The organism is Streptomyces sp. NPDC032721 (genome assembly GCF_055579625.1).
Genome location: NZ_JBVIMX010000007.1, coordinates 289,465 through 345,482, shown reverse-complemented (window position 1 = coordinate 345,482; position 56,018 = coordinate 289,465). Strand labels below are relative to the sequence as shown.

Genomic DNA, 56,018 nt, shown 5'->3' with positions numbered 1-56,018 from the left:
GTTCCTGCGGTCCGTGTACGGGGGGCTGGCGTACGTGAAGGGGCGGTTCTTTCCGCCGGGGTACTGGCTGGTGGTGCCGCTGCCCGGCGACGAGACGTACAAGGAGCTGATCGTCTCGACCGCGCTGACGCCGTGGATGGCCGGCCGGTTGCGCTGAACTGCCGTTCTGTCAGCGGCAGTTGGGGCCCGTCCAGTCCGGGTCGTCCTGGGCCGTGGGGAGGGGGCGGTAGCCCTCGGAGTAGTGGTTGGTCCAGCCGCAGACGCCGCAGGCGTACCTGCCGTCGAGGCCCGCTATCTCGGTGCCGCAGCGGCGGCAGTTGGTGTACGTGATCTCCGGCGGGGCGGGAGTGGTTGCGCTCATGGTGCGAGAAGTATGGAGGGGGCGGGGGGCTCGGGGCGAGTGGTGTGAGGGGGATGAGGGGCGTGCGCGGCGTACGGGGTGTACGGGGCGTAGGGGGCGCCCAGTTCCCAGGCCTGGTGCATCGCGTCCGCGAAGGCCGCGGCGAGTTTGTGTTCGCCGGTGGGGCCCGGATGGGTGCCGTCGTAGGTGTCCACGTGGATGGCGTACGTGGGGTGCGGCGAGACGAGCAGGAGCGGGGAGCGGGGCTCCGAGCGGTCCGCGAGCGTCTTGGCGAGGAGTTCGTTGAAGCGGGTGCACTCGGCGGCGAAGGGGGCGTCGCGTTCGGCGCGGACGTTCGGGATGACCGGGTGGACGGCGATGGCGATACGGGGGTTCGCGGCGCGCGCCTCGGAGAGGAAGAGGTCGAGGTTGGCGGCGGTCTGCCCGGCGTTCGTGTAGAAGCCGAGGTCTATCAGGCCGAGCGTGACCAGCAGGGTGTCCGCGCCGGTCGACGTGACGGCCGAGCGGATCGCCGGGGCCATGTGCAGCCAGCCCTCGCCCCAGCCCGCGAGATGGCGGCGGGCCGGGAGGGGGAAGTCCTCGGCGGCGTACGCGTGCGAGGTGGCGGCGGCCGACGCGGGGTCGTACAGCGCGGTGCGCGGGCCGACGATCTCGTACCGCAGACCGGTCGACTCCAGGTGCTGCCACATGCGGTAGCGCCAGCTGAAGTCGCCGGGGCAGCCGATGGTCATGGAGTCACCGACGAAGAGGAAGCTGCGCATCCGATCATCATCGGGGATCTTGCGCGGGGGCCGCACCGTGATGCTGAACACTTGGGTGCATGCGCTCTTCTCGTACGTACGTCGCCCTGGCCGCCGCTCTGTCCGCCGCCGCGGGAATGGTGCTGGCGGCAGCCCCGGTCGCGTCGGCGGACGACGGTGGGGGGTTCACCGTCCAGGACCCCCGGATCACCGAGTCGAGCGGACTGGCGGCCAGCCGTGCGCACCCGGGCGTGTACTGGACGCACAACGACCAGGACGGTCCTTACGTCTACGCCGTCGACGGGAAGAGCGGGCAGACCGTCGCCCGGATCACCCTGCGGGGCGTCGGCAAGCCGCGCGACATGGAGGCCGTCTCGGTCGGGCCCGACGGGGCGGTGTACGTGGGCGACATCGGCGACAACCTCGGCGGGACGTGGGACCACGTCTGGATCTACCGGTTCCCCGAGCCGAAGGTGCTCAGGGACCAGACGGTGGATGCCGCGCAGTACGACGTGAAGTACGCGGACGGGGCGCGGAACGCGGAGGCGCTGATGGTGCATCCCACGACCGGGCGGGCGTACATCGCCAGCAAGGAGGAGAGCGGGGCGGGGCTCTACGAGGGCCCTGCCAAGCTGTCGACCGGGCGGACGAACGTCTTCCGGAAGGTTGCGGACGTGCCGTGGGTGACGGACGGGGCGTTCTCCCCGGACGGGAAGCGGCTGGTGCTGCGGTCGTACCTCGGGGCGGACGAGTACGCGTGGCAGGACGGCGGCCGGGGGCTCGGCGAGGGGACCGCGCTGGGGATCGGCTACCGGGGGCAGGCCGAGTCGGTGACGTACACCCTGGACGGAAAGAAGCTGCTCTTCGGCGCGGAGGGGAAGCGGAGCGAGGTCTTCGCGATGGCGGCGGGGGCCGCGGGGGAGGGGAACGGCGAGGCCGACGGCGCGACGCCCTCGGGCCCCGTCCGCGAAACCCCCTCGGCCAAGCCCGGTGCGCCGGAGGGTGAGGGCCTGACGGGGAAGGGCGTACTGGTGCTGGGGGTGGCCGGAGCGGGACTGCTGGCTTGGCTGGGGCTCCGGCGGAAGAAGAGGTAGGGGGCGGGGGGAGTGGTGGGCGCGGACGGGGCAGGGGCGATGCCCCGTCCGCGCCTGATGGGCTCCGCGGCTACTTCTGCTGGGCCGCTCGGGCGTTGACCACTGTCGCGAATCCTTCGATGATTCCCGTCAGGCCGAACCCGAAGTGGTCGAAGGAGCCGTCGAAGGTGTTCTCGTTCAGCGCGGCCATCACCGGGTAGTCCCCGCTCAGCATCGCCCGCTCCAGGTAGGGCGCCTGGCCCGCCCAGAAGGCCTCGTGGTCCAGGCCCGTCTCCTCGACCGCCTCGGTCGTCTCGGCCGTCATCCGGGCGTGGCCGGTCGCGAAGGACTGGAGGGTCAGGATGACCGCGAGCAGTTCCTGATCGGTGAATCCCGTCATGCCGCGCAGGCCCGACAGGGACAGTTCGAGGGACCGCAGGGTGCACGGCCCCAGCAGGGCGCGGCTCTGGTTGACCTTGAGCATCCAGGGGTGGCGGACGTGCAGTTCGAGCGTGCCGTGGGCGATGGCGGCGGCGGCCTCCCGCCAGTCGGCCGTCGCGGCGGGGTTGTGGGACGCGGTCAGCTCGCCCTGGACGTGGTCCAGCATCAGGTCGAGGAGCTCCGTCTTGCCGGGCACGTACCGGTACAGCGACATCGTGCCGGTGCCCAGTTCGCTGGCGAGGCGGCGCATGGAGAGGGTGTCCAGGCCCTCGGTGTCGGTGATGCGGACCGCCGCTTCGACGATCGTGCCGAGCGAGAGGCCGCGCTTGGGGCCGCGGGCGGGGCGTTCGCCGGTGCCCCAGAGGAGCTCCAGGCTGGGGCGGAGGGCTGCGACGCGGGTGTCGGCGGGATCCTGCCCGCTTTCTGAGCCGGCCACGTCGCCCGTGCCGACGGGGTCCGTCGTGTCAGTCATGACCTCACCTTGCCTTCTCTTCGTCTTCGGGATTCTCCTCGGTCAAAACCGAGTACACCGTACTCTAATTAGAGTACGGTGTACCCAGTTTGAAGGGAAGGGGATTGCCATGACCAACGGCGACTGGGCCGTCCGCGCGGAGGGACTCCGCAAGGTGTACGGCGACAAACGGGCCCTCGACGGGTTCGACATGGAAGTGCGGCGCGGCACGGTGCACGGCCTGCTCGGGCCGAACGGGGCCGGGAAGACCACCGCCGTGCGCATGCTGGCCACGCTGGTGAGGGTCGACGGCGGGCGGGCGGAGGTCGCCGGACTCGATGTCGCCCGGGAGCCGCGCAGGGTACGGACCCGGATCGGCCTCGCCGGTCAGTACGCGGCAGTGGACGAGGTGCTGACCGGCCGCCAGAACCTGGAGATGTTCGGCCGGCTCTTCCACCTCGGGGGCAGGCGGGCCCGGGTGCGGGCCGTCGAGCTGCTGGAACAGTTCGACCTCACGGAGGCGGCCGACCTGAGCACCGGCGGGTACAGCGGTGGCATGCGCCGCAGGCTCGACCTGGCGGCGTCGATGATCCTCGCCCCGGACGTGCTGTTCCTGGACGAGCCGACGACCGGGCTCGATCCGCGCGGGCGGGGCGAGGTCTGGGACTCCGTACGGAGGCTGGTGGTGCGCGGCACGACCGTGGTGCTGACCACGCAGTACCTGGAGGAGGCCGACCGGCTGGCCTCGCGCATCACCGTCATCGACCGGGGCCGCGCCATCGCCGACGACACTCCCGACGGCCTGAAGAGCCGGGTCGGCGGAGACCGTGTGGAGGTGGTGGCGGAGTCCGCCGAGGATCTGGCGGCGGTGGCGAAGGTGGTCGCCGGGGCCACCGGAGCCGAGCCCGAGAGCGATGAGCAGGGGCTCAGGGTGCACGCGCCGGTGACCGACCGGGTGGCGGCGCTGACGGAGGTGGCGCGGACCCTCCAGGACGAGGGCATCGCGGTGGCGGACATCGGCTTGCGCAGGCCCAGCCTGGACGACGTGTTCCTGCGCCTGACCGGACACCGTACGCAGGACGGGACGAACGAGAAGGCGGAGGTGGCTGCGGCATGAGCGCGGTGGAACTCAAGGTGGCGGACGCGTCGGGCGGCCTCGGCAGGCTCGGCTGGGCGTTCGCCGACGGCTGGAACGTCGCCCGGCGCAGCCTCACCCACTACCAGCGCCAACCCGTCATGATCGTATGGCAGTTGGGCTTCCCCATCGTCTCGGTGCTGCTCTACGGATTCGTCTTCGGCGGGGCGATGGCGGTACCGGGCGGCGGCGACTACCGGGAGTTCCTGATGCCGGGGATGTTCGCCTCGACCATGGCGTTCGGCTTCATGGGCACCACGATGGTGATGGTCAACGACGCGTCCAAGGGCGTCATCGACCGCTTCCGTTCGATGCCGATGGCACCCTCGGCGGTGGCGACCGGGCGGGGACTGGCCGATCTGGTCATCGCCTGCGCGGAGTTGGCCATCCTGGCGGTGACGGCGCTGGTCATCGGCTGGCGGGCATCGGGGGGCCTGTCGGCGACCCTCGCCGGATTCGCCCTCCTGCTGTTGCTGCGCTTCAGCCTGATCTGGGTGGGCGTGTGGCTCGGCCTGCTCATCCGCACCCCGGAGACCGCGGGCGGCCTCTACGCGGTCGCGTTCCCGCTGACGATGATCTCGTCGATCTTCGTGGCGCCTTCACTGATGCCGGGCTGGCTGGGGTTCGTCGCGGCCTGGAACCCGTTGTCCTCGACGGTGACGGCGGCGCGGGAGCTGTTCGGCAATCCCGTGGCGAGTGGGGGGAGTTGGGTCGAGGAGAACGCGCTGCTGATGGGGGTGGTGTGGCCGGTGGTTCTGACGGCGGTGTTCCTGCCGCTGGCGGTACGGAGGTTCCAGCGGCTGAGCCGGTAGGGGCTGCTCAGGACTCGGGGGCCTGCCTGCGGGTTCCGGCCTTGAGGATCTCCGCCACGTCGAGGGTGACCTTGGCGCCGATGGAGTCGGGGAGGGTGACCTGCTGGCCGGGGGCGTAGACGCGGTGAGTCGCGTACTCGCCGGACTCGGGTTCCGTCAGCACGTGGATGCGACCGTGCTTGCGGTCGACGATCACATAGACCGGGATCTTGGCGTCGGCGTACGCGACGACCTTGTTGCGCAGGTCGTTGTTGTAGTTGCTGGAGGTGACCTCCAGGACCAGCCGGAAGCAGTCGGGGTCGGCGCCGCCGTCGTCGATGAGGTGGTCTTCGATGTCCGCGTCGACGATCGCCAGGTCGGGGATGACGTAATCCACCGGTCCGCTGGGCAGCCACACGCTGATTGCCTGAAGGACCTCGGTCTCCCCGTCGTCAAGACCGGCTGCGACAAACGGTCGCATGAGCTTGCTGAGCACACGGGAATGCGGGATGTCCGCCGATGGGGTTACGGTGATGACGCCTCCGATGATCTCGACGCGGAAGCCGGGGTTCTGCTCCATGATCTTGTGGGCCGTTTGGAGCGGAGAAACCGGCTCGCCGTCGCAGGGGTGCTCGACTGCTTCTGCAGACATTGCTGGCCTCCTGAGGGGCTGTGGTCGAGAAACATCATGGTAGGCCGGAGAGTCCTCATCTGTCCTGTACGTGATCGTTCACCCTGTCGAGTGAACGCGGAGGGCCCCGGCGCACATCCCGCGCCGGGGCCCTCCGCTGTCTACAGCCACGTACCGCCCGAAAACGTCAGAGCTGCTCGATCACATAGTCGATGCAAGCCGTCAGCGCCTGTACGTCCGCCGGGTCGATCGCCGGGAACATCGCCACGCGCAGCTGGTTGCGGCCCAGCTTGCGGTACGGCTCCGTGTCGACGATGCCGTTGGCGCGCAGCACCTTGGCGATGGCCGCCGCGTCGATCTCGTCGGCGAAGTCGATGGTGCCGATGACCTGCGAGCGCTTCGCCGGGTCCGTGACGAACGGGGTGGCGTGCTTGGAGTTGTCCGCCCAGGAGTAGAGGGCCGACGAGGAGGCGCCGGTGCGGGCGACCGCCCAGTCCAGGCCGCCCTGGCCGTTGAGCCACTTCAGCTGCTCGTCGAGCAGGAAGAGGGTCGAGAGGGCGGGGGTGTTGTACGTCTGGTTCTTCAGCGAGTTGTCGATCGCCGTCGGGAGCGAGAAGAACTCCGGGACGTGCCGGCCGGAGCCGTGGATGCGGGCCGCGCGCTCCAGGGCCGCCGGGGAGAACGCGGCGAGCCAGAGGCCGCCGTCCGCCGCGAAGGACTTCTGGGGGGCGAAGTAGTAGACGTCGGTCTCGGTGATGTCCACCGGGAGGCCGCCGGCGCCGGAGGTGGCGTCGACCAGGACCAGGGAGTCGGCGTCCGCGCCCGCGACCCGCTTGATGGGGGCCGCGACACCGGTCGAGGTCTCGTTGTGGGTGTACGCGTAGACGTCGACGCCCGCCTCGGCCTTCGGCTCCGGGTGGGTGCCCGGGTCGGAGGCGATGACGGTCGGGTCGGCCAGCCACGGGGCCTGCTTGGCGGCCTTCGCGAACTTGGACGAGAACTCGCCGAAGGAGAGGTGCTGGGACTTCTCGGAGATCAGGCCGTGGGTGGCGACGTCCCAGAAGGCCGTCGAGCCGCCGTTGCCGAGGATGACCTCGTAACCCTCGGGGAGGGAGAAGAGGTCGCGGATGCCGTCCCGTACCGAACCGACCAGGTTCTTGACCGGGGCCTGGCGGTGGGACGTACCCATGAGTGAAGTGCCGGTGGCGGCAAGCGCGTCGAGCGCCTCCGTCCGAACCTTGGAGGGGCCCGCGCCGAAACGGCCGTCGGCGGGCTTGATGTCAGCGGGAATCTGGATCTCAGCCACGAGCCGGAGCGTAGTCGCTCCGCGGGGGCGGTCGTTACCTCCGTCCGGCGGATGAGACGACCGACACTCCGGCTCGTGGTGTGTCTTCGTACGAAAGAGACGAAACGAACTGGGGCGCCCGTTACTTGGTCAGCCGGACCGGGACCTCGACCAGGTCGTTCTGCGTGACGACCGGCTTGTTGCGGAGCTCCGACGCGGGGACCGCGAGGGTGAGGTCGGGGAAGCGGGCGTACAGGGCGGGGAGCGCCACGGCAGCCTCCAGGCGGGAGAGGGCCGCACCCGGGCAGACGTGCGGGCCGTAGCCGAAGCTGATGTGCTTGACCGTCTCGCGGGTGATGTCGAAGTCCTCGGCGCTCTCGCCGTGCACCCGCTCGTCGCGGCCGATCGCACCGAACGAGATGACCAGGCCCTCGCCCTTGGGGAGGATCTGGCCGCCGACCTCGATGTCCTCGGTGGCGAAGCGCAGCAGCACGTGCGAGGTCGGGGTCGACCAGCGCAGGGTCTCCTCGATGACGTTCTCCCACGGGACCTCGCCCGCGAGGACCTTGGCGCGCTGCTCGGGGTGGGTCTCCAGGCCGATGACCGCCTGGAGGATCAGGCTGATCGTCGTCTCGTGACCGGCGATGATCATGACCTTGATGGTGTTGAGGATCTCCTCCTCGGTGAGCTTGTCGCCTTCCTCCGACGCCTGGAGCAGCGCGCTGGTGAGGTCGTCGCCCGGGTTGGCGCGCCGCTCGGCGACGACCTCGGTGAAGATCGCGTCGATCTCGGCCAGCACCTTGGGCATCTCGCCCGGCTCGGTCTCGCTGGAGAAGAACCGGTCGAAGACCGCCGTCAGACGCGGGCTGACGACCTTCTCCACGCCCATCAGCGCGGTGACGACCTTCATCGGCAGCGGCGCCGCGAACAGGGCCTTCAGATCGACGGCCGCGCCCTCGGGCTGCGCGGCCAGCGTGTCGAGCAGGGCGTTGGTGATGGTCTCGACGCTGCCGCGCAGGTGCTCCACCCGGCGTACGGTCAGGGCCTGGGCGACCAGCAGCCGCAGCCGCCGGTGCTCGGGGCCGTCCACGGTGAGCATCGAACGGCCCGGGTTGACCAGGCCGATCAGCGGCCAGTCCATCGCGATCTCGCCGCGCTGCCAGGCGTTCCACTGGCCGATGTCCTTCACCACGCGCGGGTCGGTGAGCAGCGCGCGCGCCTCGGTGTGGTGGGTGACCGCGTAGCAGGGGACACCGCCCGGGAGCACCACGCGGGCCAGCGGCCCGGCCGCCCGCAGCCGGGCGCCCTCGCCGACCAGGTCGGTCACGAAGGGGTCGAGGGCTATCGGCTCGTGTGCGCCCGCAGTGCCCGCGCCGGTCGCTCCGGCGCCCGTCACGGGGCAGGTCATCGCGCCGGAACCGGCGGTCGTGTCGGTCATCTGGTGCCTCCAAGGGCGGGAGTGGGCGTGAACGTCACCGGCAGCGCGGTCAGTCCGCGCAGCCAGGGGGACGGGCGACGAGTGAGGGACTCGGCGGGCACGGCCAGGTCGATGTCCGGCAGCCGGTCGAGGAGCACCTCGACGGCGGTACGGGCGATCACCTCGGCGGTCTCCTGCGCGGTGAACGGGCAGCGGTGCTCGCCGTGGCCGAAGGAGAAGAACGCGTTGTTGCCGCCGGTCAGCACGGAGGCGTCGGTACGGACCTGGGGGTCGCCGTTGGCCGCCGCGAGGCCGAGCAGCAGCAGGTCACCGGCGGCGATGGCCCGGCCGCCCAGCCGGGTGTCGCGGGACGCCCAGCGGCCCGCCACGTTCTGGGTGGGGGTGTCCTCCCAGAGCACCTCGTTCATGGCCTCGGCGACACTGTGCCGGCCGCCGGAGAGCGAGGCGGTGAAGCGGTCGTCGGTGAGCATCAGACGCAGCGTGTTGCCGATCCAGTCGGCGGTCGGCTGGTGGCCCGCCGCCATCATGACCATCAGGTCCTGGAGGATCTCCATCGGCGTGAAGCCGTCCGGCCCGGAGGCCTCGGCGTCGGCCAGCATCCGCGCCGCCACGTTCTGGCCCGGGGTGGCCTGCTGGGCGGAGAGCAGACCGGTGATGGTCTGGGTGACGTGCTGCTGGCCCGCCAGCGCGCGCTCCCGGCCGTCGATCATGTCGTTGAGCGCGGCGACCAGACCGGGGCCCTGCGAGTCGGGGATGCCGTAGATCTTCGCCAGTACGCGGACCGGGAGCAGCATCGCGTAACGGCTGACGATGTCGGTCTCGCCCTTGGTGCAGAACGCGTCGATCAGCCCGTCCGCGAACTCCTCGGCGTACCGCCTGAGTTCGAAGGGGTCGACCGCCTCCAGCGCGTCGCTGATCAGCCGGGCGCGGCGGGTGTGGCGCTCGCCGACCGTGTAGAGGATGGACGGCTGGTCGCGGCCGATCATGGGGAGCAGCGGCCAGTCGGCGGGGATGCGGTCCCACTGGTTCCACAGCCCGGAGTCCCGGGAGAAGAGCACCGGGTCGGAGGTCAGCTGGTGCAGTTCGCGGTACCCGGCGACCAGCCAGGCCGGGATGTCGCCGGGCAGCGTGACCGGGACGACCGGGCCGTGCTCGCGGCGCAGTTCGCGGTAGAGCGCGACCGGGTCGGTCTGGAAGCGGGGCCCCGAGAGGGGGACGGATGCCTCGGCGCCGGGGCCGGAGCCTGCGGTGCCGGTGTGGGCGGGGCAGCCGGGGGGCGGGGTCGTCGTCACTGGGCTGCGCCCTCTCGGGGGATGGTCGGTGCGGGCGCGGCCGGCTCCGATGGCGTACGGCCGGCCGTCGACAGGGTGTGCAGATACTCAACCAGGGTGATCAGGACCCACTTGCTGGACGCCCGGTCGCGGGCGTCGCAGGTGACCATCGGAATGTGGTCGGGCAGGTCGAGGGCCTCGCGGACCTGGGCGTCGGTGTGCTGGGGGCCGCCGAAGTCGTTGCGGGCGACCACGAACGGGGTGCCGTGGTGTTCGAGCCGGTCGATCGCGTACCAGGAGTCGGCGAGGCGGCGGGTGTCGACCAGGACGACCGCGCCGAGCGTGCCGGAGAAGAGCCGGTCCCAGAGGAACCAGAAGCGTTCCTGGCCCGGGGCGCCGAACAGGTAGAGGACGGTGCGCTCGTTGACCGAGATCCGGCCGAAGTCGAAGGCGACGGTGGTCGAGGACTTGGTGCTGACGCCGTCGAGGTCGTCGACGTTCTCTCCGGCACGGGTCATCGTCTCCTCGGTGTTGAGGGGACGGATCTCGCTGACGGAGCGGACCATGGTGGTCTTGCCGACGCCGAAGCCGCCGACGATGACGATCTTGAGACCGTTGTCGGCGCTGCGGGACAGGTGGGACCTGTCGTTCGTACGGTGGCCGGGGAGGCGGGCCGCCCCGGGGGTCGCGTCAGAGATTTCGGAGGCCAACGAGCACCTGCTCCAGGAGTTCGGGTTCGGGGAGTTGGGCGGATTCGGGCGCCGAGCGCGGGTGGCGGGCGCTGATCCGGCCGGTGTCGAGCAGGTCCGCGAGGAGGATGCGCGTGATGCTCACGGGCAGGCCGAGGTCGGCGGCGATCTCCACGACGGCGATCGGGTAGTCGCACATCCGCAGGATCGCCGCGTGCTCGGACTGCATGCCCGGCGTCGGGTCGCACTCCGCGACGACCAGGGTGACCAGGTCGAACGCGTCGGAGTGGGTGCGGCTGCGGCCCCCGGTGACGGTGTAGAGCCGGTCGGGGGAGTCGTCGCGGCCGGGACGCTTCCGGTTGCCCGGGGTACGGGGCTGGCCCGGCGTGCTCATGCGGAGAGGGTGCTGTCGGCGTCCTTGCTCGTACCCGTGATGTGGCCTCGGGGTTCGGCGCTGAGGTGCTCGCCAAGCTGCTCGATGAGCTCGCTCATGTTGTGGCCGATGAGGCCGACGTCCGCGTCCTCGTCGGCGATGACCGCGAGGTGGGCGCCCGCGCCGGCCTCGACGATGAACAGGATGCCGCCGTAGAACTCGGCCATCGCCTGCCGTACGCCGCCGCTGCCGTCGCCGAACTCCATCGACGCGCCGTGCGTCAGGCTCTGGATGCCGGAGGCTATGGCGGCGAGCTGGTCGGCTCGGTCGACGGAGAGCTCGGGGGTACGGCACAGCTTGAGGCCGTCGCGGGAGAGCACGAGGGCGTGCCGGGTGCCGGGAGTGCGCTCCAGGAGGTTCTCCAGCAACCAGTTGAGCTTTTCGTCGGTGGTGGCGGTCATCGGTTCTCGTTGCCTTCCGGGGGGAGTGGGTGTGCGGAGCGGGACCCTGGCGGGGGCGGGCGGGGGTTTCTGCGGGAGGGATCGCGCCTGCGGCGGGCTGTGCCCCTCCCCGCCCCTTCCCGCTGTGCCTATGTGCGGCTTCCGCCGCGTGGCGCCGGCCGCGGGGCCGGCGGTTCGGGCACGGGCCTGGCGGCCCGCTCCTCAAGCGCCGGAGGGGCTGGATTCGTGTCCGACTGCCCCTGGATGGCCTGGCGGAACGTACTGAAGCGGTTCGTCGCGGCCCGCCGGTCCGAGACCTTGGGGGTGGGCTTGGCAGGGCCGTCCGGGCCATCGGGGTGCGCCGCCGCGAGCGTCCGGCCGCGCCGCCGCTTGGGCAGGCCGCTGTCGCCGAACTGGGGGAGTCCGCCGGTGGTGTCGGAGCCGGAGGTGGTGGAGGCGGAGGTGGTGGCGGCGGGTGCCGGGGCCGGAGCTGGGGCCTCTGCGGGGAGGGCCGCCGGTATGGCCGGGGCGGTGCGGGCTTCCGGGAGCTCGCGTGCCGCAGGCACCTCCCGTACCGCAGGAACCTCCGGCACCTCGGGCGCCACCGCAGCGGCCTGCATCACCCGCTGAGGCTGCGTCAGCAGCTCCTGCGGCAGCAGCATCAGCGCCCCGGTGCCGCCCCGCGCCGACGGCCGGAAGGACACCTTCAGCTGGTGCTTGCGGGCCAGGCAGCCGACCACCGCGAGGCCGAGCCGGGTGCCGGACAGGCTCGTCAGGTCGAGCGGCTCGGTGGCGGACACCGCCCGCTCCGCACGCCGCAGCTGTACGTCGCTCATGACCAGGCCACTGTCCTCGACCGTGATGATGAGCCCGGCCGGAACCTCCTCCACGTACACGTGCACCTCTGCCGTGGGCGGCGAGAAGTTGGCGGCGTTGTCGAGGAGTTCGGCGAGCGCGTGCATCACGCCCTCGGCCGCGTGGCCCGCGACGGCGATCTCGCTGGTGGAGTGCAGCCGGACGCGCTGGTAGCCGTTGATGCGGCCCATCGCGCCGCGCAGCACCGACTCCATCACGATCGGCTTCGCCCAGCGGCGGCCGGACCGGGCCCCCGTGAGGATGGCGATGCTGTCCGCGAGCCGCCCCGCCTGGGCGGTGCGGTGGTCCAGGTGCAGCAGGTCGCCGAGCACGTCCTCGTCGGTGTGCCGGTGCTCCATCTCGCGGAGGTCGGCCAGCATGCTCGTGGACAGGGCCTGCATGCGGCCCGCCGCGTTCGCGCACGCGGCCATCGCGGCGGCGCGGGAGGACTCGCCCCGGCCCACCTCGGTGGCGAGCGTCCTGAGCAGGGTGATCGCGTGGTCGTCGTGCAGCGCGCCCAGCGTGCCCGTGGTGGCGGCCAGCGCGGTGTCCGCCGAGTCACCGGCGCGCAGCCGTCCGACCAGGGTGGGCACCGTCTCCTGGGCGAACCGCCGGGCGTCCTCGTCGATCCGCGCGAGACGGCCGGTGAGCTCGCCGCGTGCCGCCCGGGCCCGAAGCGTGCTGTACGTGGCCACGGCGACGGCAACCGACAGCAGCAGCGCGGCACCCCCGCCGCCCCAGGCCAGCGGGGCCCGCACCGCCTCGGGGGCGGCCAGCACCGCCCACAGGAGCAGCAGGCCGCTGAGGGCCGCCGAGATCGACAGGGCGAGTGCGGACGCTCGGCGCGTGGACATGAAGTGGCAGGCCTCGTGAAGGGGGAGAGGAGCAAGGCGAGTCAGGCGAGTCGGGCGAGTCAGTCGTGCGGCGGAAGCGGGAAGTCCGCCCTAAAGCGTGCCCACTATAAGAGAGTTGATGATCAGTTGGGAAAGTTCCTGTTCGTATCCCTTGCGGATCCTTACAGATGTGAGGGACAAGTCGTCCGAGAAGGGTAGATACGCGGCAGCGTGCATGCTGGACGCATGGCTGAACCACGGCGAGAGACGACCGAGTTGGCATCCGACCTGAGGGCGGCCGTACGCGGTGAGGTGTCCTTCGACGCCGCCGCCCGCGCCCTGATGACGATGGACGCCTCCAACTACCGACGCGTCCCGCTGGGCGTGGTCGCCCCGCGCGACGCCGACGACATCGCCGCCGCGCTGGCGGTCTGCCGGGACCACGGGGTGCCGGTGGTCCCGCGCGGCGGCGGCACCTCCATCGCGGGCCAGGCGACCGGCACCGGGGTGGTCCTGGACACCACCCGGCACCTGCGCCGCATCGTCGACCTGGACCCGGCCGCCCGTACGGCGAGGGTCCTGCCCGGGGTCATCTGCGACGACCTGCGCACGGCGGCGGCCCCGCACGGCCTCACCTTCGGCCCCGACCCGTCCACGCACTCCCGCTGCACCCTCGGCGGAATGATCGGCAACAACTCCTGCGGCTCGCACTCGGTGGCCTGGGGCACCACCGCCGACCAGGTCCGCGAGCTGACGGTACGGACGTACGGGGGCGGGGAACTGCACCTGTCGCGCGGCGGCTGGCAGTCCGCCCCCGAGGCCCTGCGCCCCGGCCTGCGCGACCTCGTCGAGTCGAACCTCGCCCTGCTGCGCACCGGCTTCCCCGAACTCCCGCGCCGCATCTCGGGCTACGCGCTCAACGCGCTCCTGCCCGAGAACGGCGTGGACCTGGCCCGTGCCTTCTGCGGCAGCGAGGGCACGCTCGGCGTGGTGACGGAGGCGGTCGTCTCGCTGGTGGAGTCCCCACGCGCGCGTGGTCTCGCCGTACTCGGTTACGCGGACGAGAGCGCGGCGGCCGAGGCGGCGCCCGGCATCCTCCCGTACGGCCCGCTGACGGTCGAGGGAATGGCCGCCGACCTGGTCCCCGAGCGGGAGCGGGAACTGCTGCCGCGCGGCGCGGCCTGGCTCTTCGTGGAGACGGGCGGGGCGGACGGGGCGCAGGCGCGGGCCCGGGCGGCGGAGATCGTTCGGGCCGCGCGGCCCTCGGCCGTGGACGCGACGGTCGTCATGGACGCGGCCGGACAGCGCGCTCTGTGGCGCATCCGCGAGGACGCCAGCGGCACCGCGACCCGGATGCCCGACGGCAGCGAGGCGTGGCCCGGCTGGGAGGACTGCGCGGTGCCGCCCGCCCGGCTGGGCGCGTACCTGCGCGACTTCCGCAAGCTGCTGGCGGAACACCGCCTGCGCGGCACCCCGTACGGCCACTTCGGCGACGGCTGCATCCACGTACGCATCGACTTCGACCTGCTGACAGCACCGGGCGTCGCCGCCTTCCGCCGCTTCTCGGAGGAACTCGCGGACGTGGTCGCCGCACACGGCGGCTCCCTGTCGGGCGAACACGGCGACGGCCAGGCGCGGGCCGAGCTGCTGCCGAAGATGTACGGGGACGAGATGGTCGCGCTCTTCGGCCGGTTCAAGGACGTCTGGGACCCGTCGGGCGGCATGAACCCGGGCATGCTGGCCCGCCCCGCCCGCCTCGACGAGAACCTCCGCTTCGCCGTCCTCCCGCCCGGCCCGGTGCGCGACGTCGCCTTCTCCTACCCGCACGACGGGGGCGACTTCTCGGCCGCGGTACGCCGCTGCGTGGGCGTCGCCAAGTGCCGTACCGAGAGCGCGGCCGGTACCGGAGTGATGTGCCCGTCCTTCCGGGCGACCGGCGAGGAGGAGCACTCCACGCGCGGGCGCGCGCGCCTGCTGCACGAGATGCTCGCGGGGGAGGCGGGCGGAGTGATCGAGGACGGCTGGCGCTCCGAGGAGGTACGGGACGCGCTCGACCTGTGCCTGTCCTGCAAGGGGTGCCGCAGCGACTGCCCGGTGGGCGTGGACATGGCCACGTACAAGGCGGAATTCCTCCACCACCACTACAAGGGCCGCCGCCGCCCCGCCTCCCACTACGCCCTGGGGCGCCTGCCGGTGTGGCTGCGGCTGGCCGCGCCCTACGCGCGCGTGGTGAACGCGGCGGCAGGGGTACGCCCGCTGGCGTCGCTCGCCAAGAGGATCGCGGGAATCGCCCCCGAGCGGGACATCCCGTCGCTGGCGCCGCGCACCTTCCGCAAGTGGGCGCGGACCCGCCCCCGTACCCCCGCACCGGCACAGGCCCCCCGGATCCTCCTCTGGCCCGACACCTTCACCAACCACCTCTCCCCGTCGGTGGGAATCGCGGCGGTACGGGTCCTGGAAGCGGCCGGGCTTCGGGTGACCCTCCCCCGGACCGGCCTGTGCTGCGGTCTGACCTACCTCTCCACCGGCCAACTGGACATCGCCAGGAGGGTGTTGCGCCACACCCTCGACGCCCTCGACCCGCTCCCGCCCGGCCTCCCGGTGGTCGTCCTGGAACCGAGCTGCGCCGCCGCCCTGAAGTCCGACCTCCCCGAGCTGCTGGGCGACGACCCGAGGGCGGCGGCCCTCGCCGCCCGCATCCGCACCTTCGCCCAGGTCCTGGAGGAGTACGCCCCCGACTGGACCCCGCCGCGCCTGGACCGCCAGGTCACCGGCCAGACCCACTGCCACCAGCACGCCGTCCTGGGCGACGACGCGGAACGCCGCCTGCGCGAGCGCGCGGGCCTGACGGGCACCCTGGCCGGCGGCTGCTGCGGCCTCGCGGGCAACTTCGGCTTCGAGAAGGGCCATTACGAGGTCTCGAAGGCCTGCGCGGAGGACCAACTGCTCCCGGCGGCCCGCGCACTCCCTGAGGGCGGCGAACTCCTGGCCGACGGCTACTCGTGCCGGACCCAACTGGAACAACTGGGCTCCGGAACCAGGGCCCGCCACCTGGCGGAGGTACTGGCGGAGGGCCTGACCCAGGGCTCGTAGCCGCTGCCCCGCGGCGATGAGGACACCCTGAACGGAGCGGGCTCCCGCCCCCTGTCCGGGCTGTCCGGGTCTCGGAAAAACCGGCATGGGCCGCCCAGTGGCCATGCCACCATGGGGGTACAGCCCAGTGGACATGAGGTGCATCAGAGTGAACGAGGTTCAGGCTCCCGCCGGCCCGACCGTCGATGTCGAGGCCGGTGTCCTCGCTGCCCGGAAGGGTGGGCTGCGCGGGCGGATGCGCAGTGGTGGGCTGGGGCCGGTGGCGCTGGTGGTGGCCGGTGGGCTGTCCGTGCAGTTCGGGGCCTCGCTGGCCGTGCTGATCATGCCCCGTACCGGGCCTGCGGGCGTGGTCGCGCTGCGGCTCGCGCTGGCCGCGCTGGCGATGCTGGTGATCTGCCGGCCCAAGGTGCGGGGCTACACCAGGGCGGACTGGGGGACGGTTCTTGTCTTCGGAGTGGCCATGGCCGGGATGAACGGGCTGTTCTACCAGGCCGCCGACCGCATCCCGCTGGGTGCCGCCGTGACCCTGGAGGTGCTCGGGCCGCTGGCGCTGTCCGTGTTCGCCACCCGGCAGTGGATCAACGTGCTGTGGGCCGGGCTGGCCCTGGCGGGCGTCGCGCTGCTCGGAGTGGCCGGGTTCGGTGGCCTCGACCTCGTCGGAGCCGCCTTCGCGCTGTCCGCGGGCGCCTGCTGGGCCGCGTACATCGTCTTCAGCGCACGGACAGGGCGCCGGTTCCCGCAGGCGGACGGGCTGGCGCTGGCGCTCGGTGTGGCCGCGCTGCTGAGTCTGCCGCTGGGTGTGGTGAGCGCGGGGGCGACCTTGTTCGATCCGATGACTCTCGCGCTCGGTGCGGCGGTCGCCCTGATGTCGTCCGTACTGCCCTACACGCTGGAGCTCGTCGCGCTGCGGCGGATGCCCGCGCCCACCTTCGCCGTACTGATGAGCCTGGAGCCCGCCATCGCGGCGGGGGCGGGCTTCTTCGTGCTGCACCAGGCGCTCTCGCTGGTGGACGCGCTGGCCATCGCGCTGGTCATCGGCGCGAGTGTGGGTGCCGTACGGAGTCAGTCGCGGCGGAAGGTGCCGGGGGCGGTGTAGCCCGTACGCCCCGGGTGGCCGGTGTCAGTCCAGCCAGCCCTTTTCGTGGGCGATGAGTGCTGCCTCCACCCTGTTCGCGGCGCCCAGGCGCCGCATCAGCGTGGCCAGGTGCTTGCGGTACGTGCGGATGGACACGCCCAGCTGACGGGCGGCGGTCTCGTCCTTGTCCGCCGTCCTGAGCAGGGCCAGCACCTCGCGCTCCACGTCGGAGGGGAGCTCCGAGTCCTCGCCGGGGAGCTCGTCCGACGCCTCCCACATGCGCTCGTAGAGCGTGACCAGAGTGGCCACCAGGCCCGGCTCGCGCACCAGCAGCGCTCCCTTGGAAGTGTCCGAGGGGTCGATGGGGGTGAGCGCGGCCGTCCGGTCGACGATGATCATGCGCTCGATCGGCCGACGGGACACCCGTACCTCCGCGCCGTGCGCCACCAGCTCGCGCAGGTACGCGAGGCTGGCCCCGTCCCGCAGCACCGCCGCCCCCAGGAGCGTGCGCATCCGCACCCCGCGCCGCAGCAGCCGCATGTTGATGGGGCGGGAGACGGCGATGGACTCGGGGGACATCACCCCTACCGGCTCCGTGGACAGGTCCTCCGAGCGGGCGAAGAAGGTGAGCTCGTCGATGGTCTCCCGGACCGCTTCGATCCCGTGCAGCTGTGTGACAGGACGGTCGCCGTCGCCGCTCTCGGCGGGTGGTGCCGTCGGGGTCGGGCGCCGCTCCCGGAAGAGGGCCTCCAGGAGGCCGCGGCGGGCCACCTCGCTCTCCAGCTCCTCCCGGAGCGACCGCAGCCGGCCGTCGATCAGGGCGTCCACCGCGCGGGGCGGGGGAACCGGGCGGACCTGGCCGTTGGCGCCGCGGGTTGCCAGGCCCAGTGCCACCAGTTGGTCGAGGGAGGGGTGGGGCGGGTGCGACGGGTCGACGGGTTCCCCTCGCAGGAGTGAGCGATAGAGACGGTCCTCCCCCTCGCTCACCTCCAGGAACTCAAGCAAGTGCCCCACGATTTCGGTCCCCCGTCACTTCCCCGTCAATCCCCCCGGCCGGTGGACGATCCTCTCAGATCAGCTCCAGCTCGCCTGCGGCCCGTTCGGGGGCTTGTAGGGGAGTGGTTGGCCCGTATGCGCGTCCAGGAGCACGCGGTCGTGCAAGGGGCGGTCCAGTTTCACGGTCACTCGTTGCTGGACGGCCTGCTTGGTGCAGATGGCCTTGTGGTCCCTCTCCTTGACGGAGGCCAGCAGCACCACGCTGTCGCGTCCTTCTCGTACGGCCACCGCGGCGCCGTCGTCGCAGACGCCGTGGATGGCGAGCACGGTCACCGAGCGGCCGTCTCCGGCAACCTCGACCAGACCGTCGAGCGCGGTGCTGGGGCCCCCGGTGGCCTCGCCGATCGGCGGGCGGGGGAGCTTCGACGGGATGACGGCGGCCCGCTTGAGAGGGGTGTCGTAGCCGTCCAGGGTGAACAGCCACGCGGGGACCTCCGCCGGACCACGGTTGGTGGCGAGGGTCATGGTGCCCAGCTTCGCCCCGGTCACCGTCAGGCGCGGACCTCCTGGCGCGGCGCCTTCACCGGCAAGGGCCCCGTACGAGGCCCGAGAGTTCTGGGCGGGCCGTAAGAGCATCTGCGTGCCGTTCGCCCAGGTGACCCGCCCCTCCTTGGGGCCGGTCGCAGGCAGTTTGCCCCGGAGGACGAAGTCGCGCTCCTGGTAGGCCTTCTTGTGGGCCTGGCCGCGGAGTCCGCCTCGCGGCAGCTGTTCCACGTTGCCCAAGGGGTGGTAGCCGGTCCGCCACGCGGCCGTCGCGGCCGACCCGTCCCAGGCGGCGGCGACCTGCCGGGCGCGCTCCGCCGACTTGCCCGGGTCGCCGTCTCCACCGCCGTCCGTGCCCGCCCGTTGGCCGCCGCAACCGGCAGCGGCACCCAGTCCGGCTGTCAGCAGGACGGCGAGAGCGAGTCGGCGGCCGGCGAGGGCCTTCCTCTTTTGCATGCGAACTCCCGTATAGCTGACGTGAGTTGGGTGAGGGGTGTCGTCCGTCTGACGTGGCGGGGGGCGAACGGGTTTCGTGTGCGGTGCGCCGTCCGTTCGGCACGGTGGAAAAGAAGGTGCCTCGGCCCCGCGACATTCCGGCGACTCACGTAGTCATCAGGGGTATGCACGGGGATCACAGCACCAGCGAACAGGCGGGCACCGAGTGAGATCAGCACAGGAGGACGCGTATCTGGCCTTCGTCGCGGCGAGGGCCAAGGCGCTCTACCGGTCGGCGTACGTACTCGCGGCGGGCGACACGCACCTGGCCGAGGACCTCGTCCAGGAGACCCTCGGCCGGGTGTACGTGCACTGGAGGAAGGTGGCCCGCGCCGACAGTCCGGCGGCGTACGCCCAGACGGTTCTTGTACGCACCTTCCTCAGCCTCCGGCGCCGGGGAAGCACCGGCGAGCGACCCACCGGGAACCTGCCCGACGGCACCGCTTCCGGCCCCGACACCGCACTGCGGCTGACCCTGCTGGACGCCCTCGGGCAGCTCCCGCCCCGCGACCGGGCGGTGCTGCTGCTGCGCTACTGGGAGGACCGCAGCATCGAGGAGACCGCCCAGATGCTCAAGCTGAGCAGCAGCGCGGTCCGCTCCCAGGGCACCCGCGCGCTGGGCCGGGTGCGGGCGTTGCTCGGCGAGAGCCTGGCGGACCTGGTTCCGCACTGAGGGCCCGGCCCGCCGCCGTACGCCCTCACCACCTCACACCCACCACATCCACCACCCCCACCCCACCCCTTCAGCCACAGAAGAGGCGACATCAGCATGCCGTTCGAAACAGACCTCGCAGCCGCCCTGGACCGTACGACCGACTCCCTCGACCCCGATCTCACCCCCCTCCTGACCGGCGCCGTCGAACGAGGGCGCAGCCGTCGCCGCCGGCGCAACGCGGGCCTCCTCGCGGGCGGAGTCGGCGCCTGCGCCGTCCTCACCGCAGTCGCCCTGGTGCTTCCCGACGCACTCGCCGGGGCCCGTTCCGCCGGGTCCGACATGGAGACGGTGGCGCTGGCGACGCCCCGGTCCGCGATCACGGGCACGCAGATGATCACGGCTGTGGAGAAGACCTTCCCCGGCGCCCGGTTCAGCGGGGCGACCGGCCAGAGCAACAACCCCTCCGACCCGAACGCCGGTTACGTGGCCAACGGCGGCATGGTCGTCGACGACGGACACGGCGCCGCCTACGTCGGCGTCTCGGCCATGCGGCTCAAGCTGCCGCTCGCGGACGGTGACGGGCTGAGCTGCGAGCAGACCCCCGAGCGCGCCGAGGGCGACACCTGCGAGCTGAGCGAACTGCCCAGCAGCGCCGCGATTCCCGGCGGGGCGCTGGTGATGTCGGAGCAGCACTCGGCGGAGAATCCGGCCCGTACCGACGGCGCCCGCCGCTGGACGGTGACGGTGACCCTGAAGTCGTCGGGCGCGCAGGTCCAGTTGACGGAGTGGAACTCCCGGGGAGGCGGCGAGGGCGCCGACGCGTCCGAGCCGACCCGTACGGCACCCCCGCTCTCCGAGAAGCAGGCGGTGGCCGCACTCACGGGCCCGGTCTGGGCGCCGATCCTCGGGGCCGTCGCGTAACCCATCGCAACGACCTGCGAGCGACCCGCACCGGGGCGATCCCAATTCAAGCATGCTTGCTTGTTTCTCGTCGGGCTGCCATGCTCCGGGACACGCATTCACGCCCCGATGGGAGCGCCACGTGTCCGAACTCGATGCCGTGCTGGCCGACTTGCGCGACGAGAGCAGTGAAGTCGATGGACTGGTGGGGGAGTTGGATGCCGATGCATGGCGTCGCGCTACCCCCGCGGCCGGCTGGACCATCGCTCATCAGATCGCCCATCTCGCCTGGACCGACACCGTCGCCCTGCTCTCCGCCACCGACCCGGACGCCTTCCGGGGCGAGGCCAAGAAGGCGGAGGCTGATCCGCACGGGTTCGTCGACGCCGGTGCAGAGGCCGGGGCCGTGCTGCCGCCCGGCGAGCTGCTCGCGAAGTGGCGGGACGGGCGCGACCGGTTGTGGGAGGCGCTGAACAGTGCCCCCGCCGGGACTCGTTTCCCCTGGTACGGGCCGCCGATGAGCGTCGCGTCCATGGCCACCGCCCGGCTCATGGAGACCTGGGCGCACGGGCAGGACATCGCCGACGCGCTCGGGGTGCGGCGGGTGCCGACCGCGCGGCTGAAGCAGGTGGCACGGATCGGCGTACGGGCGCGGGACTACGCGTATCTCGTACGGGGTGAAACCGCGCCCGCCGAGGAGTTCCGGGTCGAACTGGTCGGGCCGGACGGTGAGTTGTGGGCCTACGGTCCCGAGGATGCCGCCCAGCGGGTGAGCGGGCCCGCGCTCGACTTCTGTCTGCTCGCCACCCAGCGGGCCCACCGGGACGATCTGGCGCTCCGGGCGGAGGGGGCCGACGCCGACCACTGGCTCGACATCGTGCAGGCCTTCGCCGGTCCCGCCGGGGAGGGGCGCGCGCCCAAGGGGAGCCCCGAGCGGGGTACGGCGTGAGCGGGTCGCACGGGTCGCACGGGTCCCGCGGAGGGGGCGCTTCGCGTCCGGTCCTCCGTATCGGAAACGCATCCGGCTTCTACGGCGACCGGTTCGACGCCGTGCGCGAGATGCTCACCGGCGGCGAACTCGACTTCCTCACCGGGGACTACCTCGCCGAGCTCACCATGCTCATCCTCGGCCGCGAGCGGATCAAGGACCCGGCCAAGGGGTACGCCAGGACCTTCCTGCGGCAACTGGAGGAGGGACTCGGCCTCGCGCACGAGCGAGGGGTGCGGATCGTCGTCAACGCCGGTGGGCTCAATCCGTCCGGACTCGCCGACGCCGTAAGGGAGTTGTCCGAACGGGCGGGGATTCCCGCGCGGGTCGGGCACGTACGCGGGGACGACCTGATGGGCGCCGGGCAGTGGGGTCCCGACAAGGGGCACCTCACCGCCAACGCCTACCTCGGCGGCGCCGGCATCACCGCCTGCCTGGACGCCGGGGCCGACATCGTCGTCACCGGGCGCGTCACCGACGCCGCCCTCGTCACCGGGCCGGCGGCCCACTGGTTCGGGTGGGGGCCCGAGGAGTACGACAGGCTCGCGGGCGCGGTCGTCGCCGGGCACGTCCTGGAGTGCGGCGCCCAGGCCACGGGCGGCAACTACTCCTTCTTCACGGCCCACGACGTCCGGCGGCCCGGCTTCCCGCTCGCGGAGATCCGGGAGGACGGGGCGTCCGTCATCACCAAGCACCCCGGCACCGGCGGCGTCGTCGACACCGGGACCGTCACCGCGCAGCTGCTGTACGAGACCGGCGGCGCCCGCTACGCCGGACCCGACACCACCGCCCGCCTGGACACCGTACGGCTGACGCGGGAAGCGCCGGACCGGGTGCGGATCAGCGGCGTGCGCGGGGAGGCTCCGCCGCCCACGCTCAAGGTCGGGGTGACGCGGTTCGGGGGGTGGCGCAACGAAGTGGTCTTCGTGCTCACCGGGCTCGACGTCGAGGAGAAGGCGGCTCTCGTACGGGGGCAGGTCGAGGACGCGTTCGGCGCGGCGGGCAAGCGGCCTGCCGAGGTGCGGTGGGAGCTGGTGCGGACCGACCGGGCCGATGCAGGGAGCGAGGAGACCGCAAGTGCCTTGCTGCGATTGGTCGTTCGGGATCCGGAGGAGCAGGCGGTCGGGCGGGCGGTGAGCGGTGCGGCCGTCGAGCTCGCGCTCGCCAGCTATCCCGGGTTCCATGTGACGGCACCGCCGGGGAAGGGGGCACCGTACGGGGTCTTCGAGGCCCATGCGGTGGATGCGGGTGCTGTGGCGCATGTGGCGGTGCTGCCGGACGGGACGGAGGTGGCGATTCCGGGGCCCGTACGGACGCGGGTCCTCGCCGACGCCGAAGCCGACGTACCGGAAACGGAAGAGGAACTGCCGCCGCCGCTGCCCGCCCCCCAGCCCACCCGCCGCGCCCCCCTCGGCCTCGTCGCCGGAGCCCGCAGCGGCGACAAGGGCGGCAACGCCAATGTCGGCGTGTGGGTGCGGACGGACGAGGCGTGGCGCTGGCTGGCGCACGAGCTGACCGTCGACCGCCTCAAGCAACTGCTGCCGGAAGCCGCTGAGTTGACCGTCACTCGCACCGTTCTCCCGCAGTTGCGCGCACTCAACTTCACCCTCGAAGGGCTGCTCGGCGAGGGCGTCGCCGCCCAGGCCCGGTTCGACCCGCAGGCGAAGGCCGTCGGCGAGTGGCTGCGCTCCCGGCACCTCGACATCCCGGAGGTAATCCTGTGACCGTGCTCGCCTCGGGCCTCGATACGGCAGGACCCGAGTACGCCGCCCACCGCGCCGCCATGCTCGCCAAGCTCGACGAACTTCAAGCCGCACACGCCAAGGCCCTCGCGGGCGGCGGCGAGAAGTACGTCGCACGGCACCGAAAGCGCGGCAAACTGCTCGCCCGGGAGCGGATCGAGCTGCTCGTCGACCCGGACACCCCCTTCCTGGAGCTGTCGCCGCTCGCCGCGTGGGGGAGCGACTACCCCGTCGGGGCCTCCATTGTCACCGGGATCGGGGTGGTGGAGGGGGTCGAGTGCCTGATCACCGCCAATGATCCGACGGTGCGTGGCGGGGCTTCCAACCCGTGGACGCTGAAGAAGGCGCTGCGGGCGAACCAGATCGCGTTCGAGAACCGGCTCCCCTGCATCAGCCTCGTCGAGTCGGGAGGTGCCGACCTGCCGTCGCAGAAGGAGATCTTCATCCCCGGCGGCGCGCTCTTCCGCGACATCACCCGGCTCTCCGCCGCCGGGATCCCGACCGTCGCCGTCGTCTTCGGCAACTCCACCGCCGGTGGCGCGTACGTGCCCGGCATGTCCGACCACACCGTAATGATCAAGGAGCAGTCCAAGGTCTTCCTCGGCGGGCCGCCCCTGGTGAAGATGGCCACCGGCGAGGTCAGCGACGACGAGTCGCTCGGCGGCGCGGAGATGCACGCGCGCGTGTCCGGACTGGCCGACCACTACGCGGTCGACGAACTGGACGCCCTGCGGCAGGCCCGGCGCATCGTCGCCCGCCTCAACTGGCGCAAGGCGCACGCCGACCCGCCCCCCGCCCAGGAGCCCAAGTACGACCCCGAGGAACTCGCCGGGATCGTCCCCGGCGACCTCAAGATCCCCTTCGACCCGCGCGAAGTGATCGCCAGGATCGTCGACGGATCGGACTTCGACGAGTTCAAGCCGCTGTACGGGACGAGCCTGGTGACCGGATGGGCGACGCTGCACGGCCATCCCGTGGGCATCCTCGCCAACGCCCAGGGGGTGCTGTTCAGCGCGGAGTCGCAGAAGGCGGCCCAGTTCATCCAGCTCGCCAACCAGCGCGACATCCCGCTGGTCTTCCTGCACAACACCACCGGCTACATGGTCGGCAAGGAGTACGAGCAGGGCGGCATCATCAAGCACGGCGCGATGATGATCAACGCCGTCTCGAACTCCACGGTGCCGCACCTGTCCGTGCTGATGGGCTCCTCCTACGGGGCCGGGCACTACGGCATGTGCGGGCGCGCCTACGACCCGCGCTTCCTGTTCGCCTGGCCCAGCTCCAAGTCCGCCGTGATGGGCCCGCAGCAGCTCGCCGGGGTCCTGTCGATCGTCGCCCGCGCCTCCGCCGCCGCCAAGGGGCAGCCGTACGACGACGAGGCGGACGCCGGGCTGCGCGCCATGGTCGAGCAGCAGATCGAGTCGGAGTCGCTGCCGATGTTCCTGTCCGGGCGGCTGTACGACGACGGGGTCATCGACCCGCGCGACACCCGCACCGTCCTCGGCCTGTGCCTGTCCGCCATCCACACCGCCCCTGTGCAGGGTGTGCGCGGCGGCTTCGGCGTCTTCCGGATGTGAGAGCCCCATGAACCCTGTGACACCTGTGACACCTGCGACTCCCGTGACCCCGATGATCAATTCTCTGCTCGTCGCCAACCGTGGCGAGATCGCCTGCCGCGTCTTCCGTACGTGTACGGAGCTCGGCATCGCCACCGTCGCCGTGCACTCCGACCCCGACGCCCACTCGCTCCACGCGCGCGTGGCCGACGCCGCCGTACGGCTGCCGGGGGCCTCGCCCGCCGACACGTACCTGCGCGGCGAACTGATCGTGAAGGCCGCACTGGCGGCCGGCGCGGACGCCGTGCACCCCGGGTACGGGTTCCTGTCCGAGAACGCCGACTTCGCCCGCGCCGTGGAGGACGCCGGACTCCTGTGGGTCGGACCGCCGCCCGCCGCCATCGAGGCGATGGCCTCCAAGACCCGCGCGAAGGAACTGATGGCCGAGGCGGGGGTGCCGCTGCTCGCCCCCGTGGACACCGCCGGGGCGACCGCCGCCGACCTTCCGCTGCTGCTCAAGGCGGCGGCCGGGGGCGGCGGGCGCGGTATGCGTGTCGTACGGGAACTGGACGCGCTGGAGGGTGAGTTGACGGCCGCTGCCGCCGAGGCGCGGTCCGCGTTCGGTGACGGCGAGGTCTTCGCCGAGCCGTACGTCGAGCGCGGACGCCACGTCGAGGTGCAGATCCTCGCCGACGCCCACGGCACCGTCTGGGCACTGGGCACCCGCGACTGCTCCCTCCAGCGCCGCCACCAGAAGGTCATCGAGGAGGCCCCGGCACCCGGCCTGCCCGACGCGCTCCGTACGGCCCTCCACGAGGCCGCCACGGCCGCCGCACGGGCCGTCGGGTACCGGGGCGCGGGGACGGTCGAGTTCCTCGTCGACGCGGACGGCAGGGCGTACTTCCTGGAGATGAACACCCGCCTCCAGGTCGAGCACCCCGTCACGGAAGCCGTGTTCGGTATCGACCTCGTCGCACTCCAGCTCCGTATCGCCGAGGGGGAGCGCCTGCCCGCCGAGCCCCCGGCGCCCGCCGGGCACGCGGTCGAGGCGCGGCTGTACGCCGAGGACCCGGCGGCGGGCTGGCAGCCGCAGACCGGGCCGCTGCACGCCCTGGACGTCCCCGGGGGACCCGGTCTGCGCCTGGACACCGGGTACGCGGGCGGCGACACCATCGGCATCCACTACGACCCCATGCTCGCCAAGGTCATCGCCCACGCGCCGACCCGCCGTGAAGCCGTCCGCAGACTCGCCCACGCGCTCGCCCGCGCCCGCGTGCACGGACCGGTCACCAACCGGGACCTCCTCGTCAGGTCCCTGCGGCACCCCGACTTCCTGGCCGCCGCACTGGACACCGGCTTCTACGACCGGCACCTGGAGGCACTGACCGCACCCGGCCCCGGCCACGCCGCCGACGAACGGCTGGCGGCGGTCGCGGCGGCCCTTGCCGACGCGGTGGTCGCCGGTCGCTCCGGAGGCTGGCGAAACGTGCCTTCGCAGCCGCAGAGCAAGTCGTACGAGGGGCACGGGACGCACGAGACGCACGAGGTCCGCTACTGGCCGCAGCGCACCGGCCACGCGCGCGTGGAGGGAGTGGACCGGGTCGTCTCCGTCACCCCCGAGCACGTCGTCCTCGAAGTCGACGGCGTACAGCGGCACTTCACTGTCACCGCCACCGGTCAGGGCGACCGGGTGTACGTCGACACCCCCACCGGCGCCCACACCCTCACCCGTACCCCCCGCTTCCCCGACCCCACCAGCCGCACCGCCCCCGGCTCCCTGCTCGCCCCCATGCCGGGGACGGTCGTACGGGTCGCCGAAGGGCTCGCGGAGGGGGCCAGGGTCACCGCAGGACAGCCCCTTCTCTGGCTGGAGGCGATGAAGATGGAGCACAAGGTCTCCGCTCCCGCCTCCGGCACGCTCACCGCACTCCACGCCACCCCCGGCCGCCAGGTCGAGGTCGGCACCCTGCTCGCCGTCGTACAGGCGGACCCCGACGCGCCGGAGGACACCGAATCATGAGCACCGACATCATCGAGACCCAGGAACACCAGGCGCTGCGCTCCGCCGTCGCCGCCCTCGGCAAGCGCTACGGGCGCGATTACTTCGCCGGCATCGTCCGCGACGACGCCCACCCCGACGCCCTGTGGGCGGACGCCGCCAAGCTGGGCTACCTCGGCGTCAGCCTGCCCGAGGAGTACGGCGGCGGAGGCGGCGGCATCACCGAACTGTCCATCGTCCTGGAGGAGCTGGGGGCCGCCGGGTGCCCGCTCCTGATGATGGTCGTCTCGCCCGCCATCTGCGGCACCGTCATCGCCCGCTTCGGCACCGAGGCCCAGAAGGCCAAGTGGCTGCCCGGCCTCGCCGACGGCACCCGCACCATGGCCTTCGGCATCACCGAACCCGACGCCGGGTCCAACTCCCACCGCATCACCACCACCGCCCGCAGGAGCGACGACGGCAACGGCTGGATACTCAACGGCCGCAAGGTCTTCATCTCCGGTGTCGACATCGCCGACGCCACCCTGATCGTCGGCCGCACCGAGGACGCCCGCACCGGCAGCCTCAAACCCTGCCTCTTCATCGTCGAGCGCGACACCCCCGGATTCGGGCGCTCCCGCATCGACATGGAACTCCAGGCCCCGGAGAAGCAGTTCGAGCTGACCCTCGACGACGTGCACCTGCCCGCCGACGCCCTCGTCGGCGACGAGGACGCGGGCCTCCTCCAGCTGTTCGCCGGGCTCAACCCGGAACGCATCATGACCGCCGCGTTCGCCGTCGGCATGGGGCGCTACGCGCTCGGCCGGGCGGTCTCGTACGCCAAGGAACGTACGGTCTGGAAGACACCCATCGGAGCCCACCAGGCCATCGCCCACCCCCTCGCCCAGGCGCACATCGAACTCGAACTCGCCCGCCTCATGATGCGCAAGGCCGCCGCCCTCTACGACGCCGGTGACGACATGGGCGCCGGAGAGGCCGCCAACATGGCGAAGTACGCGGCGGGTGAGGCCTGTGTGAAGGCCGTGGACCAGGCGGTGCACACCCTGGGCGGCAACGGGCTCACCCGCGAGTACGGACTCGCCTCCCTCATCGTGGCCGCCAGGGTCGCCCGGATCGCCCCGGTCAGCAGGGAGATGATCCTCAACTTCGTTTCCCACCAGTCCCTGGGTCTCCCCAAGTCGTACTGACGGGACGCATGCTGCTCCCTCCAGAACTCGCTCTCGTGCACTTTCCCGTGCCGCGCCGAAGGGGACCGTCATCGCCATGGTGTTCACCAGTGAGTATCCCGACGTACCGGACGCCGTACTGCCGGTCCACGAGGCGGTCCTCGGGGCCGCCGCCGAGTACGGCGACACACCCGCCCTCGTGGACGGGACCAATGGCACCACCCTGACCTACGCCCAGCTCGACCAGTACCACCGCAGGATCGCCGCCGCCCTGGCCGAGTCGGGCCTGCGCAAGGGCGACGTGCTGGCGCTGCACAGCCCCAACACGATCGCCTACCCGGCGGTGTTCTTCGCCGCCACGCGCGCGGGGGCGACAGTGACCACCGTGCACCCGCTGTCCACGGCCGAGGAGTTCGCCAAACAGCTCCGCGACTCCTCGGCCCGCTGGATCGTCACCGTCGCACCCCTCCTGGAGACGGCCCGCAGGGCGGCCGAACTCGTCGGCGGCATCGAGGAGATACTCGTCTGCGACAGCGCCCCGGGACACCGCTCGATCCTGGAGCTCGCGGGCTCCACCGCACCCGACCCCGCCGTCGCCATCGACCCCACCGAGGACATCGCCGTACTGCCGTACTCCTCGGGCACCACCGGACAGCCCAAGGGCGTGATGCTCACCCACCGCAGCATCGCGACGAACATGGCCCAGCTGGAGCCGTTCATCCCCATGGCGCCCGGCGACCGGATCCTGGCGGTGCTTCCCTTCTTCCACATCTACGGTCTGATGGCACTGATCAACGTGCCGCTCTCGCACGGGGCGACGGTCGTCGTGCTGCCCCGCTTCGAGCTCGACCAGTTCCTGCGCACCGTCCAGGACCAGCGCATCACCGGCCTCTACGTCGCCCCGCCGATCGTGCTCGCCCTGGCGAAACACCCCGCCGTCGAGCGGTACGACCTCTCCTCACTGGAGTACGTCCTGTCCGCCGCGGCCCCGCTGGACGCCGCACTCGCCGAGGCCTGCGCCACCCGCCTCGGGCTGCCGCCGCTCCTCCAGGCGTACGGCATGACCGAACTGTCGCCGGGCACCCACGTCGTCCCCCGCGACGCCGAGAACCCCGCCCCCGGCGCCGTCGGCAAACTCCTGCCCAGCACCGAGATGCGCATCCTGGACCTCAACACATCCGACGCATCCGGCGCATCCGGCGCATCCGGCGGATCCCGCAAGGACCTCGGCGTCGGCGAGGACGGCGAGATCGTCATCCGGGGCCCGCAGCGCATGGCCGGCTATCTGAACAGGCCCGACGAGACCGCCGCGATGATCGACGAGGACGGCTGGGTGCACACCGGCGACATAGGCCGGGTCGACGCCGACGGATGGCTGTTCGTCGTCGACCGCGTCAAGGAACTCATCAAGTACAAGGGCTACCAGGTCGCCCCCGCCGAACTGGAGGCGCTCCTCCTCACCCACCCCTCGGTCGCGGATGCGGCCGTGATCGGGGTATACGACGACGACGGCAACGAAGTGCCCAAGGCGTTCGTCGTACGACAACCGCACGCCGGTGAGTTGAGGGAGGAGGACGTGCTCGCCCACGTCGCCGCACAGGTGGCCCCGTACAAGAAGCTGCGCCGCGTGGAGTTCGTCGAATCGGTGCCCCGCGCGGCCTCCGGCAAGATCCTGCGGCGCGAGCTGCGGGAGAGGGAGAAGAAGCAGAAGTGACACGGCAGGCGCTCGCCCCCACCACCCACGACCGGGGCATCACCACTCTCACCCTGGACTCACCGGCCAACCGCAACGCCCTCTCGGCGTCCCTGGTCGGCGAGCTGGCCCGGTCCCTGGAGCGGTGCGGGAAGGACCCCTCGGTGCGTGCGGTGGTGCTCGCCCACACCGGCAACACCTTCAGCGCGGGCGCCGACCTGAAGACCCCGGCCAGTCCGTACGCCTTCGTCGCCCTGCTGCGGCAGATCGCCGAACTGCCCAAGCCCGTCCTCGCCCGCGTCGACGGGCACGCGCGCGCGGGCGGGCTCGGTCTGCTCGGGGTGTGCGACCTGGCGTTCGCCACGTCGGCCTCGGACTTCGCCTTCTCGGAGGTACGGATAGGGGTGGCGCCCGCCGTCATCTCGATCCCGCTGCTGCCCCGCCTGGAACCGCGCGCCGCGTCCCGCTACTTCCTCACCGGGGAGGTGTTCGGCGGGGCGCGCGCCCAGGAGATCGGCCTGCTGACCGAGGCGGCACCGGACGTGGACGCCGTGCTCGACCCCGTACTGGACGCCTTGCGGAGGGCTTCCCCGCAAGGTCTCGCGGAGTCGAAACGCCTGCTGACGGCCGGTATGCGGGACGCTTTCGACCGCGATGCGGAAGACCTGGTACAACGCTCGGCAGCGCTGTTCGCGTCCACCGAGGCGCGCGAGGGCGTGACCGCGCACCTCGAACGACGGGACCCCGCATGGCTACTGTGACCGCCCCCAAGCAGGACCGCAGCCGGGTCACCCGGCAGCGTTTGCTGGAGGCCGCGGTGGCCTGCCTCGACGAGCGGGGGTGGGCGGGCTCCACGGTGTCCGTCGTGGCGGAGCGGGCGGGGGTCTCGCGCGGGGCCGCACAGCACCACTTCCCGACCCGGGAGGACCTCTTCACCGCCGCCGTCGAGTACGTGGCGGAGGAGCGGTCCACCGCGCTGCGGGCGCTGCCCGGGCACACCGTCGGCGCGGTCGTCAAAGCCATCGTCGACCTCTACACCGGACCGCTGTTCCGGGCCGCGCTGCACCTGTGGGTGGCGGCCTCCAACGAGGAGCAGCTGCACGCGCGCGTGACGGAGCTGGAGGCACGGGTGGGCCGCGAGACCCACCGGATAGCCGTCGCGCTCCTGCACGCCGACGAGTCGCGGCCCGGGGTGCGCGAGACGGTCCAGGGCTTCCTGGACATGGCGCGCGGGCTTGGTCTCGCCAACCTGCTCACCGACGACGGGGCGCGGCGCGACAAGGTGGTGGCCCAGTGGGCCGAGCTGATCGAAGGGGCGCTGAACGGCTCGCTGAGCGGGAACCCGCCGAGCGGAAAGCAGTAAGGGGTGGCCTCCCGGAGGCCACCCCTTACCCGCCTGCTTCTCGGTGCGTCAGCCCGCGATGTCCTCGAAGCCCGACACCTCGCGCGGGTTCCGGCTGCCCGGACCCACGTAGCGCGCCGACGGGCGGACCAGCCGGCCCGTGCGCTTCTGCTCCAGGATGTGCGCCGACCAGCCCGCCGTACGGGCGCAGGTGAACATCGACGTGAACATGTGCGCCGGGACCTCCGCGAAGTCCAGCACGATCGCCGCCCAGAACTCGACGTTCGTCGCCAGCACCCGGTCGGGGCGGCGCGCGTGCAGCTCCTCCAGGGCGGCCTTCTCCAGCGCCTCGGCGACCTCGAAGCGCGGGGCGGCGAGTTCCTTGGCGGTACGGCGCAGGACGCGGGCGCGCGGGTCCTCCGCGCGGTACACGCGGTGTCCGAAGCCCATCAGGCGCTCGCCCTTGTCCAGGGCCTGGCGGACGTAGGCGCGCGCGTCGCCGGTGCGCTCGATCTCCTCGATCATGCCGAGGACCCGGGACGGGGCGCCGCCGTGCAGCGGACCCGACATGGCGCCGACCGCACCCGAGAGGGCGGCGGCCACGTCCGCGCCCGTCGAGGCGATCACGCGGGCGGTGAACGTGGAGGCGTTCATGCCGTGCTCGGCGGCGGAGGTCCAGTAGGCGTCGACCGCCTTGACGTGCTTGGGGTCCGGCTCGCCGCGCCAGCGGATCATGAAGCGCTCGACGACCGAGTCGGCCTTGTCGATCTCGCTCTGCGGCACCATCGGCAGGCCCTGGCCGCGCGCCGACTGGGCGACGTACGAAAGCGCCATCACGGCGGCCCGCGCCAGGTTGTCGCGGGCGGTGGCCTCGTCGATGTCCAGCAGCGGTTTCAGGCCCCAGACGGGGGCGAGCATCGCCAGCGCCGACTGGACGTCGACCCGGATGTCACCGGAGTGCACCGGGATCGGGAACGGCTCCGCGGGCGGCAGACCGGGGTTGAACGCCCCGTCGACCAGCAGACCCCACACGTTGCCGAAGGAGACGTGACCGACCAGGTCCTCGATGTCGACACCCCGGTAGCGGAGGGACCCGCCCTCCTTGTCCGGTTCGGCGATCTCCGTTTCGAACGCGACGACTCCTTCGAGTCCGGGTACGAAGTCGGACATCAGGCGGCTCCTCAAGATCTGTACGCAGGGCGTGACGTGTACGGGAAGCGACGGGAGGCAGGAACGATACCCCCGCTGTGGAGAAGCCACAGGGTTCCCACCATGGATTTTGGCCGGTTCCACCGATGCGGGGAAGCGTGAGAACAGGCACACTCCCCGACCCACTTCCGGGAGGATTAGCAGGAGTTGAGGGTGGGCAGACTGGGGCTGCGCCGACTGCGGCAGGATGGGCCCCGTGCCGAACACACTTCCCGATCCGTCCGTGACCGCTGATCCGTCCGTGATGCGCGAGCAGTACCGCAGCGAGCCCTTCACCGAGGACTCCCTCGCGGCCACGCCCATGGACCAGTTCGCCCGCTGGTTCCAGCAGGCCGCCGAAGGCGGACTGCACGAGCCGAACGCCATGGTCGTCGCCACCGCCACCCCCGACGGCCGCCCCAGCACCCGGACCGTACTGCTCAAGGCGTACGACGCGGGCGGCTTCGTCTTCTTCACCAACTACCGCTCGCGCAAGGGCGAGGAGCTGGCGGCCAACCCGTACCTCTCGCTGCTCTTCCCCTGGCACCAGATCGCCCGCCAGGTGGTCGTCACCGGCACCGCGACACGGATCTCGCGCGCCGAGACCGCCGCGTACTTCCGCACCCGCCCGCACGGCTCGCAGCTCGGCGCCTGGGCCAGCGAGCAGTCGCAGGTGATCGACGACCGCGACGAACTGATCGCCGCGTACGCCGAGTTGGAGGAGCGCTACCCCGAGGGCGAGAAGGTTCCCGTGCCGCCGCACTGGGGCGGCTTCCGCGTCGTCCCGCAGACGGTCGAGTTCTGGCAGGGGAACGAGAACCGGCTGCACGACCGGCTGCGGTACGTCGCCCGGGACGGCGGGGCCTGGTCGGTGGAGCGCCTCAACCCGTAGCGCCCGGAAACCCCGTGGCGCCCGAAAACCCCGTGGCGCCCGGAAAACGCAGAACCCCGCGGGCTCAGGTCCCCTCCGAGGATCCTTCGGAGGAGGCCGGCCGGACTTACCGGCGAGCCCGCGGGGCGGTGACTGCTTGGGATTGGACCGGCTGCGCCGGTTCCGCACTGAGTACGACGTACGGGCAACTAGCCCGCAGCCACCTCACGAGTCCGGAAAGAAATCACTTCCGAATCACCTCCTTTCAGCGTGGGCCACACACTAGGAGCGCCGCCGGAGCGCTTCAACCGAATTAACGGCGCACGTCGATTTCCCGGAAACGGGGTGTGGGCTGCGTCACGTTCGAGTTGAATGATCCGACGTGCGGCCAGCCGAACAGCCGCGCAGACGAACACCTGCGGGGGTGGCCGGGTGAGTGCTTCTCTGGGCAGTGGGACCACCGATCCCGAGCCGGGGTCGGTACCAGGACCAGGACCAGGACCGGAGTCGGTGCCGGAGCCGGAGTCGGTGCCGGGAGCGAGGGCGGGCTCCGAGCTGCTCGCCGCCCTCCTCGACGGGATGGACGCGGCACTCTGCGCCTTCGACGCCGACGGCACCGTCACCCACTGGAACCGCGAGGCCGAGCGCATCCTCGGCTGGAGCGCCGGTGACGCGGTCGGCCGCCACGGGTTCGCGGGCTGGGCGGTGCGCAGCGCGGACGCCGACGAGGTGCAGGAGCGGCTGACGGCCGCGATGCGCGGCGGCGGCCGGCAGGTCCACGAGTTCGCCCTGCTGCGCAAGGACGGCAGCCGGGTGCTCGTACGGATGCAGTCGGCCGCGGTGACCGGCGCCGACGGGAAACCGGCCGGGGTCTACAGCGCCTTCGGCGAGGTGCACGCCCAGATCGACCTGGAGCGGGCCATCGCGCTGAGCGAGGTCCTCTTCGAGGACGCGTCGTGGGGGGTGGTCCTGCTCGACGTGGACCTGCGTCCCACCGTGGTCAACGTGCACGCTGCCAGAGCCCTGGGCGGCGGCCGTACGGCGCTGCTCGGGCGCCCGCTGGGCGACACCGTCGTGCAGGGCGCGGACGAACTGGAGGGCGCCCTCCAGCACGTGCTCGCCGAGGGCACCCCGCCCGCCCCCTTCGACCTCTGGGTGACGCTGCGCGCCGCCGAGGGCGAGCGGCGGCGCTGCTGGCGCAGCGGGTTCCTGCGGCTGGCCTCGCCCCTCGCGGAGGAGCCGGTGCCGCTGGGCGTGGCCTGGATCTTCCAGGACGTCACCGACGCCAAGACCGCCGAGCAGGAGGCGGCCAGACTCCGTTTCCGCGGCAACCAGCTGTACCGGGCGGCGCGTACGGCCGCCGAGTGCGAGGACCCCATGGAGGCCGCGGCGGCCCACGTCGACTTCGGTCTCGCCGGTTTCGCGGACCACGCCCTGATCGACGTACTGGCGAGGACGGAGGGCGCGACAGGCGGGCCGGGGACCCGGCTCGTACGGGTGGCCGCCACGCCCGCAGGGGAGCCCGGCCCCTGCACCCAGGACAACGCGGGGGCGGGCATCCCGGTGGGCTACTGCGAGGGCCACCCCGCCCTCCAGGCACTCGACCGCACGGGAGCGGTACGCGCGAGCGCGGGCGCGCGTACCGACGCCGAGGCGTGGGCGGTGGAGCGGCAGTGGCCCAGGGAGACGGTGCACGCGCTGTGCATGGTGCTGCGCAGCCGTGGCCGCACCCTGGGGACGGTGACCTTCCTGCGGGGGGCGAGCAGGCCCGCCTTCGAGCGCCCGGACGCGACGTACGCGGAGAGCATCGCGTTACGGGTGGCGGCGGCGGTGGACCTGGCGCAGGTGCTCGGGGAGGCCGGGTAACCGGGCGCTCTCGGGGCGGCGCCGGGGGTCAGTGCGGGGAGTCCGTGCGGGGCGTCAGTGCAGGGAGTCCGCGCGGGGCGTCCGTGCGGGGCGTCCGTGCGGGGAGTCAGTGCCGGAAGAAGATCCGGTCCCTGTGCTCCGTCATCACCCGGCCGTTCCACTCGTGCCCGCCGTCCACGTTCCCCGAGCGCAGCATCGGCGGCTCGATGCCCCGGGCCGCCAGCTCGCCCGCCGCGGCGGCCATGACCGCCTGCATGAGGGCGCTGGTGACCACTGTCGAGGCGGGCGCGAAGGGCGCTTCGATGCCCTCGGCCGTCAACTCCGCGTCCCCCACCGCGATCTTGCTGTCCAGCACGATGTCGCAGTGGTCCTTGAGGAAGCTGCCGGACTTGTGCCGCGACCTGGTGCCCTCCGCGTACGCCACCGACGTCACACCGATGACCTTCAGCCCCAGGGCGCGCGCGTTCATCGCCATCTCCACCGGCAGCGCGTTGCGCCCGGACAGCGAGATGACCACCAGTACGTCACCGGGCTTGGCCGGGCTGCTGTCCAGGACCGCGCCCGCGAGCCCGTCCACCCGCTCCAGGGCGGAGCCGAGGGTGGCGGGCATGACGTCGATGCCGACGACGCCCGGGACGGCGAGCAGGTTCATCAGGGCGAGGCCGCCCGCCCGGTAGACGACGTCCTGGGCGGCCAGCGAGGAGTGGCCGGCGCCGAAGGCGAAGAGCCGGCCGTTCGCGGCGACGGTGTCGGCGATGGCGGTGCCCGCCGCGGCGATGTGTTCGGCCTCCTCGTCGCGCACCCGGTGCAGCAGGCCGATCGCGGCGTCGAAGAACTGATGGGCCAGCTTGCTCTCGCTCATCGCTGAATGGCCTTTCCAGGGGATGCCAGAGGTACCAGGGGGATACCGGGGGTGACGAACCGAGGCGGCGTCCGCGCCGCCGATCACGTTGCGGTCTGGACCAGTGGCCTGTCAATACGGCCTGCCGATACGGCCTGTCCGTGCGGTCTCGCCCCGGCGCGGCACGGTTGTCAGTGCGATGCGTAAGAATTGGTACCGGGCCGGGGTGTCCCGCGGAAATCCGCCGGACGCTCTCAGAGCACGACGATTTTCTGTCACAGCATCGAGGGGCACACATGTCCGGACTGATCGACACCACGGAGATGTATCTCCGCACCATCCTCGAACTCGAAGAGGAGGGCGTCGTCCCCATGCGCGCCCGTATCGCCGAGCGACTGGACCAGAGCGGCCCGACGGTCAGCCAGACGGTGGCGCGCATGGAGCGCGACGGCCTGGTGACGGTGGCGAACGACCGCCACCTGGAGTTCACCGACGAGGGCCGCAGGCTGGCCACGCGCGTGATGCGCAAGCATCGGCTGGCCGAGTGCCTGCTCGTCGACGTCATCGGCCTGGAGTGGGAGCAGGTGCACGCGGAGGCGTGCCGCTGGGAGCACGTGATGAGCGAGGCGGTGGAGCGCCGGGTGCTCGAACTGCTCCGCCACCCCACGGAGTCTCCGTACGGCAACCCGATCCCCGGCCTGGAAGAGCTCGGCGAGAAGTCCGAGGCGGACCCGTTCCTCGACGACAGCATGGTCAGCCTCAACGACCTGGCGCCGGGCCCGGAGGGCAAGACGGTGGTCGTACGGCGCATCGGCGAGCCCATCCAGACCGACGCCCAGCTGATGTACACGCTGCGCCGCGCGGGCGTGCAGCCCGGTTCGGTGGTCAGCGTGACGGAGTCGCCGGGCGGGGTGCTGGTCGGCAGCAGCGGCGAGGCGGCCGAGCTGGACGGGGAGACGGCGTCGCACGTCTTCGTAGCCAAGCGGTAGGCGGCAAGCGGTAAGTGGCAGGCGGCAGGCGGCCCGGCTCTCGGAGCCCGGCTCCCGGCCGGTCCGCCGCTAAGGTCAACTTCCCTCCCGTGCCGGGGAGTTGGATTCCCCTTTCGTGCCGGAATACCAGCGGCCGGGCGGATCGCGTGCCACGCTGTGTCTGCGACACATGAACCGGGGCACACGACGTGGGTACGGGCTGCCGACAGGGCCCGCAGCGCTGCCGGGGAGGAGGCGGGGATGCAGAACCCGTCGCACGTACAGCACGTCGCGCGCGGCTCGCAGACACCGCAAGCACCTCAAGCACCGCAGGCGTCACTCGCATCGCGGTCCACGGACAAGGAGGGCCCCGGCGCCGTGAGGCGCCGGGGCCTGTCCTCCCCTGTGCCGACCTGGAGCCCCGAGCTCCCTAGGTCGACTCCCGCGGACCGTCTTCCCCGAGCGGCCCGCCTCCCGCAGAAGATCTCCCCTCGGCAGCGCGAGCCAATCCTTGAGCGCTGTCACTCGAAAGTGGGGTCTTGGGTGGCAGATCAGCATTTTCGAATGGGAGTTCGATAGCTTGGAGTGGCAGGCAGCGATGACCACCCGGAACCGGAAGTGACCGGACCAAGAAGGGGGTGCCAGGCCATATGGTGCGGCGCATCGACGTGACCGGAGCCGACGGCGTACGCCTTGCCGCCTGGGAGTTCGCCGACCCGCCCAAGGCCGGTGCCGAGCCGGAGCGGACCCCCGGGATCTTATTGCTGCACGGACTGATGGGCCGCTCCTCGCACTGGGCGGACACCGCCCGCTGGCTCTCCGAACGGCACCGGGCCGTCGCCCTGGACCAGCGCGGCCACGGCCGCAGCGAGAAACCGGCCGATGGCCCCTACACCCGTGAGGCGTACGTCGCCGACGCCGAGGCCGCGGTGGAGAGCCTCGGCCTCGCCCCGGTCACCCTCATAGGCCACTCGATGGGCGCCCTCACCGCCTGGCAGCTCGCCGCCAAGCGGCCCGACCTGGTCCGCGCCCTGGTCGTCTGCGACATGCGCGCCTCGGCCCTCGGGGCCGCCTCCCAGCGGGAGTGGGAGGACTGGTTCAAGGCCTGGCCGGTGCCGTTCGCCCGGCTCGCGGACGTACGCAAGTGGTTCGGCGAGGACGACCCGTGGGTGGAGCGGCCCTCACCGGCCCGGGGGGAGTTCTTCGCCGAGGTGATGGCGGAGCGGGCGGACGGCTGGCGGCCGGTCTTCTCGCGCCGGCAGATGCTCCAGTCGCGGGCGACCTGGGTGTACGACGCGCACTGGGACGAGCTGTCCCAGGTGGCCTGCCCCACGCTGGTCGTCCGCGGCCTGGACGGCGAGCTGGGCCGCGCCGAGGCCCAGGAAATGGTCCGCGTCCTGCCGCAGGGCCGGTACGCGGAGGTCCAGGACGCAGGCCACCTGGTCCACTACGACCAGCCGGAGGGCTGGCGCGCCGCGATCGAACCCTTCCTGGAGGAAACGGCGGTACTCAGCCCGCCCGTCACCTGACCAAGCTCACCCCTTGCTGACCGCCGCCAGGATCTCCGGCAGCCGCCGCGCCACCCTCGGCGCGGCCAGCTTCATGCCCGCCCAGCCCGCCAGCGCCCCGTAGGCGATGCCCACCGGCAGCAGCAGCCACGTCGGCCCGTCCGAGACGTGGAGCCAGACCGCCAGTGCGATCAGCGGGGCGCAGGTCACCACGGACACCACCAGACCCGCCAGCAGCGACATCCACGCCAGCGAACCCTGTCCGGCCGACACGTTCTTGTGGGTGCTGTCCTGCGGGACCGAGTACGGGTACCTGGCCGAGGCGACCATCCCCGCCGCCAGCATCGCGCCGAGCAGCGCCAGCGACATCCCCAGCACCTCGGGCAGCGCACCCCAGTCGCCGACGACCGCCGCCGTCACGACCACGACCAGCAGGGTGTACGGAATGGTGATCGCCAGCAGTGCGAGCATCCGTGCCCACAGCTCCTGGAAGGCGTCCTTCACCGTCGAGATGGACATGGCGACCATCCAGAAGGCCGAGGTGTCCGAGCCGAACTGGTTGAAGGTCAGCATCCCGAGCATGCCCGTCGCGATGCACGCGAAGTACACCGACCCGGTCCCCTGGAGCGCGTTGAAGACCGGCACGATCAGACCGATGGCCAGCGAGGAGACCCACGGCCCCTTCGTCTTCGGATCGCGCCAGATGTAGCGCAGCACCCGCTGCGCGGTGGCCGCCGTCCGCCCGTCCGGCAGCAGCCGCGCCAGCAGACCCGACCTGGACTCCTTGCGGGTGGGACCGGACGCCGCCTGGAGCGTCGAACCGTCCGGCGCCGTCATCAGCTTGACCAGACCGCGCTCCCACGACCACAGCAGGCCCGCGAGCAGCACGGCGGCCAGCAGCAGCTGGACCGCGGCCCGCCCGTAGGCGCCGTCGCCCGCCGAGTGCACCGCGCCGATCGCCGACGCGGGCGGCACCCACCGCACCACGTCCGCCACCGGATCGAGCACGTCCAGGCTGCCGCCGGTCCGGCTCAGCCGCTGCCAGCCGAAGTTCACGAACTGGATGCCGACCGCGATGATCAGCCCGCTGAGCACCGCCAGGTCACGGCCGCGCCGGCTGGTCAGCAGCCGCACGTTGGCCGTCGCGACGGTACGGGCCAGCGCCACGCACGTCAGCACGGTCAGCGGCGCCGCCAGCACCGCCACCACGGCCCCCGCCGCCCCGTGCGCCACGGCGAGCGCACAGCCCACCACCAGGCACACCGTGAACAGCGGCCCTATCCCCACCAGCGAAGCCGCCAGCAGCGCCCGCACCAGGGGCCTGGGCCGCAGCGGCAGCATCACCAGCCGCGAGGCGTCCAGGGTCTCGTCGCCGCTCGGGAAGAACAGCGGCATGAACGTCCAGCCCAGCGCCAGGAGGAGCGTCAGCAGCAGCGTCACCGTCGGGGCGGCCGACACCCCGCGCAGCAGGAACAGCCCGAACAGCTGGAGCGCCGAGAAGAGCACCACCAGCACCCCGGTGGTGATGAACGCCGCCTTGCGTCCGGACGACTGCCGCAGCCCGTTCTTCAGCAGCGCCAGCTTCAGCCGTACGAAGAGCGGGGTCATCCCCGTCGTCACGGGCCCCGGGCCCGCCCCGGCCCCCTGGGAAGAATCGACGACCGCACTCATCGCGCAGCACCGGCCCCGTCGCCACTGCCACTGCCGCCGCCACCGAGCCAGTCCAGGCTCTCCCCGGCGTCCCGCCCGTTCGCCCCGACCAGCTCCAGGAACGCGTTCTGCAGGGTCGGCGCGTCGCCCCGTACCTCGGCGAGGGTGCCCTGTGCGCGGATGCGGCCCGCGGCCATCACGGCCACCCAGTCGCACAGCGACTCCACCAGCTCCATCACATGGCTGGAGAAGATCACCGTCGCACCGGACGCGGTGTACCGCTCAAGGACGCCCCGGATGGTCTGCGCCGACACCGGGTCGACGCCCTCGAACGGCTCGTCCAGGAAAAGTACTTGGGGGTTGTGCAGCAGGGCGGCGGCCAGCCCGATCTTCTTCTTCATGCCCGTCGAGTAGTCGACGACCAGCTTGTGCTGCGAGCCCGCCAGGTCCAGTACGTCGAGCAGCTGGGTGGCCCGCTTGTCGACCTCCTCGCCGGGCAGTCCGCGCAACCGGCCGCTGTAGGCGAGCAGTTCCCGCCCCGACAGCCGCTCGAAGAGCCGGAGCCCCTCCGGCAGCACGCCGATCCTGGACTTGATCTGCACCGGGTCGCGCCACACGTCGTGCCCGCCGATCTCGACGGTCCCCTGATCGGGGCGGAGCAGCCCCGTCACCATCGACAGCGTGGTGGTCTTCCCCGCCCCGTTCGGGCCGACGAGCCCGATGAACTTCCCCGCGGGCAGTTCCAGATCGATTCCGGCCACGGCCACCTGCTCGCCGAACCGCTTCCACAAGCCCTGAACACGTACTGCGGCGGGCGGCGCCGACTGCGCCCCGCCCGCCTCGTCGAATGCCTGGTCAGGCATACCGCTGCCTTTCGTGGTCCCCGAGATACGGGTCCCAGCGTAGGCCGTGTCCCCCGGATCGGCCCGGGATGCGGCACCGCCGTCCGGCTAGGCCCGGGTGCGCCCCCGGGCCGCGGCGGCCTCGCGGCCGCAGGCGTAGGCGAGCGGGTTGATCAGCTCCTCCGCGTCCGGCAGCCAGCGGTTCGCGGGGGTGGGGCGGCGGGCCCACTGCACGGCGCCCATGCCGCCCATCCGGGTCGGCGGGCCGGCCACGTAGTCGCCCTCGCCCCGGGAGACCAGGTCGAGCGCGCTGGGCGCCCAGCCCAACTTCCGTACCAGATCGGGGATCTTGGCGCCCGCGCCCGGCAGTACGAAGAAGAGCAGCCGACGGTCCGGGGTGCTGGTCACCGGGCCCAGCGTGAGCTCCATGCGCTCCATCCGGGCCAGCGCCAGGAACCCGGCCGTCTCGGGCACGTCGATGGCGTCGAAGGTACGTCCCGTGGGCAGCAGGATCGAGGCCTTCGGGTTCTTCTGCCACATCCTGCGCGCCGCCACCGCGCTGCCCGTCGCCTGCGTCGCCCAGTCGTCCTTCGCCGGGTGCGCACCGGGGGCCGCGCAGGTCAGGTCGCCGCACGAGCAGCGCTCCACCCCCTCCTCGGCCTCCAGCCAGGTCCCGGGGACGACGTCCCAGTGCCGTTCTTCCGCGTACCGCACGGCGCTGTCGAGCAGTTGATCACCGCGCTGCTGAGGGATCTTGGGTGCGTCGACGTCCGTGACTCCGATGGTCTCTTCCACGAACAACTCAACTGCGAGCACCAACTCCGGTTACGGGCGCGGCTGCTCGGGAGCTGGCGCATCGATCCTGCATACGGGGCGCATGGGTGCACGGGCGGGGGCGCGCAGGTGCCTGCGGAGTCGAGAGCGGGAAGCCACAAAAGTGGAAGCGCGGAAGTACCGGCCAATACCTCTGACTTCCGGCATGTATCGCATGTTGGGGAATTCGCTCGCATTCTTTGCATATCCGCAGGGCAATGATCTCCGTGCGGAACCCGCAGGGGTTCCGGTGGAGCTCATCGGCGCCCGCACCAGGGGGTACACATGGCAGCCAGGCCGCTCATCGCCCGACAGCCGAACGAACGTCTCCAGGCGCTCATCCAGGAAGCCGGCTGCTCCAACGCCGGGCTGGCCCGAAGGGTCAACATGTGCGGCGCCGAGCACGGACTCGATCTCCGTTACGACAAGACATCGGTCGCGCGGTGGCTGCGCGGCCAGCAGCCGAGGGGCCGGGCGCCCGGCATCATCGCCGAGGCGCTGGGCCGCAAGCTGGCCCGTACGGTCACCATCGACGAGATCGGCATGGCCAACGGCAAGAACCTGGCCTCCGGCATCGGCCTCCAGTTCTCGCCCACCGTGCTCGGCGCGATCGAGCAGGTCTGCGAGCTGTGGCGCAGCGACGTCGGACGGCGGGACTTCCTCTCCGGCTCCTCGGTCGCCTCCTCCGCGCTGGTGGAGCCCAGCCGGGACTGGCTGATCACGGGTGCGGACCACCAGGTGGCGCGTACGGCAGGCTCCCGGGTCGGGGCGAGCGACGTCGAGGCGGTACGGGCGACGACGGACGCGCTCGTGACGCTGGACCACAAGTTCGGCAGCGGGCACGTGCGCCCGATCGTCGTGCACTACCTGAACAGCGTGGTGTCCGGCCTCCTCTCGGGCTCGTACCGCGAGGCCATCGGCCGCGAACTCTTCGCCGCGGTCGCCAGGTTGACGGAACTGGCCGGCTACATGGCGGTCGACACCGGCCAGCCGGGCCTCGCCCAGCGCTACTACATCCAGGCGCTGCGCCTCGCCCAGGCGGCCGGCGACCGGGGTTACGGCGGCTACGTCCTGGCCGCCTCCATGAGCCACCTCGCCGCGCAGCTCGGCAACCCCAGGGAGATCGCGCAACTGGCGCGGGCGGCACAGGAGGGCGCGCGCGGACGGGTCACGCCGCGGACGGAGGCCATGTTCTACGCGGCGGAGGCCCGCGGGCACGCCCTGCTCGGTGACGAGCGGACCTGCGGGGCGGTGGCGTCGAAGGCGCAGTCGGCGATGGAGCGGGCGCACGAGGCGGGCGACTCCGGGGACGACCCGGTGTGGATCTCCCACTTCGACCACGCCTATCTGGCCGACGAGTTGGCCCACTGCCACCGCGACCTGGGCCAGGCGGACGCGGCGGCGCGTCGCGCCCAGGAGAGCGTCGCAGGCCACCCGGACGGAAAGGTGCGCCGCCGCGCGATCGGCCTGGTGCTGCTGGCCTCGGCACAGGTGCAGCAACGCGAGATCGAGCACGCCTGCCACACCGGCACGCGCGCGGTGGAACTCCTGGGAACACTCCGGTCGAACCGGGGAGCGGAGTACCTGGAGGACTTCCAGCAACGCCTGGAGCCCTACCGGGACGAGCCCGCGGTGCGGGAATTCGGCGCGAGGATGGAAATCCAGGCGGCGTAGACCCGGGCCTTACCAGCGTCAACACGCGGCAATTCGTTACAGCCCGCGCGCCCGAACACCCCACCCCTGAACAGGGATCATGGGCACGTGGCACAGGGGCGGACTCACCCGGTAGCGTGAACCGGTGATTCCGTCCCTCGCTGTTGTGGCGAGGACCCCACTAGGTCCGATGGCAGGAGCCCCCCGTTGACGCAGAGCGAACAGGGTGATGAGCCGCAGCATCCCGCTGGCCGCCCCGCACACGAGGGTGCGGGGCTGCCCCCGGCCCACCCGCAGTACCCGCAGGCGATGCCCCCGCAGCAGCCCCCGTGGCCCGCGGCTCCGGGGCAGGCGACCGGGCAGGCGACCGGGCAGGTGACACCGCCCCAGGGGCAGAGCTGGGACCAGCCCTGGGGGCCGGCGGCCCAACAGCCGCCCGTACAGCCGCAGATGACGCAGTCGCAGATGCCGCCGCAGCAGATGCCGCAGCAGCCGTCCCAGCAGCTGCCGCCGCAGCAGCCCCAGCCCCACCCCCAGCCCCAGTCCCAGCCCTGGGACATGCCCGCCACCCCCGGCGGGGACGCCGATGCCACCCAGTTCATAGCCCCCGTCGTGCAGGGGCCCGGCGCCCTTCCGCCGGAGAATCCCGTGGTGCCGCCCGTCGACGGCACCCAGTTCCTCGGGCAGCAGGCGCTCCAGCCGCCCGCCGGGGTGGACGCCGACGCCACCCAGTACCTGCCGCCGGTGCCGGCCGACGCCCAGTACGCGGCCCGGCCCGAGGCGCCGCTGCGGCCGGGGGAGCCCGGCGAGCGGCAGCCGCCCGCCGAGTTCGACAGCCTCTTCCGTACGCAGCCGCCGCAGGCCGCCCCCGATGCGCCGGACGCGCCCCAGTCCACGCAGCAGATGCCGCGTTTCCTGCCGCCCCGGCAGCAGGAGGCCGAGCAGGAGGAAGCGCGCTACCAGCAGCACCAGCACCCGCAGGCACAGCAGCACCAGCAGCCCGGGCCCCAGCGCCGCAAGGTCGGCGCGGTGCCGATGATCGCGGCCGTGGTGATCGGCTGCTCGGTCATCGGGCTCGGTATCGGCGCGCTGCTGAACTCCGGCGACGACGACCCCAAGGGCAAGGGTGACGACGCCAAGACGGTCGCCTCGGGCAGCTCGCTGCCCGCGCAGCCCCCCGCCGAAGCGGGCGCCGACCCGGCGAAGGCCCAGGCCGTCGCGCTCGACAAACTCCTTGAGTCCAGCAACGACAGCCGTCAGCAGGTCATCAACGCGGTGGCCGCCATCGGCCAGTGCGACAGCCTGCCCAAGGCCGCCACCGATCTGCGCGGCGCCGCCGAGCAGCGGCGCGGCCTGGTGACCAGGCTCCAGTCGCTCAAGGTCGACAAGCTGGCGAACCACGCCGCGCTCACCGCGTCCCTGAACAAGGCCTGGCAGGCGTCCGCCGCCGCCGACGACCACTACGCGGCCTGGGCCGACAAGGTCGCGGGCGACCGGAAGAAGTTCTGCCACAAGGGCAAGGCGAAGGCGACCGCCGAGCGCCGGGCGGGCGACCGCGAGAGCGGCAACGCGTCCCAGGCGAAGAGGGAAGCCGTGGGCCCGTGGAACGAGATCGCCGCCAAGTACGGACTCACCAAGCACCAGCCGACGGAGCTCTGAGCGGGCCAGGGCTCCGCGGCAGAAGGAGCGCTGAGACAACCGCCACATTCGCTGCCCGCGCCCGCACCGGGGCATACCGGGCGAATCGTGGGGGCTTGCCCCTGCCGAATTCGTACCCCCGTACGATCGGCAACCGTGCAAGCATCAGCGAACCCTTCCCGTCGCGGCCGTCGTTCCACCACCATGGGCGGCATGCCGCTGAATGACATGCCGTGGTGGCGCTGGCGCACTCAGGTGCGTTCCGCGCTGCACATGCTCTCCGACCCCGTCTTCCACCAGGAGTACTGGCTGGCCGGTCTCGACGGGTACGGGGACATCACCGACGCCGTCTACCGCCTCGTCGAGGACACCTGGCTCGACAACTGGTCCGCCGAGAAGTACGTCGGGACCATATTCAGGGACTCGGGCGAGGCGGCCCTCGTGGACGTCGCCGTGCTCCGGGTCCTGCGGATCATGCACCAGGTCGGCGCGGACGCCCCCGTCTCGGCGTACATGGCCCACCACGGCTGGCCGGAGGCGGTACGGGCGGCCCGCGAGGCCCACGTACGGCTGGCGCAGAACGACGGTGACGACCCGGACACCGTGCCGCGCTCCCTCGACGTCATCCGGATTCTGACAACGTCTGCCTGACCCGCCCCGATGTGGAATCCTCTGGGGTCATGAGCGACCCCCGGCCCGCCGCAGGGCCCATCGACGTCCCCGCGACCGACCACTACGTCCTGACGCTGTCCTGCCCGGACAAACAGGGCATCGTGCACGCCGTGTCCAGCTACCTGTTCATGACCGGCTGCAACATCGAGGACAGCAGGCAGTTCGGGGACCACGACACGGGTCTGTTCTTCATGCGGGTCGCCTTCTCGGCCGAGAACCCCGTGTCCGTGGAGAAGCTGCGGGCCAGCTTCGCCGCCGTCGGCGACTCCTTCCGGATGGACTGGCAGATACACCGGGCCGAGGACCGGATGCGGATCGTGCTGATGGTCAGCAAGTTCGGCCACTGCCTGAACGACCTGCTGTTCCGCTCCCGGATCGGCGCGCTGCCGGTCGAGATCGCCGCCGTCGTCTCCAACCACCCGGACTTCCGCGAGCTGGTCGGCTCGTACGGCATCCCCTTCCACCACATCCCCGTGACGAAGGACACCAAGGCCGCCGCCGAGCAGCAGGTCCTCGACCTGGTCGCCGCCGAGAACGTCGAGCTGGTCGTCCTGGCCCGCTACATGCAGGTGCTCTCCGACACCATCTGCAAGCAACTCAGCGGCCGGATCATCAACATCCACCACTCCTTCCTGCCGAGCTTCAAGGGCGCCAAGCCCTACCACCAGGCACACGCGCGCGGGGTGAAGCTGATCGGCGCGACCGCGCACTACGTGACGGCCGACCTCGACGAGGGCCCGATCATCGAGCAGGAGGTCGAGCGGGTCGGCCACGAGGTCACCCCCGAGCAGCTGGTGGCGATCGGCCGTGACGTGGAGTGCCAGGCACTGGCCCGCGCGGTGAAGTGGCACAGCGAGCACCGGGTGCTGCTCAACGGGCACCGTACGGTCGTCTTCGACTGACCACCCGGTGACGGGGACGGCGAGCGGCGGTCACAGCCTCGACAGCGAGGCCGCCGCGAACAGCACGTCCCGTACCGCCCCCTTGTCGCCCAGCTGACCGGCCGCCGCCTCCTGCGGCGATACGTGACCGGCGGCGAGCTGGCAGAACTCGACGCCGTCCAGTGCGATGTGCGCCACCTTGTGGTCGGGCGAGCCGACCGCCGCCGGGGAGTCGAGCGCGATCCACCAGTCGCCGCCGCCCGGGCCCTCCACCTCCAGGTGCAGGGTCCGGCCCGGCGACCCGGCGGTGACCAGGCCCTGCGCGGGCGGGGCGAGACCGGCCCGGCGGCGGGCGGCCAGGGTGGCCGGGAGCAGCCGGGCCGCCAGGTCGATCAGCTCGTGGAGATGGGCGCCGGTCGGTGCCTCGTACGGATAGTCCACCGCCTTCGCGATGTCGTCCGCGTGCACCCAGCACTCGAAGGCCCGCTCAAGCAGCGCGTCCTTGAGGGGCAGGGCGAACGCCCCGTACGACACCTCGATGTCGGCGGCGCCGCCGCCCGCGAAGGAGACGGTGCGCAGCAGGGTGTGGCTCTGCTCGCGCCACGGGTCGCGGACGGCGCGGGTGGGCGGCTGGTGGGAGCCCTGCCAGTACGCCTCCGTACGGCCGGTGGGGCCGGGGGCGCTCTGTCCGCCGCTGCCGCCGAGCGGGTCGTCGAGGCCCAGCGCGGTGGCCACCAGGCCGTCGACGGCCATCAGGTGGCCGATGACGGCGGCGACGGTGGCCTTGCGGCGCGCCGGCCGCTCGTCCTCGAACCAGCGCAGCTGCACCGGGGCGTGCCACTCGCCCGGGTCGATGTCCGCGAGCAGGGCGTCGAGCCGGGCCGTCTCCGTGTCGTACGGCTGGGCCCAGGCGGGCACCGGGATGCGGGCGGGGCGGCGGCCCAGGCAGGTGTCCAGGACGCGGGAGCGGAGCTGCGGGTCGAGGTCGAGGCCGCGCTCGGCCTGGAGCAGCCCGACGGCGTCGCGCAGCCGCAGCGCCTCGTCCGCGCAGGCGGCGCACTCGGTGAGGTGGTCCTCGACGGCCCGGGTCTCCTCGGCGGAGCAGGCCGCCAGGGCCCAGGCGCCCAGCAGGGACTTGAGGGTGCGGTGGAGGTCGGGGCCGCCGGCGGCGGCGGGGGACTCGTCGGGGACGGTGCTCACCGGGTGCCCCCGTAGTGGCCGTGCTCGCCGGGCGGGCCCGGGGCGCTGCCCGCCGGGTAGCCCGCAGGGTAGGGGGAGTCGGCCGTGTTGGCGGTGGACAGGAGCTGGAGGCCGAGCCGGAGCCGGCGGCGGGCCTCGTCCTCGGTGACGCCGAGCTGGCGGGCGGTCTGGCGGTAGTCGCGCCGCTGGAAGTACGCGAGTTCCAGGGCTTCGCGCAGCGGGGCGGGCATCGAGGTGACGATGTAGTCGGCGCGGGCCACGGCCGCCGCCCGGCGCACCTTCAGCTCCAGCTCCTCGGGCGTGCCCTCGCCCTCGGCGAGCGCGGCCGACTCCGACTGGCGGAGCCGGTGCACGGCGCGGCGGTTGGTGAGCCGGGCGATCCAGGCCCGCATGGAGCCTTCCTTGGGGTCGTACGCATGGGGGTTCTCCCAGACGTGTCCGAACACGTCGCGGGTGATCTGGTCGGCGGCGTCCTCGTCGTCGAGCACCCGGTGCGCGAGGCTGTGCACCAGCGAGGCGAACCGGTCGTAGAGCTCGCCCAGTGCGGCCGCCTCGCCCCGCGCCAGCCGCTGCTGCATCCTGCGGTCCCAGCGCGGCGGTGCGTCCTTCGCCATCCGGTCCCAACCCCCCAGCACCACTGCCGGACACGACGACCCGGCACGACGTACCCGCCAAGAAACCCCTGCACTTTCGAATGTAGTGCGCGGATCGGACAGCGCACGCCCCTTTGCGACAAGTGCGCCCCCGGCGCGGTCCGTGATGGTAGTGATCCGGTCATTACGTACCTCCTGCGTACGGAGCTCACAGGCGCGCGGTGTTTCATGGGGGAGCGGTAGGGAAGCCGCGATGAGGAAGGTCTACTTCCGGTTATTGAAAGGTCCGACGCGTGACGCTGAAGGTGACAGAGGCAGAGCACGGCAGCTGGGCCGTGCTGCACATCTCCGGCGAACTGGACCTGGTGACCTCACCTGCCGTGCGCCAGCACGTCCACCACGCCGTCGCCGACGGCCGCCACCGGGTGGTGCTCGACCTCTCCGACGTACTGTTCTGCGACTCCAGCGGCGTCGGCGTACTGATCGCCGCCCGGCGGCTGATGCGGTCCTGTCAGGGCAGCCTGCGGCTGATCCTGCCCGCCAGGGGCGCGGTGGACGGCAGCCACGTCAACCGGGTCCTGGCCGCCCTCGGCGTACGGCGCCTGTTCGAGGTCTTCCCGGACGTGGCGACGGCGGTCGACGACACGGCCCCGTCCCTGTCGGCCTGAGGGGCGGACCGGCGGGCGCCCCGTCCCTGTCGGCCTGATGTTCATCCGCTTTCCGCCCGGATGATTTCCCCGCATAACCTGCCTCGTTCCCGCGCCCAGCACGTACGCTCGCCTGCATGGACAGCGCAGAGTACGAGCGCAAGACGGCGGCCCGTTTCGCCTCCTTCGACCAGGACGGCAACGGGTACATCGACCGTGAGGACTTCAGTGCCGCGGCGGCCGCCATCCTTGCCGAATTCAACACAACTGCCCGTTGCGACAAGGGACAGGCCCTCTACAGCGGCGCCGAGGCGTTCTGGCAGGGCATGGCCGGCATCGCCGACGTGGACGGCGACCAGCGGGTCAGCCGCGACGAGTTCGTGACGGGCGCGGTCAAGCGCCTGCGCGACAACCCGAAGCGGTTCGCCGAGATCGCCCGCCCCTTCCTGCACTCGGCGATCGAGATCGCGGCCGCGTCGGACGGTCCCGGCGACGGCGTCACCGTCGCGGCGGCCACCCGGCTGCTGCGCGTCCTGGGCGCGGACGCGCAGGTCGCCGCCCAGGTGGCCGGCGCCCTCGACTCGGACGGCGACGGCCACATCACCGAGGAAGAGACCCTGGCCGCCTTCGCCAGGTACTACACGGTGGACGGCCCCGACCCGCAGTGACTGCCCAGTGACCTCCGCATGACCCCGGGGGAGCGGTTCAGCCCGTGACGTCGCCGTCCGCGAACCGCTCCCTCAGCTTGAACTTCAGGACCTTGCGCAGGGTCTCGTTGCGCGGCATCGCGTCGACCACCTCCAGTTGCTCCGGCAGCTTGTGCGTGGCCAGACCGGTCTCCCTGAGGTACGCGACGACGTCGGCGAGCGCCACCGGGCCGTGCCCGGCGCGCAGTTCGAGCACCGCGCAGACCCGTTCGCCGCGCACCTCGTCCGGCAGCCCGACCACCGCCGCTTCGGCGACCGCCGGGTGCTGGTGCAGCAGGTCCTCGATCTCCTTCGCCGAGATGTTCTCGCCCTTGCGGATGATCACGTCCTTGAGCCGCCCGGTCAGCACCAGATGGCCGGAAGCGGTCAGATGCCCCAGGTCACCGGTGATCAGGTACCCGTCGGCGTCGAAGGCCGAGGCGGTCGCGGCCGGATCCAGGTAGCCCCGGCAGACCGCCTCCCCGCGCAGCCGGATCTCGCCGTCCGTGCCGGTCGGTACGGGTGTGCCGTCGCCGTCCGTGACGCGTACGGACATCGCCTCCGGAGGCCGTCCCTCCGTGGTGGCCAGATGTTCCACGGAGTCGGCCGGGTCCCCCATCGTGATCATGGGCACCTCGGTCATCCCGTACCCGTGGGTGAGCTGACAGCCCAGTTCCCGTACGACCGCGTGGTAGATCTCCGGCGGTTTCGGCGCGCCGCCGCCCGCCAGCAGCCGCAGCGTCGGGATCACGGGCACCCCGGGTTCCTTGCGCTGTTCGGCCAGGAACATCGTGTAGAAGGCCGTCGAGCCGCCCGCGACGGTCACTCCGTGACGGCGATATTCAGCCAAAGCCGCGGGCAGTGCGAAGTGCTCGAAGAGCACGGCGGGGAAGCCGTACAGGAGCAGCATCATCAGATAGTCCGGGCCCGCGATGTGGGCGTACGGGAAGGCCATCGAGCCCACGTCGGCAGGGGTGAGCCGCAGTGCGTGCGCAAGGCAGGAACCGGCCGCGATCAGCGAGCGGTCGGTGTGCAGGACGCCGCGCGGGTCCGAGGTGGTGCCCGAGGTCCAGTAGATCCAGCGGACGGACGTGCCGTCGGCGGGCGGCGGCGGCAGGAGCGCCGGGTCGCCGTCGGGCAGTTCCTCGTACGCGGTGAGCACGAGCAGGGGGCGCGGCAGCTCCAGCGCGAGGCGGTGCGCCATCGAGGAGTGGTCGAAGCCCCGCCACTCGCCGGGCACCGCGAAGTAGTCGGCCTTCGACTCCCGCAGCGCGAAGCCCACTTCGCGGTCCCGGTAGAAGGGGATCACCGGCGACTGCACCGCGCCCAGCCGGGCCAGCGCCAGCGAGAACAGCACCGTCTCGATCCGGGTCGGCAGCTGCCAGGCCACCACGGAACCGGCGCGCACGCCGAGCCCGTACAGCCCGGCGGCGACGCGCTCGGAGCGGTCGCGCAGCTCGCCGAAGGTGAGGGTGCGGTCCTCCTGGAGCAGTACCGGGCGGTCGGGGGTGAGCTCGGCGCGGCGGCGGACCAGCTCCCAGAGGGTGCGTGACCCGTCCAGCCGGCGGGCGGTCCGCTCGGCGGCGGATGCCGCGGGGCCTGCGGCGCCTGCGGCCCGGTCGGTGTTCTGGATGGCGCTCCGGCCGGCGTTCTGTCCGGCGTTCTGGGTGGATTCCGTACCCGTGTGCGGTGAAGTCACTGCGCTCTCCCGAAAGCTGACGACTCGTCAGAACTGACCGTGAGCGTAGGGCTCCGTGCCTTGTCGGTCCAGAGGTGCGCCGCTAGCCTGAATTCTGACGGGTCATCAGATAGCGCGAAGGGGACTGCCGGATGGGTCACACCGAACTGCCTCGCATCATCAGCGTCGACGACCATGTGATCGAGCCCCCGCACCTCTTCTCCACCTGGCTGCCGAAGAAGTACCGGGAGCGCGGGCCGCAGCCGCTGACCGCGGGAATCGGCGAACTCGCCTACACCGGCGGCAAGTACGTCATCACCATGGACCCGGAAGGACCGCCCACCGACTGGTGGATCTACGAGGACCTCAAGTTCCCGTACAAGCGGAACATCGCCGCCGTCGGCTTCGACCGCGACGACATGACCCTCGAAGGCATCACCCGCGCCGAGATGCGCAAGGGCTGCTGGGACCCGGCCGAGCGGCTCAGGGACATGGACCTCAACCACGTCGAGGGCTCGCTCTGCTTCCCCACCTTCCCGCGCTTCTGCGGCCAGACCTTCGCCGAGGCGCACGACAAGGAGGTCGCGCTCGCCTGCGTGCGCGCCTACAACGACTGGATGGTCGAGGAGTGGTGCGGTGACAGCGGCGGCCGGCTGATTCCGCTGTGCATCATCCCGCTCTGGGACATCGGCCTCGCAGTGGCCGAAATCCGCCGCAACGCGGCACGCGGGGTGCGCGCGGTCACCTTCTCGGAGATCCCCACCCACCTCGGCCTCCCCTCCATCCACTCCGGCTACTGGGACCCCTTCTTCGCCGTCTGCGAGGAGACCGGCACGGTCGTCAACATGCACATCGGCTCGTCGTCGCAGATGCCCGCCGCCTCCCCCGACGCCCCGCCCGCCGTACAGGCCTCGCTCTCCTTCAACAACGCCATGGCGTCGATGATGGACTTCCTCTTCTCCGGCGTCCTGGTGAAGTTCCCGCAGCTCAAACTCGCCTACAGCGAAGGGCAGATGGGCTGGATCCCGTACGCCCTGGAGCGCGCGGACGACGTCTGGGAGGAGCACCGCGCCTGGGGCGGCGTACGCGACCTGATTCCCGAGCCGCCGTCCTCGTACTACTACCGGCAGATCTTCTGCTGCTTCTTCCGCGACAAGCACGGCATCGCCTCGCTCGACGTCGTCGGCCGCGACAACGCCACCTTCGAGACCGACTACCCGCACGTCGACTCGACCTTCCCGCACACCAAGGAGGTCGCTCTCGACCACGTCAAGGGCCTCGACGACGAGACGGTCTACAAGCTGATGCGCGGCAACGCCATCCGGATGCTCGGCCTCGACCTCGACCGGGACCGCAAGCCGGGCGCGGGCCGCTGATGGACCTGACGTACACGCCGGAGGAAGAGGAGTTCCGGGGCGAGCTGAGGCGGTGGCTGCGGCGGGTGCTGCCCACGCTGCCGCCCCGGCCCGACCCCCTGGACTGGCCGGGCAGGCGGGCGTACGACACCGGCTGGCAACGGATGCTGTACGACGCCGGGTACGCCGACCTCCGGCGCGAGGCCACCCCCACCCAGCACCTGATCTTCCTGGAGGAGACCGAGCTGGCGGGCGCCCCCTACGTCGGCGCCAACTTCGTCGGGCTGCTGCACGCGGGCCCGACCATCGCCGCCGAGGGCACCGAGGAGCAGCGGGAGCGCTGGCTGCCGCCGATCCTGCGCGGCGACGAGGTGTGGTGCCAGGGCTTCAGCGAACCGGACGCGGGCTCCGACCTGGCCTCGCTCCGCACCAGGGCCGTCCGCGACGGGGACGAGTACGTCGTCAGCGGATCCAAGATCTGGACCTCGCACGCGGAGGTCGCCGACTGGTGCGAGCTGCTGGTCCGCACCGCACCCGTCACACCGGACACCCCCAAGCACAAGGGCATCAGCTGGCTCGCCATGCCGATGGACGCCCCCGGGGTGACGGTCCGGCCGCTGCGCACCCTGGCCGGGTCGACCGAGTTCGCCGAGATGTTCCTCGACGAGGTCCGCGTCCCGGTCGGCAACCGCATCGGCGCCGAGAACGACGGCTGGCGGGTCACCATGGTCACGCTCTCCTTCGAGCGCGGCACCGCCTTCGTCGGCGAGGTGGTCGCCTGCCGCCGCACCCTCACCCTCCTCGCCGCCGAGGCCGGCCGCAACGGCCGCTGGGACGACCCGGTACTGCGGCGTCAACTCGGGGCGCTGCACGCCGAGTTCGGCGTGCTGTGGCGGCTCACCCAGTGGAACGTCAGCGAGGCGACCGCGAACGGCGTCCCCGGCGCCGGCGGCTCCGTCTTCAAGCTGCGCTACTCGCACGCCCGCCAGCAGCTGTACGACACGGCCGCCGAGGTCCTCGGCCGCACGGCCGCGCTCGACCTCGACGACCCGCACGGCTGGAACCTCGACCGGCTCTCCTCGCTGTCGTACACGATCGCCGCCGGCACCTCCCAGATCCAGCAGAACATCGTCGCCGAGCGCATCCTCGGCCTCCCGAAAGGCCGGTGAGACGCGCCCGTGGACTTCCAACTGACCGCCGAACAGCGGGCGTTGCGGCAGGGACTGCGCGACCTGCTCGCCCGCCACTTCGACCGCGACGCACTGCGCGCCGCCGTGGACCGTGCCACCGCACCGGACGCCGCCGACCCGGACACCCCTGTACCGGACGTCCTGGACCGCACCCTGTGGCGGGCCCTCGGCGACGCGGGCTTCTTCGCGCTGCGGCTGCCCGAGGCGGAGGGCGGTGTGGGGCTCGGCCTCCCCGAGGCGGTGCTGCTCTTCGAGGAGGCGGGCCGGGCGCTGCTGCCGGGCCCCCTGGTGGACACTCACCTGGCGGCGGGAGCGGTGAAGGGGGCGGCCGAGGGCGAGGTGATCGTCACCGCCCAGTGCGGCGAGACGATTCCTCACCTGGCGGAAGCCGACGTCGTACGCGACCAGGACCGGGCCGCGCTGGAGGGGTCCGCACGGATCCTCTGCTCCCTGGACCCCCTCACCCCCCTGTGGAGCGTGCCCGGCGAGCCGGTGCGGCCGTCCCCGGAGTCGGTCCTGCTCACCGCCGCCGAACAGTCCGGAAGCGCGGCCCGAACACTCCACATGGCGGTCCAACACGCGCGCGAAAGAGAGCAGTTCGGGCAGCCGATCGGCACGTTCCAGGCCGTGAAACACCTGTGCGCACAGATGCTGGTGCGCTCCGAGATGGCCAGGACCGCCGTGTACGCGGCAGCCGTCACCGGCGAACCGGCCGAGATCTCCGCGGCGAAACTGCTCGCCGACGAGGCGGCGGAGCGCAATGCCCGCGACTGCCTCCAGGTGTGCGGAGGCATGGGCTTCACCTGGGAGCACGACGTACACCTGCACCTGAAGCGAGCGTGGGTACGGGTCGCCAGGGGCCCGTCACGGGCGGAGCTGGAGGCGGAACTGGCCGCGGACCTGCTGGCGGGGGCCGTGCGGGAACCCGCTGATCAGGTGTGATCGGGATCAACCGGGCAGATCGGGACGGAGATTCGGCAGGATGGGTCGCTGTTCAAGCAGAAGAAGTCACCCTGTGTCGATATCGGGTTGTGTCCTTCGCGGGAGCCGTCACGGGCCGGAGTTGCCTCCGGGCTCCGGTACGCTCCGTCAGATGCGAGTGGTGATGGAGCGCGGGATTCCTGGTGCGGTCTGTATGGCGGCTCCGGACCGGGCGACGCGCGTCGGGGCCACCGTCCCTCGCGTCGGACTATGGCGCCACAAGCGCTCTCGTTCGACTCTCCGCAGCGTGCGTCGCACAGTATGCAGGACGCGTACTCCTTCGCGCTGGAATATGCCTGAAGCGCTTGTTGCGGTGACTGTACGTCAATCATGCTGTCTCGTAAGGGAATCACGTTCCGTGACCCTGTGGAGACGCGAGGCGTTGTGTCCGCCGGTTCGGATGGTGTGAGCGGTGCAGGTGCTTCAGATGCAGTTGGAGGTCGGGGCCGACCCCGCGGAAGTGGGTCGGGCCCGCAGATGGGCGCGGTCCAGGCTGGCCGGGTCCGGAATAGCGGTCGACGAACCGCTCGCGGAGACGTTGGTCCTGCTCATTTCCGAGCTGGTGACCAACGCCGTCGTGCACACGGGCTGTCCGGCCGTGCTGCGGATGCTGTTCCCCGCTGACGAGGTGACGGACGGCCGCGGCAACGGCGCGGGCGGACCAGGTGGCGACGGTACGGGCGCGAGTGCGAGCGGCAACGTCTCGCAGGCCACGTCCGCCTGTGCCACGGTCCGGGTGGAGGTCGCCGACGTCAGCGCGTGTCCGCCCAAGCCGCGGCACGCGGAGGGCGACGACACCAACGGGCGCGGACTGGAACTCGTCGACGGGCTCGCCGACCGGTGGGGCTGGCAGGCCGAGGGCACCGGCAAGCGGATCTGGTGCGAGGTGGACCGGCAGGTCTCGGAACCTGCGGGGGCGCGCGCGGACCTTCCCGAAGCAGGGGTGTACGAGCCGTCGTGCGCCGTCACAAATCTCGCATAGAAGGCCTTTCGCGAGTGCGCCGTTGACGATCGGTGAGCGTCTGATCACCCTGGGAATGGCGATTCGTTGCGAGGGGACGCCGAGGGGCCTGCCTCGGCGAGAGCGGGTCGATACGGGGGTGGTGGCCGCCGCTGCCTGGCCGCGGCGGCGGCCACCACCCGCACGGGGCCCACCCGCACGGGGCCCACCCGCACGGGGCCCACCCGCACGGGGCCCACCCGCACGGGGCCCACCCGCACGGGGCCCACCCGCACGGGGCCCACCT

At 71.9% G+C, this 56,018-nt stretch carries 51 protein-coding genes (1 of these 51 running past the window's edge); 30 read left to right on the top strand and 21 right to left on the bottom strand.

Annotated elements, in window-relative coordinates; genetic code table 11:
• Positions 1-157, top strand: the 3' portion of a protein-coding gene (locus ACZ5PB_RS17570; protein WP_468692033.1) for a hypothetical protein. It extends 332 nt beyond the left edge of the window; the window shows 157 of its 489 coding nt (coding positions 333-489); its start codon lies off the left edge, out of view; its stop codon occupies positions 155-157.
• A gap of 12 nt (positions 158-169) precedes the next feature.
• Here the strand turns inward: ACZ5PB_RS17570 and ACZ5PB_RS17565 are convergent, their stop codons facing one another.
• Both ACZ5PB_RS17565 and ACZ5PB_RS17560 read right to left on the bottom strand, forming a co-directional pair.
• Positions 170-361, bottom strand: a complete 192-nt coding sequence (locus ACZ5PB_RS17565) for a hypothetical protein (RefSeq protein WP_468692032.1) — start codon at positions 359-361, stop codon at positions 170-172.
• Positions 358-1,122: a GDSL-type esterase/lipase family protein gene (locus ACZ5PB_RS17560; protein WP_468692031.1), complete on the bottom strand. Its 765-nt coding sequence runs from the start codon at positions 1,120-1,122 to the stop codon at positions 358-360. Before ACZ5PB_RS17560 ends, ACZ5PB_RS17565 begins: the two co-directional genes overlap by 4 nt.
• Before the next feature lie 59 nt (positions 1,123-1,181).
• Between ACZ5PB_RS17560 and ACZ5PB_RS17555 the strand changes: the two genes are divergently transcribed.
• Positions 1,182-2,195: a WD40 repeat domain-containing protein gene (locus tag ACZ5PB_RS17555; RefSeq protein WP_468692029.1), complete on the top strand. Its 1,014-nt coding sequence runs from the start codon at positions 1,182-1,184 to the stop codon at positions 2,193-2,195.
• Between the two features lie 70 nt (positions 2,196-2,265).
• Here the strand turns inward: ACZ5PB_RS17555 and ACZ5PB_RS17550 are convergent, their stop codons facing one another.
• Complete coding sequence (locus ACZ5PB_RS17550; protein WP_468692027.1) at positions 2,266-3,087, bottom strand: TetR/AcrR family transcriptional regulator; 822 nt, start codon at positions 3,085-3,087, stop codon at positions 2,266-2,268.
• A 109-nt stretch (positions 3,088-3,196) separates the two neighbouring features.
• Between ACZ5PB_RS17550 and ACZ5PB_RS17545 the strand changes: the two genes are divergently transcribed.
• Both ACZ5PB_RS17545 and ACZ5PB_RS17540 read left to right on the top strand, forming a co-directional pair.
• On the top strand, positions 3,197-4,183 hold the full coding sequence (locus ACZ5PB_RS17545) for an ATP-binding cassette domain-containing protein (protein WP_468692025.1): 987 nt from the start codon (positions 3,197-3,199) through the stop codon (positions 4,181-4,183).
• Positions 4,180-5,013: an ABC transporter permease gene (locus ACZ5PB_RS17540; protein ID WP_468692023.1), complete on the top strand. Its 834-nt coding sequence runs from the start codon at positions 4,180-4,182 to the stop codon at positions 5,011-5,013. The genes ACZ5PB_RS17545 and ACZ5PB_RS17540 overlap by 4 nt, the downstream gene beginning before the upstream one ends.
• Positions 5,014-5,020: 7 nt before the next feature.
• Here ACZ5PB_RS17540 and ACZ5PB_RS17535 read toward each other — a convergent pair whose 3' ends face one another.
• The 8 genes from ACZ5PB_RS17535 to ACZ5PB_RS17500 form a co-directional block, all read right to left on the bottom strand.
• Entirely contained in the window at positions 5,021-5,644 is a 624-nt protein-coding gene (locus tag ACZ5PB_RS17535) for a Uma2 family endonuclease (protein ID WP_468692022.1), read from the bottom strand.
• Between the two features lie 166 nt (positions 5,645-5,810).
• On the bottom strand, positions 5,811-6,929 hold the full coding sequence (serC, locus tag ACZ5PB_RS17530) for a phosphoserine transaminase (RefSeq protein ID WP_468692020.1): 1,119 nt from the start codon (positions 6,927-6,929) through the stop codon (positions 5,811-5,813).
• Between the two features lie 121 nt (positions 6,930-7,050).
• Positions 7,051-8,316, bottom strand: coding sequence for a cytochrome P450 family protein (locus tag ACZ5PB_RS17525; RefSeq protein ID WP_468692129.1), 1,266 nt, complete (start codon positions 8,314-8,316; stop codon positions 7,051-7,053).
• A 26-nt stretch (positions 8,317-8,342) separates the two neighbouring features.
• Entirely contained in the window at positions 8,343-9,638 is a 1,296-nt protein-coding gene (locus ACZ5PB_RS17520) for a cytochrome P450 (RefSeq protein ID WP_468692018.1), read from the bottom strand.
• Positions 9,635-10,327 carry a GTP-binding protein gene (locus ACZ5PB_RS17515; RefSeq protein WP_468692015.1) on the bottom strand — a complete coding sequence of 231 codons (693 nt, stop codon included), beginning with the start codon at positions 10,325-10,327 and terminating at the stop codon, positions 9,635-9,637. Before ACZ5PB_RS17515 ends, ACZ5PB_RS17520 begins: the two co-directional genes overlap by 4 nt.
• The gene (locus ACZ5PB_RS17510) at positions 10,308-10,700 is read right to left on the bottom strand and encodes a DUF742 domain-containing protein (protein ID WP_468692013.1); all 393 of its coding nucleotides are present in this window, start codon (positions 10,698-10,700) and stop codon (positions 10,308-10,310) included. Before ACZ5PB_RS17510 ends, ACZ5PB_RS17515 begins: the two co-directional genes overlap by 20 nt.
• Complete coding sequence (locus ACZ5PB_RS17505) at positions 10,697-11,140, bottom strand: roadblock/LC7 domain-containing protein (protein WP_468692012.1); 444 nt, start codon at positions 11,138-11,140, stop codon at positions 10,697-10,699. The genes ACZ5PB_RS17510 and ACZ5PB_RS17505 overlap by 4 nt, the downstream gene beginning before the upstream one ends.
• Positions 11,141-11,268: 128 nt before the next feature.
• Positions 11,269-12,828, bottom strand: a complete 1,560-nt coding sequence (locus ACZ5PB_RS17500; RefSeq protein ID WP_468692011.1) for a sensor histidine kinase — start codon at positions 12,826-12,828, stop codon at positions 11,269-11,271.
• Positions 12,829-13,053: 225 nt separating this feature from the next.
• Here ACZ5PB_RS17500 and ACZ5PB_RS17495 point away from each other — a divergent pair, with 225 nt between their 5' ends.
• Positions 13,054-15,900, top strand: a complete 2,847-nt coding sequence (locus tag ACZ5PB_RS17495; RefSeq protein ID WP_468692009.1) for an FAD-binding and (Fe-S)-binding domain-containing protein — start codon at positions 13,054-13,056, stop codon at positions 15,898-15,900.
• A gap of 148 nt (positions 15,901-16,048) precedes the next feature.
• Positions 16,049-16,996 (top strand): EamA family transporter, encoded by a 948-nt coding sequence (locus ACZ5PB_RS17490; RefSeq protein ID WP_468692007.1) that lies wholly within the window; start codon positions 16,049-16,051, stop codon positions 16,994-16,996.
• Positions 16,997-17,020: 24 nt separating this feature from the next.
• Here the strand turns inward: ACZ5PB_RS17490 and ACZ5PB_RS17485 are convergent, their stop codons facing one another.
• Positions 17,021-17,989 (bottom strand): helix-turn-helix transcriptional regulator, encoded by a 969-nt coding sequence (locus tag ACZ5PB_RS17485; RefSeq protein WP_468692005.1) that lies wholly within the window; start codon positions 17,987-17,989, stop codon positions 17,021-17,023.
• A 60-nt stretch (positions 17,990-18,049) separates the two neighbouring features.
• Complete coding sequence (locus ACZ5PB_RS17480) at positions 18,050-18,970, bottom strand: hypothetical protein (RefSeq protein ID WP_468692003.1); 921 nt, start codon at positions 18,968-18,970, stop codon at positions 18,050-18,052.
• Positions 18,971-19,175: 205 nt separating this feature from the next.
• Between ACZ5PB_RS17480 and ACZ5PB_RS17475 the strand changes: the two genes are divergently transcribed.
• From ACZ5PB_RS17475 to ACZ5PB_RS17430, 10 genes are all read left to right on the top strand, one after another.
• Positions 19,176-19,682: a SigE family RNA polymerase sigma factor gene (locus ACZ5PB_RS17475; protein ID WP_468692002.1), complete on the top strand. Its 507-nt coding sequence runs from the start codon at positions 19,176-19,178 to the stop codon at positions 19,680-19,682.
• Between the two features lie 96 nt (positions 19,683-19,778).
• Positions 19,779-20,585, top strand: a complete 807-nt coding sequence (locus tag ACZ5PB_RS17470; protein ID WP_468692001.1) for a hypothetical protein — start codon at positions 19,779-19,781, stop codon at positions 20,583-20,585.
• A gap of 121 nt (positions 20,586-20,706) precedes the next feature.
• Positions 20,707-21,513, top strand: coding sequence for a TIGR03084 family metal-binding protein (locus ACZ5PB_RS17465; RefSeq protein WP_468691999.1), 807 nt, complete (start codon positions 20,707-20,709; stop codon positions 21,511-21,513).
• A 110-nt stretch (positions 21,514-21,623) separates the two neighbouring features.
• The gene (locus ACZ5PB_RS17460) at positions 21,624-23,276 is read left to right on the top strand and encodes an acyclic terpene utilization AtuA family protein (RefSeq protein ID WP_468692127.1); all 1,653 of its coding nucleotides are present in this window, start codon (positions 21,624-21,626) and stop codon (positions 23,274-23,276) included.
• Positions 23,273-24,871, top strand: coding sequence for an acyl-CoA carboxylase subunit beta (locus tag ACZ5PB_RS17455; protein ID WP_468691998.1), 1,599 nt, complete (start codon positions 23,273-23,275; stop codon positions 24,869-24,871). Before ACZ5PB_RS17460 ends, ACZ5PB_RS17455 begins: the two co-directional genes overlap by 4 nt.
• Before the next feature lie 52 nt (positions 24,872-24,923).
• Positions 24,924-26,870, top strand: coding sequence for an acetyl/propionyl/methylcrotonyl-CoA carboxylase subunit alpha (locus tag ACZ5PB_RS17450; protein WP_468691997.1), 1,947 nt, complete (start codon positions 24,924-24,926; stop codon positions 26,868-26,870).
• On the top strand, positions 26,867-28,036 hold the full coding sequence (locus ACZ5PB_RS17445; RefSeq protein WP_468691996.1) for an acyl-CoA dehydrogenase family protein: 1,170 nt from the start codon (positions 26,867-26,869) through the stop codon (positions 28,034-28,036). The genes ACZ5PB_RS17450 and ACZ5PB_RS17445 overlap by 4 nt, the downstream gene beginning before the upstream one ends.
• Positions 28,037-28,112: 76 nt before the next feature.
• Positions 28,113-29,729, top strand: a complete 1,617-nt coding sequence (locus ACZ5PB_RS17440; protein WP_468691994.1) for a 4-coumarate--CoA ligase family protein — start codon at positions 28,113-28,115, stop codon at positions 29,727-29,729.
• Positions 29,726-30,469, top strand: coding sequence for an enoyl-CoA hydratase family protein (locus ACZ5PB_RS17435; RefSeq protein ID WP_468691991.1), 744 nt, complete (start codon positions 29,726-29,728; stop codon positions 30,467-30,469). Before ACZ5PB_RS17440 ends, ACZ5PB_RS17435 begins: the two co-directional genes overlap by 4 nt.
• Positions 30,457-31,071 carry a TetR/AcrR family transcriptional regulator gene (locus tag ACZ5PB_RS17430; protein WP_468691989.1) on the top strand — a complete coding sequence of 205 codons (615 nt, stop codon included), beginning with the start codon at positions 30,457-30,459 and terminating at the stop codon, positions 31,069-31,071. The genes ACZ5PB_RS17435 and ACZ5PB_RS17430 overlap by 13 nt, the downstream gene beginning before the upstream one ends.
• Before the next feature lie 48 nt (positions 31,072-31,119).
• Here the strand turns inward: ACZ5PB_RS17430 and ACZ5PB_RS17425 are convergent, their stop codons facing one another.
• Entirely contained in the window at positions 31,120-32,220 is a 1,101-nt protein-coding gene (locus ACZ5PB_RS17425) for a citrate synthase 2 (protein WP_468691987.1), read from the bottom strand.
• A gap of 283 nt (positions 32,221-32,503) precedes the next feature.
• Between ACZ5PB_RS17425 and pdxH the strand changes: the two genes are divergently transcribed.
• Both pdxH and ACZ5PB_RS17415 read left to right on the top strand, forming a co-directional pair.
• Positions 32,504-33,130: a pyridoxamine 5'-phosphate oxidase gene (pdxH, locus tag ACZ5PB_RS17420; protein ID WP_468692126.1), complete on the top strand. Its 627-nt coding sequence runs from the start codon at positions 32,504-32,506 to the stop codon at positions 33,128-33,130.
• Positions 33,131-33,541: 411 nt separating this feature from the next.
• Entirely contained in the window at positions 33,542-34,975 is a 1,434-nt protein-coding gene (locus ACZ5PB_RS17415) for a PAS domain-containing protein (protein WP_468691985.1), read from the top strand.
• A 106-nt stretch (positions 34,976-35,081) separates the two neighbouring features.
• Here ACZ5PB_RS17415 and ACZ5PB_RS17410 read toward each other — a convergent pair whose 3' ends face one another.
• Positions 35,082-35,837 (bottom strand): SIS domain-containing protein, encoded by a 756-nt coding sequence (locus ACZ5PB_RS17410; RefSeq protein ID WP_468691983.1) that lies wholly within the window; start codon positions 35,835-35,837, stop codon positions 35,082-35,084.
• Positions 35,838-36,112: 275 nt separating this feature from the next.
• Between ACZ5PB_RS17410 and ACZ5PB_RS17405 the strand changes: the two genes are divergently transcribed.
• Both ACZ5PB_RS17405 and ACZ5PB_RS17400 read left to right on the top strand, forming a co-directional pair.
• On the top strand, positions 36,113-36,805 hold the full coding sequence (locus tag ACZ5PB_RS17405) for a metal-dependent transcriptional regulator (protein ID WP_468691982.1): 693 nt from the start codon (positions 36,113-36,115) through the stop codon (positions 36,803-36,805).
• A 629-nt stretch (positions 36,806-37,434) separates the two neighbouring features.
• Positions 37,435-38,313, top strand: coding sequence for an alpha/beta fold hydrolase (locus tag ACZ5PB_RS17400; protein WP_468691981.1), 879 nt, complete (start codon positions 37,435-37,437; stop codon positions 38,311-38,313).
• A gap of 6 nt (positions 38,314-38,319) precedes the next feature.
• Here the strand turns inward: ACZ5PB_RS17400 and ACZ5PB_RS17395 are convergent, their stop codons facing one another.
• The 3 genes from ACZ5PB_RS17395 to ACZ5PB_RS17385 form a co-directional block, all read right to left on the bottom strand.
• A complete protein-coding gene (locus ACZ5PB_RS17395; protein WP_468691978.1) occupies positions 38,320-39,963 on the bottom strand; it encodes a transporter in 1,644 nt (547 codons plus the stop codon).
• Positions 39,960-40,805 carry an ABC transporter ATP-binding protein gene (locus ACZ5PB_RS17390; protein ID WP_468691975.1) on the bottom strand — a complete coding sequence of 282 codons (846 nt, stop codon included), beginning with the start codon at positions 40,803-40,805 and terminating at the stop codon, positions 39,960-39,962. Before ACZ5PB_RS17390 ends, ACZ5PB_RS17395 begins: the two co-directional genes overlap by 4 nt.
• Before the next feature lie 87 nt (positions 40,806-40,892).
• A complete protein-coding gene (locus ACZ5PB_RS17385; protein WP_468691972.1) occupies positions 40,893-41,579 on the bottom strand; it encodes a bifunctional DNA primase/polymerase in 687 nt (228 codons plus the stop codon).
• Between the two features lie 303 nt (positions 41,580-41,882).
• Here ACZ5PB_RS17385 and ACZ5PB_RS17380 point away from each other — a divergent pair, with 303 nt between their 5' ends.
• The 4 genes from ACZ5PB_RS17380 (at position 41,883) to purU (ending at position 46,462) form a co-directional block, all read left to right on the top strand.
• Positions 41,883-43,271 (top strand): transcriptional regulator, encoded by a 1,389-nt coding sequence (locus ACZ5PB_RS17380; RefSeq protein WP_468691969.1) that lies wholly within the window; start codon positions 41,883-41,885, stop codon positions 43,269-43,271.
• A gap of 186 nt (positions 43,272-43,457) precedes the next feature.
• Positions 43,458-44,909 (top strand): hypothetical protein, encoded by a 1,452-nt coding sequence (locus ACZ5PB_RS17375; RefSeq protein ID WP_468691968.1) that lies wholly within the window; start codon positions 43,458-43,460, stop codon positions 44,907-44,909.
• A 183-nt stretch (positions 44,910-45,092) separates the two neighbouring features.
• A complete protein-coding gene (locus ACZ5PB_RS17370; RefSeq protein WP_468692124.1) occupies positions 45,093-45,539 on the top strand; it encodes an SCO4402 family protein in 447 nt (148 codons plus the stop codon).
• Between the two features lie 29 nt (positions 45,540-45,568).
• On the top strand, positions 45,569-46,462 hold the full coding sequence (purU, locus tag ACZ5PB_RS17365) for a formyltetrahydrofolate deformylase (protein ID WP_468691966.1): 894 nt from the start codon (positions 45,569-45,571) through the stop codon (positions 46,460-46,462).
• Positions 46,463-46,492: 30 nt separating this feature from the next.
• On the opposite strand, the gene ACZ5PB_RS17360 is transcribed toward purU, so the two are convergent.
• A complete protein-coding gene (locus tag ACZ5PB_RS17360; protein WP_468691965.1) occupies positions 46,493-47,641 on the bottom strand; it encodes a zf-HC2 domain-containing protein in 1,149 nt (382 codons plus the stop codon).
• Positions 47,638-48,255: a sigma-70 family RNA polymerase sigma factor gene (locus tag ACZ5PB_RS17355; RefSeq protein WP_468691964.1), complete on the bottom strand. Its 618-nt coding sequence runs from the start codon at positions 48,253-48,255 to the stop codon at positions 47,638-47,640. Before ACZ5PB_RS17355 ends, ACZ5PB_RS17360 begins: the two co-directional genes overlap by 4 nt.
• A gap of 272 nt (positions 48,256-48,527) precedes the next feature.
• Between ACZ5PB_RS17355 and ACZ5PB_RS17350 the strand changes: the two genes are divergently transcribed.
• A complete protein-coding gene (locus ACZ5PB_RS17350; protein WP_468691962.1) occupies positions 48,528-48,902 on the top strand; it encodes an STAS domain-containing protein in 375 nt (124 codons plus the stop codon).
• A 116-nt stretch (positions 48,903-49,018) separates the two neighbouring features.
• Positions 49,019-49,549, top strand: coding sequence for an EF-hand domain-containing protein (locus ACZ5PB_RS17345; protein WP_468691960.1), 531 nt, complete (start codon positions 49,019-49,021; stop codon positions 49,547-49,549).
• A 37-nt stretch (positions 49,550-49,586) separates the two neighbouring features.
• Here the strand turns inward: ACZ5PB_RS17345 and ACZ5PB_RS17340 are convergent, their stop codons facing one another.
• Positions 49,587-51,200, bottom strand: a complete 1,614-nt coding sequence (locus tag ACZ5PB_RS17340; RefSeq protein WP_468692121.1) for a class I adenylate-forming enzyme family protein — start codon at positions 51,198-51,200, stop codon at positions 49,587-49,589.
• A gap of 197 nt (positions 51,201-51,397) precedes the next feature.
• Between ACZ5PB_RS17340 and ACZ5PB_RS17335 the strand changes: the two genes are divergently transcribed.
• The 4 genes from ACZ5PB_RS17335 (at position 51,398) to ACZ5PB_RS17320 (ending at position 55,753) form a co-directional block, all read left to right on the top strand.
• Positions 51,398-52,621, top strand: coding sequence for an amidohydrolase family protein (locus ACZ5PB_RS17335; protein WP_468691958.1), 1,224 nt, complete (start codon positions 51,398-51,400; stop codon positions 52,619-52,621).
• Positions 52,621-53,769, top strand: a complete 1,149-nt coding sequence (locus tag ACZ5PB_RS17330) for an acyl-CoA dehydrogenase family protein (protein WP_468691957.1) — start codon at positions 52,621-52,623, stop codon at positions 53,767-53,769. The genes ACZ5PB_RS17335 and ACZ5PB_RS17330 overlap by 1 nt, the downstream gene beginning before the upstream one ends.
• Before the next feature lie 9 nt (positions 53,770-53,778).
• A complete protein-coding gene (locus ACZ5PB_RS17325) occupies positions 53,779-54,732 on the top strand; it encodes an acyl-CoA dehydrogenase family protein (RefSeq protein ID WP_468691955.1) in 954 nt (317 codons plus the stop codon).
• A 451-nt stretch (positions 54,733-55,183) separates the two neighbouring features.
• Positions 55,184-55,753, top strand: coding sequence for an ATP-binding protein (locus ACZ5PB_RS17320; RefSeq protein WP_468691953.1), 570 nt, complete (start codon positions 55,184-55,186; stop codon positions 55,751-55,753).
• Positions 55,754-56,018 lie beyond the last annotated feature (265 nt).

What these genes read in the sequence shown, in the direction of transcription:
- ACZ5PB_RS17565 (WP_468692032.1), bottom strand. Translation starts at nt 361, where the DNA reads ATGAGCGCAACCACTCCCGCCCCGCCGGAGATCACGTACACCAACTGC.
- ACZ5PB_RS17560 (WP_468692031.1), bottom strand. Translation starts at nt 1,122, where the DNA reads ATGCGCAGCTTCCTCTTCGTCGGTGACTCCATGACCATCGGCTGCCCC.
- ACZ5PB_RS17555 (WP_468692029.1), top strand. Translation starts at nt 1,182, where the DNA reads ATGCGCTCTTCTCGTACGTACGTCGCCCTGGCCGCCGCTCTGTCCGCC.
- ACZ5PB_RS17550 (WP_468692027.1), bottom strand. Translation starts at nt 3,087, where the DNA reads ATGACTGACACGACGGACCCCGTCGGCACGGGCGACGTGGCCGGCTCA.
- ACZ5PB_RS17545 (WP_468692025.1), top strand. Translation starts at nt 3,197, where the DNA reads ATGACCAACGGCGACTGGGCCGTCCGCGCGGAGGGACTCCGCAAGGTG.
- ACZ5PB_RS17540 (WP_468692023.1), top strand. Translation starts at nt 4,180, where the DNA reads ATGAGCGCGGTGGAACTCAAGGTGGCGGACGCGTCGGGCGGCCTCGGC.
- ACZ5PB_RS17535 (WP_468692022.1), bottom strand. Translation starts at nt 5,644, where the DNA reads ATGTCTGCAGAAGCAGTCGAGCACCCCTGCGACGGCGAGCCGGTTTCT.
- ACZ5PB_RS17525 (WP_468692129.1), bottom strand. Translation starts at nt 8,316, where the DNA reads ATGACCTGCCCCGTGACGGGCGCCGGAGCGACCGGCGCGGGCACTGCG.
- ACZ5PB_RS17510 (WP_468692013.1), bottom strand. Translation starts at nt 10,700, where the DNA reads ATGAGCACGCCGGGCCAGCCCCGTACCCCGGGCAACCGGAAGCGTCCC.
- ACZ5PB_RS17505 (WP_468692012.1), bottom strand. Translation starts at nt 11,140, where the DNA reads ATGACCGCCACCACCGACGAAAAGCTCAACTGGTTGCTGGAGAACCTC.
- ACZ5PB_RS17500 (WP_468692011.1), bottom strand. Translation starts at nt 12,828, where the DNA reads ATGTCCACGCGCCGAGCGTCCGCACTCGCCCTGTCGATCTCGGCGGCC.
- ACZ5PB_RS17495 (WP_468692009.1), top strand. Translation starts at nt 13,054, where the DNA reads ATGGCTGAACCACGGCGAGAGACGACCGAGTTGGCATCCGACCTGAGG.
- ACZ5PB_RS17480 (WP_468692003.1), bottom strand. Translation starts at nt 18,970, where the DNA reads ATGCAAAAGAGGAAGGCCCTCGCCGGCCGCCGACTCGCTCTCGCCGTC.
- ACZ5PB_RS17470 (WP_468692001.1), top strand. Translation starts at nt 19,779, where the DNA reads ATGCCGTTCGAAACAGACCTCGCAGCCGCCCTGGACCGTACGACCGAC.
- ACZ5PB_RS17460 (WP_468692127.1), top strand. Translation starts at nt 21,624, where the DNA reads ATGCTCACCGGCGGCGAACTCGACTTCCTCACCGGGGACTACCTCGCC.
- ACZ5PB_RS17450 (WP_468691997.1), top strand. Translation starts at nt 24,924, where the DNA reads ATGATCAATTCTCTGCTCGTCGCCAACCGTGGCGAGATCGCCTGCCGC.
- ACZ5PB_RS17445 (WP_468691996.1), top strand. Translation starts at nt 26,867, where the DNA reads ATGAGCACCGACATCATCGAGACCCAGGAACACCAGGCGCTGCGCTCC.
- ACZ5PB_RS17440 (WP_468691994.1), top strand. Translation starts at nt 28,113, where the DNA reads ATGGTGTTCACCAGTGAGTATCCCGACGTACCGGACGCCGTACTGCCG.
- ACZ5PB_RS17430 (WP_468691989.1), top strand. Translation starts at nt 30,457, where the DNA reads ATGGCTACTGTGACCGCCCCCAAGCAGGACCGCAGCCGGGTCACCCGG.
- ACZ5PB_RS17425 (WP_468691987.1), bottom strand. Translation starts at nt 32,220, where the DNA reads ATGTCCGACTTCGTACCCGGACTCGAAGGAGTCGTCGCGTTCGAAACG.
- pdxH (WP_468692126.1), top strand. Translation starts at nt 32,504, where the DNA reads ATGCGCGAGCAGTACCGCAGCGAGCCCTTCACCGAGGACTCCCTCGCG.
- ACZ5PB_RS17410 (WP_468691983.1), bottom strand. Translation starts at nt 35,837, where the DNA reads ATGAGCGAGAGCAAGCTGGCCCATCAGTTCTTCGACGCCGCGATCGGC.
- ACZ5PB_RS17405 (WP_468691982.1), top strand. Translation starts at nt 36,113, where the DNA reads ATGTCCGGACTGATCGACACCACGGAGATGTATCTCCGCACCATCCTC.
- ACZ5PB_RS17400 (WP_468691981.1), top strand. Translation starts at nt 37,435, where the DNA reads ATGGTGCGGCGCATCGACGTGACCGGAGCCGACGGCGTACGCCTTGCC.
- ACZ5PB_RS17395 (WP_468691978.1), bottom strand. Translation starts at nt 39,963, where the DNA reads ATGAGTGCGGTCGTCGATTCTTCCCAGGGGGCCGGGGCGGGCCCGGGG.
- ACZ5PB_RS17390 (WP_468691975.1), bottom strand. Translation starts at nt 40,805, where the DNA reads ATGCCTGACCAGGCATTCGACGAGGCGGGCGGGGCGCAGTCGGCGCCG.
- ACZ5PB_RS17380 (WP_468691969.1), top strand. Translation starts at nt 41,883, where the DNA reads ATGGCAGCCAGGCCGCTCATCGCCCGACAGCCGAACGAACGTCTCCAG.
- ACZ5PB_RS17370 (WP_468692124.1), top strand. Translation starts at nt 45,093, where the DNA reads ATGGGCGGCATGCCGCTGAATGACATGCCGTGGTGGCGCTGGCGCACT.
- purU (WP_468691966.1), top strand. Translation starts at nt 45,569, where the DNA reads ATGAGCGACCCCCGGCCCGCCGCAGGGCCCATCGACGTCCCCGCGACC.
- ACZ5PB_RS17355 (WP_468691964.1), bottom strand. Translation starts at nt 48,255, where the DNA reads ATGGCGAAGGACGCACCGCCGCGCTGGGACCGCAGGATGCAGCAGCGG.
- ACZ5PB_RS17345 (WP_468691960.1), top strand. Translation starts at nt 49,019, where the DNA reads ATGGACAGCGCAGAGTACGAGCGCAAGACGGCGGCCCGTTTCGCCTCC.
- ACZ5PB_RS17335 (WP_468691958.1), top strand. Translation starts at nt 51,398, where the DNA reads ATGGGTCACACCGAACTGCCTCGCATCATCAGCGTCGACGACCATGTG.
- ACZ5PB_RS17330 (WP_468691957.1), top strand. Translation starts at nt 52,621, where the DNA reads ATGGACCTGACGTACACGCCGGAGGAAGAGGAGTTCCGGGGCGAGCTG.